The following is a 57,671-nucleotide window of genomic DNA, read 5'->3' on the forward strand; positions in this document are numbered from 1 at the left end:
ATTTTATATGCATTACAGCCTTCAAGGATGCAATGCATTTATAATCGACATTTACATAACATGGCTCTCTTAAAAATGATTGATAACTTACACAATTTTATATATACTCTAATCATCCATAACACATTAACTTACAAGTAGGAAAGGGAGGCACTTATGAAAGTATTATTGTTATTAGCAAAAGGCTTTGAAACCATGGAATTCTCCGCTTTTGTGGACGTATTTGGTTGGGCACGGGAAGATTTCGGCTCAGATGTTACCCTTCATACCTGCGGATTTACAGAGCAGGTTATCAGTACCTTTCACATACCGGTAATAGCAGATACGGTTATTGACGAGGTTAATCCACATGACTATGATGCTCTTGTTATTCCCGGTGGCTTTGAAGAATACGGCTTTTATGAAGAAGCTTATGACGAAAGGTTCCTTGACTTAATCCGCATATTCCATCAGAGTGGTAAACCTGTGGCATCCATATGTGTGGCTGCCCTCTCCCTTGGTAAGAGTGGAATCCTAAAAGGAAAAAGAGCAACCACCTATCATTTAAACGGCGGCAGACGCCAGCAACAACTGGCAGAGTTTGGTGCGGTTGTTGTTAATGAACCTGTTGTGACTGACGGAAATATTATTACTTCTTACTGCCCTCAGACTGGTCCTTATGTTGCCCTAAAGCTTCTCGAGCTAATGACCACCAAAGAACTCTCTGATACGGTAAAAACAGCAATGGGCTTCTAATTGCTATTCCAGGTCATCAAAATCATAAGCAGCCGCTTTCGTATAATTGGTAACCTTGGCTTCAAAGAAATCCGTCTTGGTCTGGTTAAGGCTTGAAAAACCATCAATCCAGGCCATGGGATTCTCTGTGATTTCCGGATACAGCTCCTCTAAGCCGATTGCCTTTAACCTCTGGTTGCCCAGATACTTAATGTATTTTTCTATCAGGGAATTATTTATCCCCAAAATTTCGTTATTGGTAACATATTGTCCCCAGGTTATCTCATGTTCTACACCGGTTCTCATCATTTCCCTGATCTGTTCCTGAATTTCAGGCGTAAATATCTCCGGCTCCTCATTTCGAAGCTCCTTGATAATATTCTGGAATAATACCAGGTGAGTTATTTCATCCCTGTTAATATATTTAAAGATTGTACTGGTCGCTGTCATTTTGCCCTGTCTGGCAAGGGTATAGAAGAAACTGAAACCGGAATAGAAATAGATACCCTCAAGAATATAATTAGCCGTTACCGTACGGATAAAGTTCTCTGTGTTGGGATTCTCATTGAATTCCTGATAGATGTTTGCAATATATCTGTTTCTGGCTAAAAGCTGCTTATCTTCCCTCCATTCATCATAGATCTTATCTCTGGTTACCGGATTGGTAACGGTGTCTAAGATATAGGAATAGCTCTGGGCATGAATTTCTTCCTGAAAGGCCTGTATGTTAAGGAGGGAGGAAATCTCCGGAGCTGTCACATATCTGGAAAGGTTGGGGAGGTTCTCACTCTGGATAGAATCCAGAAAATTCAGGAAGGAGATGATTTTGTCAAATGCATTTCTCTCCCCGTTGGTTAAGAGAGGGAATTGCTTCACATCCTCATTTAAAGATATCTCCTCGGGTATCCAGAAATTATTCAGCATGGTGCGATAAAAAGTCTTAGCCCATGTATACTTTATTCTGTTCCATTCTCTAAGATTTGTTGTATTTCCTTCAATCAGTGTTTCAGTACCTCTTACACCATATTCATTAAAGATTTTTTTCTTATTCATGGTAGTTTCCTTCCTGCATTTTCTTTCCGTTATATACTTGAAAATATTTTAAATACATTGTTTATCTTTTTGTATGAATTTATTTAATTTTTAACTATGCATTATATTTTATTTAACTGGAGCAGCTTGTGCATTCATCCATCTCAAGAGACTGGTTACGAATATAGTATATGGTCTTGACTCCATTCTTCCAGGCTTCTACATAGAGATTTAAGATATCTTTTGCCTTAACCTCCGGTGTGATATACAAATTAAAGGACTGGGACTGGTCAATATGTCTTTGTCTTATTCCGCAGGCTTTGATGCTGTAGAGCTGATCTATGTGATGAGCTTCCTTATAGAACCAGAAATTCTCCTCCGTCAGGTCTGGTGCTGCCTTGGGCGTAAAGCTTCCTTTCTTCTCTTCAATAAAGAACTTGCGGAAGATAGGATCAATACCTGCTGTTGTACCAGCTATATTCGAAGTACTGCCCGTTGGAGCAACGGCTGTCAGATATCCGTTACGAAGTCCATATTTCTTAACCTCTTCCTTTAAAGCAAGCCATCTCTCACTGTTATAACCCCTGCTGTCAAAATATTCACCGGTTTCCCACTGGGAACCGTGAAATGCAGGGTAAGCACCTTTCTCTTTTGCCAGCTCACAGGAAGCCTTAATAGCCTGATAAGCGATTTCTTCGAATAAAAGGTCAGCTTCTGCAAAATGTTCTTCACTTTCCCAATGAATCTTATGATTTACCAGATAATGATGGTAGCCGCTGGTTCCAAGACCGATGGCACGGTACTTGTCACTTGTTATTCTGGCCTCCGAAACCGGAGACTGGTTTAAGGTGATAACATTGTCCAGCATACGAATCTGCAGCGGAATAATATCCTTTAAATCTTCTCTGTCTATACGTCCTAAATTCACGGAATTTAAGTTACAGGTAACCATATCCCCTGCCTTAATCTTAACTGATACCTCCATCTCCCCCTGATTCTCCTGAATCGTTTCCTCGGAAAGCATGGATTCACTCATGTTCTGGGCTATCTCATGGCATAAGTTGGAGGCATATATCATTCCCGCATGTTTGTTGGGATTGGCTCTGTTAACCGTATCTCTGTAGAAAATAAAAGGAGTTCCTGTTTCTACGGCAGATTTCATGACCTTCTTCATGATATCCAGAGTGGATACCGTTGTCCTCTTTAATGCATTGTTCTCTTCGCAGGCAAGGTAACGTCTTGTAAATTCTCCGCCCTCTTCTTCATCATAGCAGTCCTCCAGATAAAAGCCCATTATCTTATGAACTTCATAGGGATCAAATAAAGACCATTCTCCTCTTTCTTCTAACCTCTTCATAAACAGATCCGGAATACTTAAAGCCGGGAATACATCGTGGGCTTTTCTTCTGTCATCACCGTTATTGGTCTTTAGATCCAGAAACTCATACAGATCCTGATGCCAGATATCAAGGGTAACAGAAGCTCCCCCTTTTCTTCTGCCTAATTGATCTACCGCAACTGCGGTGTCGTTATAAAGTCTTATCCAGGGAACCACTCCGCCTGAGGTATTCTTATACCCCCTGATCTCGCTGTTTAGGGCTCTAACCTTACCCATATATATTCCAAGTGCTCCGCCATGCTTGGAAACACTGGCAAACTTTGAATTTACATCATAGATGGACCAGAGGTTATCCCCCACTACAGAAATGAAGCAGCTGCTTAACTGGTGAAAAGGCGTTCCTGCTGCGGCAAGAGTAGGTGTTGCAACGGTCATCTTAAGTTCACTTAAGATATCATAGAATTTTCTTGCATACCTGGCTTTGTCTTTCTTTTCGGGAATAGCCAGATGCATTGCAATTATCATAAAACGCTCCTGGGGAAGTTCGTACACCTCTTTGTCAAAACCCTGTATGAGATATCTGTCAGCCAGAAGTTTCATGCCTTCATAATTAAATAAAAGGTCTCTTTCCGGCTTTATGTAATTACCCAGCTCTATGATTTCTTCTTTGGTATATTCATCGCTAAGATAAGTGCCATAGTAGTTTAAAGCTGTCAGTTTTTCTACCAGCTCATAAAAATCTCCGTAGCCGAAATGCTCATAACCTCTGTTTATGGCAGCTTCTTTATAGAGATCGGACATCAAAAGTCTTGCAGCTGCATACTGCCAGTCTATATTTGTCTTCTTGATTTCATTGCCAAAGGAATCTCTGGTCGTCTGTATGGTCTTTTCAATGGCCGTCTGAATCAGTATCTTTTGTATTTCCTTTGTGCTCATACCGTCTCTGAACTGAATGTTGGAGTCCATCTCCAGCTCAGCCGGGTCACAGCCGGCAAGACCCTGGCAGGCATAAGCCACCATCTTCTTGGTCTTTTCTACATATAACGGCTCCAGATTTCCGTTACGTTTTTTTATCATGATATCCATGGGCACTAACCTCCTAAATATATAAATTTATACAATATATAGTAATAGTAATAATTATCATAACTATATCTATTGTATACTACTTTTTATAATTTGGCTACTGGCATTTTGCCCTATCTGAAATTTTACAATGCAATATAATAATCTAAAATACCAAATGCAAAATCTCTAACCTTTGTAAAAGCATATCCAAGCTTCTCTGCCCGCTCAGTATGGATACTGTAATTTCCGGCACCGTTATAAGGCGCTGCTTCACCTTCCTTTGATAGAAGTGCAGCTTTACCGGTCTTTTCTTCCACATAGGAAATGATCTCTTTTAAGGTAAGCGTTCCCTGGCTGCTGGCATTAAGGATTCCTGTGTATTCCTTCTCACTGAGAAAAGAAAGAAATTTCCCTGCCTCTTTGGAATGTATAAATACCAGCTCTTCCTCCAGGTTATCAATATACATTGGAATTCCCTTCTTCACATGTTCCACATAGAATAAGAGCCTCTCCGTATAATCATCTTTGCCGATTACCAGAGGAAAACGTACCGCTACGGAGGATTGTTTTTTATACTCCTGAAACAACGCTTTCTCTGCCTGCTGTTTGGTAATATTATAAGTGAAATCATCTCTGTTACACCATATGATTTCTCCTTTATAAGGGTCAAACTCCTCTTCTTTGATACCCATATGAAAGCTGTCATAAACAGATATGGTAGACACCAGAATGTAACGGTTGCAGGTGATATTCTCCAAAGCATTTTTTACATCATTGGAGCTATAAGCTATGTCATCATATACCATATCGTATTCTTTCCCATAAAAGGTATCCTTCATGGAACTTCTGTCTGTCCTGTCTACTTTCAGCCTATTTACCCTGTCACCGAAGGGATCAGGCATTTTTCCTCTTGTGGCAATGGTAACCTCATGTCCTTTTTCAAGTAAATCCTTCACCAGGTGAATTCCAAAAAACCTGGTTCCGCCTAATACCAATATCTTCATCAGAAACCTCCCTGTATTAATTTTTATTTTCTGTCTCTATTTTAAAGTTCTTCTGAAAACTTGTCCAGCTTATTATTATACGAAGGAATACTATTTGGTTTATATTTACATTTGTTATTAGATTTCCTTTGGTCCTTCTGGCTCTTTGGCTTAATAGAGATATTCATAACTTTCCTGTATTTGTTCAGTCTATAAATCAATTAGCCGGCATGCTGTTTATTTTGATTCGTTATGGCAGGGAACATCCGAATACAGAAACTTACCGCTCTCGGGGGCTACCCATTGAGTTTAAGGATATAATCTTTAAAACATTATGCTATTATCTATATTAATATAGATATAGATAGTTCAGTTAATAAAACTGCCGCAAGCTGGTCTTATAAACCCTCTTGCGGCAGTAATAAATTATTTTATCATTAATTCTTCAAAGTACTTTTCATACAAATGATTTCATAGAAAGTAGCTCCGATTAATTAATCTGTTATTTATTCGATTACTCCACCTTCAACAACAAGGCTGTCAGGATCAGCTGCATCGCCATAAACCGGTGCTAAGGTTTCGTCATAAGCCTTGTGGAAGAAGTTCTCTTTTCCAAGAGTTTTGATTTCTTCATTTAACCAGTTTAAAAGCTCTGTGTTACCCTTTTGCACGGCAGGTGCAATAGTGTCCAGGTTACCAAGAGATTCAATACCTACTGTATATCCTTTATTCTCCAGTGCCCAGGCAAGTACTTCTGTATTATCTGTAGTAAAGGCATCGCCTCTGCCATCTAATAATGCACCATAGGCTTCACTGTACTGATCAAATTTTAATAATTTTACATCAGGATAATTCTCTGTAAAATATGTTTCTGCAGTTGTACCCTTATTAACGATTAAAGTTTTTCCGTTTAACTGCTCAGGGGAAGTAATAAGTGCGCTGTCAGGTGATACTACACCAAGAGCTACTTTCATGTAAGGCAATGCGAAATCTACTTTTTCAGCACGATCAGGTGTAACAGTAAAGTTAGCAAGGATAATATCAACTTTTGCAGTTACCAGATATTCTACACGGCTTGCTGCTTCCACTGATACATATTCAATGTCAACTCCAAGATCCTGCGCAATACGGTTACCGAAGTAAACATCATAACCCTGGTATGCACCGTCAGCATCTACATAACCAAAAGGCTTCTTGTCACTGAATACACCAATTACAACCTTTCCGCTTTCTTTGATTTCTTCAAGGGTTCTTGCTGTTCCAGCTGCAGTTGAATCATTTCCTTCCTTGTCAGATTTACTCTGGCAGCCTGCAAGGGCTGATGTTATTAATGTAAATAGTAATAGTAATGCTGCTAATTTCTTGATATTTTTCATACCAATACCCTCATACCGCGATTACTGCGGTATTGCCACATTTTTAAGCTGAAGTAGTTCGTGGCCCTTTCCTTATTTTTTCTTCAACTGTTCTCCTCTTTTGGAGTGTCTGAATTTTTAGTACAGGATTGACCCATATTTTCTCTGTCAGACCTCCCAGGGTGTAACCCTGTAATCAAACCGAAATTGATTACTTATTTATCTTCAACACCTTTTACAGCGTCAAATTCAAAAACATTCAGGAACTTTCCGGCTCTTTCTGTCTTAGGATTCGTAAAAAACTCTTCCGGACTGCTCTCTTCTACTATCTCGCCTTTATCGAGAAATATGATTCTGTCTGCAATGGCACGGGCAAACTGCATCTCATGGGTTACGATAACCATGGTACTTCCCTCTCTTGCAAGCTCTAACATTACATCCAATACCTCTCTTACCATTTCCGGATCAAGAGCTGCTGTCACTTCATCAAAAAGCATTACCTCAGGGTGCATACAAAGGGCTCTGACTATTGCTACCCGCTGCTTCTGTCCGCCGGACAGCTGTCTTGGGTATGCCTTTCTCTTATCTGAGAGTCCAACCCGTTCCAAGAGCCTGTCAGCTTCTGCCTCGACTTCTTTTTTGTCTCTGTGCTGTGCTTTTACAGGTCCCAGAGCAATATTATCAAGGATATTCATATGAGGAAATAACTCATAACTCTGAAATACCATTCCTACCTTCTGGCGTACCAGATGCATATCCTTTTTTCTGCCGCTGATAACTTCCTTACCCAGTGATATCTCACCAGCCTGAATGTCCTCAAGTCCGTTGATACAACGAAGCAGCGTACTCTTTCCACAGCCGGAGGGTCCAACAATAACTACTACTTCCCCTTTTTTAACGGTAAGGGATATATTCTTTAAGACTTCCAGGCTGTCATAGCTTTTCTTTAAATTTTTTATTGAAAGAATTTCTTCTTTTTGACTCATGCTGACTCCCATCTTTTTACCTTAATTTCTGCGGACATTTGCTATTCTCTCTTCTTCTCTAGACTGTCTTCCATGCCTTCTCAAGTCTTGCTGCCACCAAGGAAACCGGATAACAGATAAGGAAATACATAAAGAAGATTACGCCATATATCCATAACGCTGCTGACGGTACGGATAAGCGTGAAGCTTCAATTATCTGCTGCCCTACCTTTACGATCTCAACTACTCCGATTAATGCTATAAGTGATGTGGTCTTTATCATTCTGGTTGTAAGATTAATGGCCAGGGGTACCAGTCTTCTGATTGTCTGAGGTATTACAATATAACGGTAAATCTGACCTCCTGTAAGGCCCAGCGCCTTGCCGCTCTCATACTGGTGCTTTGGTATAGAGATGAGTGCACCTCTTACCAGGTCCCCCATTTCAGCCGTACCCCACAAGGAAAATACAATTACTGCAGATACTTCACCGGAAAGATTCACTTGAAAAGCTCTGGTAACGCCGAAATAAACCAGGAACAGCAATACCAGCTGGGGCATTATGCGGACAAACTCCAGATATAATCTGGTGATTACTTTTATAACCGGATTCCTGACCGTCATTATCATTCCTAATAAAACACCAAGCACCATGGAGATGATTACTGAGACAAAGGATATTTCTATTGTAATCCATAAACCTTCTAATAACCTGATGAAGTTTCTTCCTTCAAAAAGGACCTTAATTCCCAAATCCTGCATATCTTAATTTCCTTTCTATCAGTGAAAATATAACGGAAATGGGAAGCAATATCCCCAAATATGATAACACCAGCATAAACAGAGCTTCATCCGTATTATAGGACATTCCAATTAATACCTTGGCTGTATACATCAAATCAGCCAGTGCTACTGCACTGAATACTGAGGTTTCTTTTATCAGAAATATTACATTAGCTGCAAAAGCCGGTACAGATACTGAAACCGCCTGGGGTAACAATACATAACCGATTACCTGCCTTTTGGTAAGTCCGAGGCTTAAAGCTGACTCCATCTGAATACCTGGAACTGCCTCAAGACCACTTCGAAAAGCTTCTGCCATATAACTTCCGCCAAGGAAGATTAATCCCGTTATTGCACAGGCTTCAGAGCTTAAAAGAATTCCGATCTTAGGAAGTCCGAAATATAGGAAAAACAACTGAATCAATAGGGGGGTATTTCTGGACAATTCTATGTAAACTCCGGCGATCCTGTTTAAAACCGGTACTTTAAAATACCTTATAAGACTGCAAAGGAAACCTACTGCAACAGCTCCGGCAATACCAACTAATGCGATTCTTACCGTAAGCCCTGCTGCCTCCAGATACAGGGGAGCATATTCCCTCAGTACATCCATGTTCATCGTTTCGACCTCTCTCTTCCCCACCTGTTAATCTGCACCTGCCGGATGCACCAGAATAAAAAGCCTGGCTGGCACAAAAATAAGCAGACGCAATGCATCTGCTTTAAAAGCTTTTGCATCTTTGCAAATAATTCTCTGTTAAATTATATCATATTAATTTAATATGAATTATATGATTTCATAATGGGAATATTTTAATTTATCCCTTTCTATTTGTCAATGGTTTTATCATACATTTTTTATTCTGCAATCATTGTAGAGTATAACCAAAGAAAAGCTTGCTGATGAAATTAATTTCACTTTCATCAGCAAGCTTTTCTTCCTGTTACAATTTTAAAATTATTGTGATTTATCTATTATACCCTGGTAACTGCTGCCTCCTGATTATAGATTTCCTCGAATTCCTTTTTTACCTGCTCTCTTAATACTGCTTTTTTCACCTTTCCGCTGGAGGTGGCTGGCAGTACCGGAATAAACTTTATATATTTTGGCACCTTATACCTGGCCATATTCTGAGCAGCAAAGGCTCTTACTTCCTCAGGCTCCATACTGCTGCCTTCTGCAGTGACGATAAAAGCGCAGATTTCTTCTCCCAGCAGTTTATCCGGAACAGATACCACTGCTGCATCGAATATCTTCGGATAACGCTTTAAGACACTTTCAATCTCAGCCGGAGATATATTCTCACCTCCCCGGATAATAATGTCCTTAATGCGCCCTTCAATGGTTATGTAACCTTCCGTATTCATACTCACAAGATCGCCTGTGTGCAGCCAGCCTTCCTTATCAAGGGTTTTATCGGTTGCTTCCGGGTTATGAAAATAACCATTCATTATATAAACTGATTTCACCAGCAGCTCTCCCTTTTCCCCTGGCAGTACATCTTGACCGGTTGAAATGTCAGCAATTCTAACATTCACACCAGGCAAAGGTTTTCCAATGGTTTGAAGCCTGTTTTCCAAGTCATCCTCTGCCGCCATCTGTGTAATCCCAATGGCCTCCGTCTGTCCATAGAGATTAGCTATGGTATCAATTCCAAGTTCCCCTATAATCTTTTGCATAAGCTCCCTGCTGCAGCAGGCACCTGCAATAAAACCTTTCGAAAGACTGGAAAGATCATATTGGCTTAAGTCATTGTTTAACAGGAATTGGAACATGGAAGGTACTCCGTTGAAAACGGTGCAGCTATGCTCTGAAATTACACTTAGCACCTTTTTGGTTTCAAACCGTTCCAGCATGACAATGGAGGCGCCATAGAAGAAACCTGCAAGTGTACTTAATACAAAGCCTATTACATGAAATAAAGGCAGGCTAAGCAGAATCCTGTCATCCTCATCATATTCCATCCGTTCCCCTGAGACTATGGCATTATTAACAGTTACGAAGTGGTTAAGTACTACTCCCTTGGAATTACCTGTGGTTCCGGAGGTATAAAATATATTCAGCGGATCGTGAGCCTTTACTTTACTCTGCGCCTCCAACAGTAAAATATCCTCTATACCCTTACCAAACTCAATCATTTCAGACAGCAGATATGTCCCTGGCAGCACCGTGTCATCTAATACAACCACTGTCTTAAGACAGGGCAGGTTCTCACTTAACAGCTTACCTGGTAAAGCACTTTTAAGTTCAGGACATATTTCCATTAGGCTGTCTGTAAAGCTTACCTCCTTAAACCCTTTGGTAAGAAAAAAAAGTGAGCTTTCAGATTGCTTAAGTGCAAAAAGAAGCTCTGTTTTCGTACTGGCTGTATTTATGCATACCAAGACAGCCCCTATTTTAGCGGCAGCCAGTTCAAGGAGTACCCATTCCGGAGAATTTAATGAAAGTACCGCCAGGTGATCACCTTTTTTTACCCCCAGTGACAACAGACCTTTTGCATACTGATTGGTAAGGCTTTGTAAATCCGAAAATGTATAAGTTACTTTCCTTGCAGGAAATACCAGCGCTTCTCTTTCATTATACCGAAGGCATTTTTCCTCCATTACTTCCGCTAAAGTCTTTGTAATATACATATTTTCTCCCCTCTGTGTGTTAGCACACATAATTATCAGAATGATGTCCTATGGCAACTCTCCATGCATTTGAATAATTATAATTTACATAACAGACCAATATTTTGAGAACCGCAGCCGATTGTCCAGATAATAATATAATCTCCCCGTTTTACCATACCCCGTTCCAGGGACTCATACAGAGTGATGAATGGACTGCTGGTACCGGTATAACCGTACTCATACCCTATGTAAAGGCTGTTCTCCTCCTTTATGTCCATCAGCTCTCTAATCTTTCTTATATTAATAAGAGCATACTGTGAAAAGCAGAACATGCTGATATCATCTTTTGTCAAACCATTTCTGGTAAGAAGTGTTTGAATGGATTCCGTGGCAGATTCCGGAACATCTTCCGTAGGCGGTGTAAAATCAATGAGCATATCCGCTTTATTTTCCACACGGAATATATTGGAGAAGCCACAGCCAGGAAATAAAGCCACATCTACTCCCTCTGATTTCACAGTACAAACAGAATCAACCAGACCACTGTCCTCCTCTGTCTTTTCCACGATTACCGCGCAGGCTGCATCTCCATAATGTCCATACAGATTCTCTTCTTCTTCATTTATCATCATGTTAATATAATCACACCCAATAAGAAGGGTTCTGTTAACATGGGGTGTCAGTGCCATGTATTTAGCTGCCTGCTCTAAAGCCAGCGCCATCCCACAGCAATTGGAATTCACATCATAACATATACATTCCTTTTTTCCACCGATGGCTGCATGTATCTTTATTGAAGTAGGAGGGGCTGTGTATTCCGGCAGCTGGCTGGACAGAATTATCATATCAATATCAGCCCCTGTCAGGCCTGTCTTATGAAGTAATTCATGAGCTGCTTCCAGTGAAAGGGTTAAGGTGCTTCCGCTCTCATCTTCAAACATATATCTTTTATCTCTTCCAATTACATCCTTTAAGAAATGTTCTACTTCTTTTCCTCTTTTACGAAAATGCTCCAGGTAAACTTCATTTTCAACTACCTTCTTACCATGGCTGACTGCCAGCTCTCTAAGTCTGAATTTAACCATATTAATCCCTTACCTTTCTCACTGTCTGCAAAGTTTGGGCCTCCGGCACAAAGCTGCGTGTGAAATGTCCTATTCAAAACTTCTCCAAAAAAATATAAGTTGAACTAAGTTCCTTCCGGGACTTTCAGTTAGCCCGGAAAAAACTAAAGTTCAACTGCTTTGTAATCTTATATAATTTCAAAGTCCGCAATACCTGCTTCTTTCGCAAGTCTTCTAACCTGCATTGCAAGTATGGCACTGTCTTCCATTCGAAGAGTAACCTTTTTAAAGCCTGTCTGCTTATAAAGGACAAAGAAGCCCTTTAATTTCTCTTGTTTATCCGGTGTAATAACACCCATGTTTCTGGCATCCAGCTCCAGATTCACCTGAGCAGGATTTATTTTGCTTACTGCCTGCTGGTACGCAGCACCAAAAGATGCAATATCTTCATCTCCAAATTTACCATCCAGCACGATCTTTAAGGTATTTCCTGATACTGTAACACTAAATTTCTCCATACAATTTCTCCTTTGCAGATTTTCATGAAAAGAAGTCCCATGATGAATATACAAAAAAATCCATAGCAAGGCCATGGATTGTAATCATGGTAACCCGGCTGCCATAACAAAGTCTTAGGCCCGTGGCTTTGCGTCTCCACCTTTCGGAGGATTTGCCTTTTTCATGCTGATTTATCAGAATTTAATGACATAATAGGGTAAATAATTACCATATAACTCCATTATACCCAAATTAATACAAATATCAAGTATTTCCTTTATTTTTCTTTTCTAAAATATTCCTTTATTATTCTTCAGGTATATGCTTGTCCTTTTCTACTTTTCTCCCATTCCATATTGCAGCACCTGTTCTAACATATGCCCTATATTGCCTTCTCCTGCAAATCGGGTCAGGTCAAAGAAATTTTCTGTAACCGCAAGCCATACAAGAGGATTCGCTTCTTCTTTTAACTCCACATCCTGTTTCAGAGTACCTGCATAAACTTCAACATAACAATTCTGATTATAATAATTAAAGTCCATCATATGAGCAAGTTCAATGTCATTACCACCTATACCGGTCTCTTCCAGTAGCTCTCGGTAGGCAGCTTTCATCCCTTCTTCTCCTGTTTCGATCTTGCCGCCAACCAGATTGTATAATCCCTTATAGGGGTCTTTTCTCCTCTTACAAAACAACAGCTGCTTACTGTCTGTACTAAATACCATGATGCAATTATATCCCTGCATTGTAACTCCTTTCATAAATATCTGAATAAAGCCCAGCAAAGAAGCCTGGGAGCTTCTGCAATCAATCGTCATTATTCCAGACAATCTGTTCCTGGAGAATAACTGGACTGCAGAATATTTACACCCTGCAGTCCAGTTCGCTCTATTATTTTATACTGTGCAATACACCCAGTACTGCTGTTTCGATTTCTTTTAATTTACTCTCTGACTTTTCCAGCGTATCTGACTTTGTATAGATATACAGTTTAATCTTAGGTTCTGTGCCGGAGGGCCTTAAAGTATACCAGCAGCCATCCTCAAACTTAAACTGGACTGCATCAGTTTTCTCTGTATCAATGGATGTTTTCTCTCCTGTAAGTACATTGGTTGCTTCTGAAAGTTCATAGTCTGTTACCTGTACCAGTTTGGAGCTTCCGATAGAGCCGGCATTATTCTTACGGTATTCTACCATCATTCTCTTGATTCTTTCCTGTCCTTCTATACCTTCCAGGACAATTGAAATGGTATTTTCACGGTAATAACCATATTCTTCATACAATTCATTTAATACATCGATTAAAGTTTTACCCTGGCGTTTATAATAACCTGCCATTTCTGCAAGGATTAAGGTTGCTGCAACACCGTCTTTGTCTCTTAAGTAGCTGCCGATGTTATAGCCGATACTTTCTTCATATCCAAATACGTAAGTGTATTCCTTCGTAGTATCCCAATCATTTGCCAGCGCGCAGATATTCTTAAAACCGGTAAGTACATTAAACATCTTCACGCCATAGGCTTCTGCTATGGCACTTCCCATTTCTCCGGTTACGATGGATTTAACCATTGTTGCATTGGCAGGAAGTGTTCCTTTCTCTTTCATGGAGGATAAAATATAATTAATGATTAGGACACCTACCTGGTTGCCGTTTAAGGCTTCGATGGCTCCCTTATGAACCACTTCAACTGCAAGTCTGTCACAGTCAGGATCAGTAGCAATTAATACGTCCGCCCCAACAGAAAGAGCCAGTTTCTCGCTTAAGGCAAAGGCTGCATGATCTTCAGGATTGGGATAATCTATGGTCGGGAAGGTACCATCGGGCAGTTCCTGTTCCTTTACTACATGAACATTGGTGTATCCCATTCTGTCAAGGACTGTGCGGACAGGAATGTTGCCGGCTCCGTTTAAAGGTGTATAGACAATACCGATATTCTTATCCACCTCTTCATTTCTTAAGGAGATGGACATGGTTTTCTCATAAAAACTCTCATCCACTTCTTTATTTATAATATTTAACAAGCCTGTTTCAATAGCTTTCTCTTTTGCAGGAAGTTCTGCTTCTTCAAATAAGTCCATCTTACCGATTTCTTCTAAAATCTGATTGGCTATACCGGACTTTATCTGAGAACCCTCTTCCCAATATACTTTATAGCCGTTATATATTTTAGGATTATGGCTGGCTGTAATATTAATACCTGCGGCGCAACCGTAATAACGGACTGCGTAGGATAATTCCGGAGTAGGTCTTAAGGAATCGAACAGGTACACCTTAATTCCCATGCTGTTAAATATCAGGGCACACATCTCAGCAAATTCGGGGGACATTATACGGCAGTCATGTGCAATTGCAACACCCTTTTTTGCAAATTCTTCTCCCTGTTTCTTAATAACTTTACCCAGGGCTTTGGTTGCTCTTCCTACAACGTAGCGGTTCATACGATTGGTACCTGCTCCAAGTATGCCTCTAAGGCCAGCGGTGCCAAAGGATAAATCGCAGTAGAACCGATCCTTGATATCCTCCTCTTTGTCTTTGATACTGTTAAGTTCTTCTTTTAAGTCTGCATCTAAAGCGGATATTCCCAGCCATTTTTCATATTCATTTCTGTAATCTTTCATGGTCTTATAGAACCGGCTTAAGCCAGTTCATTCTCCTTTCTGTATGATATATAAGCTGAACTTTTGAACTATGCCCAGCTTATTTTATTCTTCCAAAAGTTACATGCCTTTCTTTTCTATTTTACTCTATCAAATGTTTTTGGACAATACATTTTCTATCGTTTCAGGAAGTTTTGTATCCGGAGCATTAACAGGAAACCAATATCTGCCGAGATTTCGTATTGTGCGTTTAACCCTTTTATGCACTATTAGATTACCCTTAAATATCCACTAATATTATAAGGTTATTCATAATTACTGATGTAATATTACCTCAATCTTTCTTTTCATTTCCCCCAGTTTATGCTAAAATAAGGCTAATTATATGCTGCAGTTTATTTAATATGAAAATATAGATCTTAGGTGTCTTAGAGATTGAAAACTTTCTTTAACTCTTCCGGGTGATATGTGTTCCAAAGCAACGAAAGGAGTTTTGTTCCATGAGAATTTTATTAATAGAAGACGATGCCGAGCTCTGTAGGGCTATTGAAGTTCATCTGAAAAAAGAATGCTATCAGACGGATATCTGCAATAGCGGCGCTGATGCTATGTATTATATAGAGAAATTTACCCATGATGTTATTGTACTGGACAGAATGCTTCCGGGCAGAGACGGACTGTCACTGCTTAATGATTTGCGAGAACAGGGGATTACTACTCCTGTTATCATGGTTACTGCTATGAATGGTATCAATGACCGGATTGATGGTCTTGACGGAGGTGCTGATGATTATCTGGTGAAGCCTTTTGCCATGAACGAATTGATGGCAAGAATACGTGCTCTCTTAAGACGTCCAAGAAAAATTGAGAATTCCCAGTACCTTACCTGTGGCGATCTAAGTTTAGACGTCTCCACCTATGTAGCTGCAAAGGGTGAGAAGAAGCTTTCTTTATCCAAAAGAGAAGGTGCACTCCTTGAGTTTATGCTTCTTAATAAAGATAATATCCTGACCCGTGAGCAGATTCTTAACCGGGTCTGGGGATTAAATGATTTCGTAGAAGAAGGTAACATAGATAATTACATCTATTTCCTTAGAAGGCGATTAAAAGCACTGGACACCACTGTTTCCATAAAGACCGTCCATGGAATCGGCTACCGATTGGAGTATCAAACCCATGCTTAATTCATTGAAAAAGAAGCTGATATTACTCTATACGGCTTCAACAGGATTTATTCTGACTGCCACACTGCTCTTTGTTATGCTGAATAATAATCAGCAGTTAATAAAGGATAGGTACTTTAATTTTCGAAGCAATTTTTCCACTATATCGAAAAATGTACAGATGGACAGCAGCTTCAGCCACCTATGGCTGTCTCAGCTGGAAGCGAAAAATAATTTCATCATACATATAGAGGATAATGGAATTCCTCTTTTATATAATGGTGCCTTTGCTCCGCTTACTGACCGAAATATCCTCATACAGAAGCTCAAGGAAGCTGCGGGGGAGGATTCGATAGATACCGCTTCAAGACCTGTGTCCTTAAGCGAAGTGGAAAGCAAAACCTATGAAATAAAAGGGAATTTCGGAGAACGTTATCTGGGTGCTGTATTTGTAGTACCAGTTGGAAAAGGGGTTCGAAGCCTGGTTCTGCTCCAGCCGCTGGATATCTCTGTCTTTCTTAATCCAGGGCAGATATTCTTTCTTATCATCACGGATATCCTTGGTATCGGTGCCTTATTTCTCGTAAGTTATTGGATTGTTGGCAAGTCCTTAAAACCCGTGGAAGAGAACAGACGGCAACAGACGGAATTCATAGCTGCTGCCTCTCATGAGCTGAAATCACCACTTGCGGTTATTCGCGCCAGCCTCTCAGCCGCCAGAATCGACGTAGAGAATTCCCCCCACTATCTGGGCAATATAGATAAGGAATGCAGCCGTATGGCAGGTTTGATAGAAGACATGCTGTTACTTGCCGCATCAGATGCCAGACACTGGCAGTTAAAGAGGGAACCTCTGGATATGGATACTCTGTTAATAGAAACCTATGACCTCTTCTACCCTTTTCTAAAAGAAAAATCCATGGAACTGAAGGTGCTGCTGGAAGATGAAATGCTTCCCGGAATCCAAGGTGACAAAGAACGGATAAAGCAGATTCTGGCCGTTCTTATCGATAATGCTGCCGCTTATTCCAGAGCAGGAGACACTGTAATAATCAGAGCCTATACTAAGAAAAAAAGGCTTCTTATAGAAATCGTAGACCATGGCAGCGGCATTCCTGAGGATAAGAAAAAAGAGGTTTTCTTACGTTTCTACCGAGGTGATAGCTCCAGGCAGGATAAAAGCCATTACGGACTGGGACTGAGCATTGCAAAGGAGCTTGCAGAAATGCAGGATGGAACGCTGACCCTTAACGATACCCCTGGAGGCGGTGCTACCTTTCTTCTCTCCCTTCCCTTTTAGTTCCGTGCTTTCCTCCGTATTGTCCTAACAACAAAGCCCTGTAAATCGGTATCACCATTACCGGCTTACAGGGTATTATTTTAACAGTGTATTTATTTTAGCAATGTATTTAATTTAAAGATTATTTAGAGATTTTCCTGCTATCCTGTTTCTGAAACGGATAATATATAAAGTTGAACAAACAAAACACATTTTAAATTTTCAACTTTTATAGAAAGAAAGGTACATGAAAATGAAGAAGAAATTACTCGCTTACCTCCTCCTGCTAGTCCTTGCCGTCTCCTCTCTCTATGGCTGCAGCAGTACAAAACAGGAGGACAAGAAGACAATTAAGAAATCAGCGGATGCAACCACAGAAGAAGAAAAGGGCAGATATATTGAAACCCCAATTGCTTTACCTGAAATGCCTTCCTCCGAAACCCCTATGATGGTAGTTCGAAACAAAGAGAAGCAGTTTGAAACTTATTCCTATGATGACGAGAAGTCAAGCTACAAGCGCTACATATTAAAAGCTGATCAGACCTGGGAGACCGGGGAAGCCGCTTGGTTAAACAATAAGGATTTAACAGGTTATACTCTAAGTACATTATGTATCGGTGAGGATGGGAATCTATATGCTGCCTTAACCAATTATAACAACGCATCTTCTATCTGTAAGCTTTACAAATCCAATGACAACGGTTTAACCTCTGCGGAAATTCCATTGACCTACCTGACAGAACCGGCATACACAGGTGAAGAACAAACCTTTTATCCCTACATACAGAAAATGCAGGTGCTAAAAGACGGTACCCTTGTGCTCTCTGATATGTGGAAATCCAATACCCTTTTACTATATTCTCAGGAGGGTAAAGCCCTTGGAACTGTTCCTATAGACAGCCAGAAAAGCTTTATCGCCTCTGATAATACCATAATAGCAGCAAGTGATAACAGTTCTCAGATTATTTTTTATGACATCTTAACAGGTAAAACAACGAAAACCCTTGATTATACTTTTCAGCTCAATGGTATCGCTTATTCTCTGAATAGTGACGGAACCCTTATAACAGGCGATTCTGAAGGAATTCACCGGATGCTTTCAGAGGGCACCCTTTGGGAAGTTCCTGTTGACGGCTCCATAACTTCCATGAGCATGCCTTCTCGTTATATCGAAGGAATCTATACAGGAGAGATGGAACCGGAAGATTACTACTGTCTGTTCTCTGAGAGCGAAAAGGGCTTAAGCCTTATTCATTATGTCTTTGACAAAGAAGCTTCTGCTGTTCCCCAGAATCAGATTACCCTCTACTCCCTGAGAGAAAATGCAACTATCCGACAGGCTATCGCACTTTTTCAGCAGAAGAATTCTGATAGCAGAATTAATTATGTAGTTGCTATGGGAAATGAAGGCGGAAATTTATCTGATTATATACGTGCGCTTAACACAGAATTATTAGCCGGTAACGGTGCAGATATTATTCTGCTGGACGGCTTGCCTGCACAGTCCTACATCGATAAGGGCGTACTGGCAGATATTTCGGATGTCCTGAAACCCTTGGCAGAGGATGGGAGTATTCTTCCAAACATTGCAGAAAGCTATGCAATGGATGGGGCCATCTACCAGATGCCTATTCGTATCGCTATTCCCTTGATAGTAGGTACACCCGAAGTATTAAGTTCCGTTTCCAGCCTAAGTACATTGATCGATACTGCTGAGAGCTCCGGCAAATCTTTCATGGATTCCTATATTCCTGAGAAGCTGGTTAATGACTTTCTGGCTCTTTATGAAGAAGATTTCTTTAAAGACAACAAACTTTCTGAGGATGACTTCAAGGAATTCCTCGAAAACTTAAAAAGACTTACAGACAACATCGGAATAATTTCCAAAGATGAATATGATCAAACTGTTGCCCCGGAGTCTTACCTCTTCCGGAATTCCATGGGCTATCTTCCTTTAAAAACCGGTAAAACACTTGCTGTCTACGCTCAGATCAGTGCTGTATCTGACTCCATGATGCCCTTTGCTTTGGCGAAAGAAACGAGCCATCCCTATAGCTCCTTAAACAACACTTTCCTGCCAAGCGGAATTATAGGTCTTAACAAAGCCAGTAAAAATTCAGAGACTGCAAAAGCCTTCCTGGAATTTTTGTTTACAGAAGAGGTACAGTCAGCAAACCTCTATGACGGCTTTCCTGTTAACAGCACCTCCTTAAAGAAATGGACCGATGAGGTTAATGATGATATCATGGTTGGCTATAGTGATCAGGAAGGAAATGATTTCACTGCTGTCTGGCCGGATAAAAAAGATCGTGATAACCTCTATCAAATAGCAATGCAGGTTAACAAACCAATCAATATGAACCAGCAGTTAAATGATATCCTGAAAGAACAGATTCTTTCCTTCTTAAAGGGTGATATTGGATTAGCGGAAGCCGTTAACGCAGTGAAATCAAAAGTAAATACCTACTTATCCGAATAATATGAGAAGGAATAAACATATAACTCCCTGGCTGTTCCTCTTACCCAGCTTAACCGGTATAACAGTCTTTGTACTGCTTCCTTTCTTAGATGTTGTAAGACGTTCCTTTTACGACGCTATGAACAATAACTTTGTGGGACTGTCCAATTATAGGACGGTCCTTACCAATGGTGCTTTCAGACAGGCAATCTCTAATACCGCAAGATTTATCCTGGTATGTCTGCCGCTGCTGTTATTCATTTCCCTGGTATTAGCCTTACTGATACACAGCAGGAAGAAATACAGGGATTTTTATAAGACGTCCTTATTAATTCCTATGGCAATTCCTACTGCCTCAATGGTAATTCTATGGAAATTGATCTTTCACGAAAACGGGCTTATGAATGGAATAATTCTGCAGCTGGGCGGTGACAAAACAGATTTTATGAACACTGATATGGCCTTTACTATATTGGTGTTCAGCTACCTCTGGAAGAATGCAGGGTATGATATGATACTCTGGCTTACAGGTCTAAACGGTATTGATACATCCCTTTATGAAGCAGCAGGTGCAGATGGTGCAGGAGCTTTCCAGCGCTTTCGCTATATTACCCTTCCCCTCCTGTCTCCTGCACTTTTCATGATCGGTATCCTGTCCTTTGTCAATTCCTTTAAGGTCTTCCGGGAAGCTTATTTGATCTCAGGCAATTATCCTCAGGAGAGTATTTATATGCTGCAGCATATCTTTAACAACTGGTTTGCTGCCCTCGACATTCAGAAGATGTGTGCTGCCGCCGTTCTCAGTATTTTCTTGTTTATGGCAATCATACTGTTGATATTAAGATTTGATAAGGAATAGATCAGACCATGAAAACATTAAAAAATTTGCTAATAACTATATTATTGGTCCTTGCTGTCCTGCTCGTCTGGCTGCCACTGTGGATGCTCTTAAGCGGCTCCCTGATGGGAAGGGGAGAATTGTTTCAGAAGATAGGACCAATCCTTGGACAATCAGAAGATATGGCTTCCTGGGGGATTCTTCCCCTCTATCCTACTCTTCAGCCTTTTGCAGAGCTTCTCTTAGATTCCCCGAAGTTCTTTGTTATGTTCTGGAATTCCTGCATTCAGGTCCTGCCGGTACTTGCAGGGCAGCTCATAATTGCTGTACCTGCCGCCTGGGCTTTTGCCAGATATAGCTTCCCCGGTAAAAAACTTTTGTTTACCCTTTATATCCTGTTAATGATACTGCCCTTTCAGGTGACCATGGTATCCAGTTATCTGGTGTTATTCCGGATGAAGCTTACAGATACTCATCTTGCGGTTATTCTTCCGAATATCTTCTCCACCTTTCCGGTCTTTATTATGGTAAAGTTCTTTAAGGAACTGCCGGAGGCGCTTATGGAAGCCGCAAGGCTTGATGGTGCCGGTGAAGGGTATATCTTTACCAGAATCGGTATTCCCCTTGGTGCCTCCGGTATAATCTCAGCCATCGTGCTGGATTTCATCGAATATTGGAATGCCATTGAACAGCCCCTGACCTTTCTCATTCGAAAGAAAAATTTATGGCCTCTGTCCTTATATCTGCCGGATATTACCACAGATAAGGCAGGCCTTGCTTTTGCAGCCTCTTTTATTATGCTGGTACCGGCTCTTTTACTGTTTCTGTATGGACAGAACTATCTGGAACAGGGAATTGCCGCAACAGGACTAAAAGGCTAATTATTTCACACAATCAAGCAAAGGAACGAGAAGTCTTATGGAAAAGAAACTCAAAAAACTGCTTATCGGTTTTTTCATATTTATGCTGATTTTTACTTTCGTCTCAAGAGCGGCTGCCTCTGTAACACTTGCCCAGGTAACCGTGTTCTCTCCTAAGAGGGGCAACCTGAGCTATGAACAGTCCGGTACCGGTACCATTAAAGAAAATGCAGAGAAATACATTAAACTGGAAGCAGGTTATAAAATCTCAAAAATAAATAAAAAGACCGGGGATCGTGTCGAGAAAAAGGAACTCTTATTTACCTATGATACGGGTCAATTAAAAGAACTCTTAAGTGCCAGGGAACTGGAGCTTAAAAAATTAAAACTGCAATATGATAAGAACAGTTTATCCCCTCAAAATACAGACAGCAGCCTTGACTTAGAAGCTGCCCTGCTGCAAGAAGAAAATGCTCAGTCGGATCTGGCTGATGCAATAGCAGAGCTTGATACTATCAAAGAGTCCGTAAACGAAAAAAAGACAAAGGAATATGAAGAGTCAGTCGCTGCCTTAAAAGAACTGGAAACCGGAAAAGCCGATGCACTGCGTCCTTTAAATCGTGACATTACCGATACCGAGAGCAGTCTGACACAGGCAAAAGAGCCGCTTCTTAAATTAGAGGATATTATAACAGTATACTCCAATGCCGTTAAGAGCAAAAAAGAAGGAGCAGCAGAATCAGCCTATACGGCAGTCTTTGAATTTTATTATGACAATAAATACAAGGAACATAAGCAGCAGATAGAAACTGCCACAAAGAACCTGAACCGGCTAAAAGAAGATCTGGCCAGTACTACCCGTAAATGGGATGCCACCATTGATTATCAGGATCAGTATTCTGCTGAGGACAGTGTCCGTAAGGCATACCAGCAGCAGATTTCTGCAAGAAACAGTGAGGTTACCGCCTGTAATCGTGCCATTGAAGATGCGCAGGAAACTCTTGATAAACTGCAGGCTGAAGACAGCAAGCTCGATACTGCCCTGTTAACCTACAAGGATGATCTTGAGAATGGCTATCTTAACCGCCAAAAGGATTCCTATCAATCCCTTTACCGGCTTCTGTATGATCATCTGGCTATAAAAGAAACTGATATCCGCCTGGCAAAAGAAAAAGCAGACAGAGCGCAGGAAGATGCGAAAGCTGCAGAAAAAGAATGGGACGAAAAGATAAGGAAAGCCCGTATACAAGCAGAAACTCTGGAAAGCGATATACAGGCAATCAAGAAAGGCAGCTATGATTACAGCAAAGATATAAAAGATGCCAGAAAAGCAGAAGAAACCGCCAGAAGAACACTTGAAACTGCAAAGCTTCAGAGAGAGAAGCTTGAAGCAGAGCTAACGGTAAAACAAAGTAACGAAGAAACCAGTAAACTTACCATAAGCTTAGATCAATCCATGCTTCAGCTGGATATCAATTCAAAAGAAGAAGAAATTGCAAAGCTTAATAAAGTAATTGCACAAAAAGGCAGGGTATATTCTCCTGTTCAAGGTATCATCGGCAATTCCGGGCTGGATTATGGTATTACCTTAACTGGCAGTGAGAAGCTGGTTATCCTTACCGGTGGCTTTGAGCTGGTCATGAAAGGGAATAAGGATAATCTGAAGTATTTTTCTGAAGGCGATGAAATCGAAATCAAAAGTTATGACACCAACACTCCCTTTACCTCTTCCATAGAGACATTAGGGCTGCCTGACGAAGAAGGCCTGGTTACCTTTACTGCACTTCTTCCTGATGGAAATTATAAAGAAGGCGGAAGCCTGACTTACCGTCTTAAGAAAGCCTCCCAGGAATATCCCAACTGTGTTCCCCTCCAGGCTATCAGACAGGATGCCGGCAGCCGTACTTATGTACTTATGGTCAAGGAAAAGGCTACTGTTCTTGGAACAGAGCAGACTGCCTTCCGTATGGATGTAACTGTTGAAGAAAAAGACCGGAACACTGCTGCAATCAGCGGTTCTTTTACCTCCGAGGATATTATAATTACCGGCAGCAGCAAAGATATTTCAGAAGGGGACCGGGTGATGGCAAATGAAACGGAATAGACTGCTGATGTTTTTCTTAATAACAGGCCTTCTGCTTCTCTGGTTTATGAGCCGGTGTATTATGGATACTTCCTATTATAGAGACTTCTTTTCCAGTGTCAGTATCAGGGATCACAAAACCGGAATAAGTAAAACTTCTCTAATTGAAGCGATGGAAAAGGAATCCGACCCAAACTTTTACAGTGATACCCTTCTCTCCCTGACAGCCTGGAAAACAGAAGAAGGGGCAGAACTTATTAATCCTTATCTTGGCCGCAAGGCTAAAGTTCTGGCAGTAACTCTTTGGGGCAATATGAGGGATACCATACCCATGTCGCTGCTGTCGGGTAATTATGTCTATCAGGAGGATACTTACGGCTGTGTTCTGGATTCGGAGACTGCCTATGAATTATTTGGTACTATAACTGCCGTTAACAATGAGCTGTTATATAAAAACAACACCTATATTGTCAGAGGTATTGTAAAAAGTTCTGTTCCTGTGTTTCTGGTGCAGAGCTCCAAAAGAGCCGAAACCTTTTCTAATCTTGAGCTGAAAATAACTGAAAAAGGCAAAGGAAAAGAAGAAATGTACGCTTCTGCCTTTCTTGCAGGCAGCAGCCTGACGGATGATTATTCGTTGATTGATGGGTACTTTTACGGCCATCTTCTGTATTCTTCCTTTCTGCTGCCCTTGTGGCTGACACTTATTTGCCTTCTGATTTTTATGTTGCATCACTGTATTATTTACGGAAAAAAATCAAAAAAACAACTACTTGCCTATCTCGGTCTAACCTTTATAACCCTGTCTCTGCTACTCTTTTTCTATTACAAAACTGGTAATCCTCTTATCTTTGCCAGAAAATTCGTTCCCACCAGATGGTCTGATTTCTCTTATCTGGCAAAGGTCACGGATACCTTAAAAGAACAGCTCCAACAGCTGCAGTATCTGCCTCCTAATCCCAGAGAGCTGCTGCTGCTTAAGTCTCTGCTTACACTAAAGTATCGTTTCGCTCTGTTATTTCTTCTATATTTTCAGCTGTTTCTAACAGGGTATATATATCGAAAACAGCGACACTGTATCAGTTGAATTTCACTTTTACCTCTACCGGATATAAACCTTTGTTACTATGGCTTTATATCCGGCAGAGGTAAAATACATTAATTTTATAAGCAGGTATTTTTCTATGAACTCCTACAGTACCTTTTCATATAACTTATACCAGGGCAGTCCGTATTCGGCATAGCCTAAATCTACGGTTCCCACATACTCATAACCACACCGTTCATACAAACGGATTGCCGGATAATTCTTCTCGTATACATCCAGCCGGATTGCCTTCATTCCCTGTTTCCTGGCATGCTGTTCTGCAAAATTCATTAACGAATATCCGATTCCTCTCCTGACAAAATCCGGATGGACCGTCAGGGTATGGATGACAATAATCTTGTCATAAGAATACTCTGTATTCCAGGTAACAGAGGTATAGGCTTCCTCCGGTTTATGGCTTAATATGACACTGCCTGCAATCCTTCCGTCACATCTTATCACATAGAGGTAGCCTTCCTCCACTCCTTCAACAGCATTTTCCCTTACGGGATATACTCCCTTCTTAAAACCGGGATAATTTATACCAGCCTCCAGGGCATCATTCATTTCGTTGTAAAGCCTCTCTATTTCATCGATGTCAGATAACTTTCCTGCTTCAATTATAAATTCCATATCCACTCTGCCCTTTTTTAATTTATGTCTACCTCTTACTGCAAGAGGTACTGCCTAAATAAGAAGTTGAAATTCCTTTATTTCACACCAGCAACATGCACACCTTAAGTGCTCCAATCAATCTTGGACATTGCTTTCTAATTTCCACACAGTTCTCATTGAAGATGCCCACTGCTATAAATCAGAGTGTGAATTACGCTTTTTAGTAATTTACATTAGCTCTAATTGCATGCCGTATCTGCCTGCAGAAGTGGCACTGCCATAAAACAGGGTGTAAATTACGCTTTTAGTAATACATACTAGCTCCCGTTGCATACCGTATCTGCCTGCAGAAGTGGCACTGCCATAAATCAGGTGTGAATTGCACCATTAGTAATTCATACTAGCTTCTATACAATACATAATCCTGTATTTCTTTTTTAAAACCATACTTCTTAAAAATCTCCGCCATATCCTCCGGATATTCCTTCACAATAAGACGGTTTATCTGCGGAAACAGCCTTTTCTTATGAAAATCTCTGGTAAAGACCTCTAATAGACTATCCGCACCTTCCTTATCAAATATCCGTAGAATCTTTCCCTGACGCTCCATTACTGCAACAGTCACACCGCCTCTTAAAGCAATTATTGTACCCGGAACATTCATAAAACTTCTGCCCTCCCTGTGGGCAAGACATTTTCCCCAAGGCTGGCAGGGATCTATAGCCGGAAGCCAAATAAGCTGCTCCTTTGGATTTTCCAGAGCATACATCACCCTTGCAAAGTCCTTCTCTCTGATAAACTGAACCCCTGACATACCTTCTATAAAATATCCCCGCCGTACCTGTCCGGTATATTCCCAGATTCTTAAGACCTCCAGTGCTTCCCCCCAGGTCATTCCCTGAACCGTTTCTCTGCAAAGTATAATCTTCCCCTCAAAGAGACGGTTAAGCTGCTCTTCTTTGCTCAGCCTTTTTAAAGGCCTGGTTAATTCCCATCTGCCGGTAGTCATAGCTTTTGCATGGATTCCAACTCTTTGCCTGGGAGAAGCTTTTTGAAGCTTGTCCCGGTTAAGCCACCACCTTACCGGCATAAAGCTATCAGTACAAACAAGGCCTTTTCCCGCTAAGTTAAGCAGATAGTCAAAGGGAGAATCTCCGCCTAATAGATCCCGGAACCTTTGCATAAAGCTGGCTCCTCTCTTAAGCAGTGCATCATAAAGGAGGCTTTCCTTCTTAGACAAATCAGAAACCTGTTCTGCCATATCCGCTTCCCAGTCAACCTCCTCATAGGAGTGAAAATATAAACCCTCCTTTTCCTCCAGACAATAGAAGTAGTTTCCCTGTCCCAGTACCTTATCAAGAAGCTCCTCTCTGTACTCGCTAATCCTTCCCGGTAGCAATACACTCTCCCATAGAGCCGGTGCATAAGACTGATCCTTTAACTGTTCTATTGCTTTTAAGGTCTGTTCTTCTTTTGTCCCCGGCTGTATTATCCGCTCTGCCAATAGGGCTGCATACCGTTCTGCTTTCTGGGTCCTGATCTGTGCTCTTTTATTCTTAATGGTTTCTCTTCTGGCTCTGTCATAAAGCTTGGCATGATAATACAAACCCTCTCTGTTAACTGCTTCCTCCCTTTCACACAACGCCGTCAGTATTTCCTCTCCCTCCAAGGGGGAGAGAAAATATCTTTCTGCTACCTCTTCACTTGAGTGAGCACCACGGTAACGGAGAAGCCTCCTCACGATAGGAAGCAGTTTCTCCATAACCTTGTGCTCTAAAGCCTGTTCATAGTCCCCTGCCTGTTCCGCGGCAATCCATAAACCAGGCTCAATATATAGCACCTGACCGCTTTCCGAAAGCTTTAACAGCCATTCAATGGGAACCTCAAGTTCACCGGCTATCAGATCTCCTTCTATCATTAGCAATGAATGGAGCTGTTTCTCATCCTCCGGTAATTTTTCCCTGACTGAAATCATATCCAGATCTTCCTTTGCAGGCTCTATCATCTGAGCTTGTTTCAGCGCATCTTCTGCAGCAGCATAGATACCCTTTGTAGTGGGGGAATAATCATACATCATGGCTGCCTCTGTCTGCTGTCTAAAGGGAAGTGACATGGGGGAAGGCAGTTCCATATGAAGTTCTATGACCTTGATCTGTCCTGAACGCATACCTTCAAGAAGAAACTGAGTGCCTTCCAGATCCCAGTAATCCTCCAGGCATTCCCTTTTCGTCTCTCTGATTAGAGGGTGATCCATTCGTGTTACCAGACTATTGAGCATATCGGCACTTCTCATCCGCTGCACCCATAAAGGAGTACGTCCGCTCTTCTTAACTCCCATCATCATGGCTCTGGCTGAATTGTATCGAAAGTTCATATTAAAGAGGGGTGTTGCCAGCAGTATTGCTTCCAGCACCTCTTTTGCCGTCTCAATGTTGATATTCTGGAGAATGCCCTCCGGCAGTTCCTCCTCACCGTAGGGAAACAGAATAAAGCCGTCATCATCATCGCAATAGCTTACCGTCATACCCGTAATTCTTGCTGCCGTTTCCTGGGCTAGAATAGCTAAAGGCCCATTGACTTTACGTCCAAAGACAGAATGTACGGTAATCTGGCTGCCGCCGTTTATGTCCTTAAAATGTTCTACAATAATAGTATTATCGTCCGGAAGTGTACCGGTAGCATCAATCTGGCGTTTTAAGAATTCCTCCGCTCCTTTGGCTGCCGGTTCATTAAGACCAAGACTTAAGAGTTTCTCCAGTAACTTTCCTTCTTCGTAACTCTCCATAAGTTGCCTTAATATCTTTCCGAAGGCAAGGCCTGTCCTTATACCCCTGCCTTTAATTTCTCCCTTCCAGAAGGGAAGTCTTCCACCTGGGGCATTTACCTGGGTTACTACCACTGTATCCTTTTGAATACCGGTGATCTGCCAGGTAAAGGTGCCAAGAAGGAACCTGTCCCCTACGCGTGATTCAAAAATAAATTCTTCATCCAGTTCACCAAGTTTGACTCCGCTTTCCGACTTAACAGTATATAAGCCTTTATCCGGGATGGTTCCTCCGGCAGATATGGCAAGCATTCTGCTATAGGCATCTCCTTCCACCCTTTCATGGATTCGGTCATACAGGATTCTTGGCCTGACAGGCAGGTCTCTTTCGTGTTCATAGTCTCCTGCCAGCATGGCGAGAACTGCTTGCACCTCTTCTTTACCCACTTCCCTAAACGGATAGGCCCTTTTCGTGATTTCAAGTACTTCCTCGACAGTATAGCCTTCTCCCGAAGCCATGGAAACCAGATGCTGTGCCAGCACATCCAGGCAAAGTCTTGGAGGTTTGGCGTATTCCACCATTCCATGCCGTGCCACCTCGGCAGTAAGTCCGCAATATACTCCTTCGGCAGAAGCTCTTGGAAAGATATGCATTACACTTACCCGCCCGGGATTATGTCCTGCTCTTCCAAGCCTTTGAAGCGTTCCGGAGATGGAACTGGGACAACCTATCTGAAAGACTTCATCTATTTCACCTACATCGATTCCAAGTTCCATGGAGGAGGTAGCGCAAAGAAGCCGTAAAGAGCCCTCTCTTAAGGACTGCTCTACCGTAAGTCGCTGTTCCTTTGACAGACTGCCATGATGGGTTCTTGCAAAGCCATCACCGCCCAGCTGATTGATATAATAGGCCAATTTCTCTGCATACCGCCTGCCTTCTACAAAGGCAATAACACTTTTGGTACCTCTGCAATAATCAAATATGGTTAAGGCTATTTCCTCCCAGATAGGGTCCTTGGAGCTTTTCTTTCCGTAGGGTAATGGACTTGTTACTACTATTTCAACCTTTTTCTCCATTTTGGGGGCTATAATGGTAACCGCATCAGGAGAGAGATACTCTGCTGCCAGTTTAAGAGGTTCTATGGTAGCAGACAGTCCGATACGCTGCAGCGGTGCTGTACATAACTTGTCAAGCCTTGCAAGGGACAGCATAAGATGTGCTCCTCTTTTCGAATCAATCATAGCATGGAGTTCATCAATTATAATTGCTTTGGCTGTCTTTAGGATATTTTGACCGGATTTGCTGGTAAGCAGCAGATAAAGTGACTCCGGGGTAGTAATAAGAATATGGGGCGGTGTCTTAATCATAGACTTTCGCTCACCGGTAGTAGTATCACCGGTCCGAATGGCTACATTAATGTCAAAAGGGACACTTTCTCCGTATCCTGACTTTCTCTCCACCTCAGAGATACCATTTAAGGGTTTTCTTAAGTTTTCTCTGATATCTCCCGCCAGGGACTTAAGAGGAGAAATATAGATAACATAAAGCTCCTGCTTTAAGGTACCCTCTCTTGCTTTTTGCTTTAACCGGTCGATAAATACCAGGAAAGCCGACAGGGTCTTACCGGTACCGGTAGGTGCTGATACCAGTGTATTCTCACCTGCCGCAATAGCAGGCCAGGCTCCCTCCTGTACCTTAGTGGGAACACCTATTTTCTGTGTGAACCATTCTTCCGTTATAGGGTGAAAGACAGATAATGCTTCCTTTGACATTACTCTGTACCTCCTTATAATTTAATCTGCCTGAATCGAATCTTGCGTTTATGTGAGTTAGCCGATATGTGCCAGGCTGCCTCAAAAGATGTTATGCCGTGCCGGTCATTTCACTTTGTGGAATATAATAAGGATATTGTTACTACGCTCCAATATTGAAATGCCGAGTGTCCCAAGTGGTGTTCAACAGGGCAAAGGCTATTACTAATTATTGCTATTATAACAAATCTAAATCACAGAAGATACTGATTTAGCACCTGGTTTCAATTTTATAGGGCATGCTTTATAATTCTCCATTAAAATTCATATAATTTATATTCAAATATCCAGACAGACTACAAAAAATGGTTGATTATGCGATTTAATATGATAAAATTAAATCAATTAGAGAAAATTGGCTGACAAAAACCAATTGTAATTATATAATACTAAATAGTACTAAATTACCATGACCCTCAAATCAATTGCCATGAGCAAGCAAAGGAAGTACATATGAAAACACAAAAGACGAGTATTACAAAGAAATTAATTCTAGGTGTATCTCTTACCCTTATAGCCTCTCTGTTAATTATCTCCCTCATCGATTATGCTATAGCAAGCTATGAAATCAATCGTTCGAATCATATTCTGCTAAAGAATGCAATCGAAACCTCCCTGTATGAGATAAAGAAAGATTACAGCTATGCCACCAGTGAAGATGCCTGGATGACCGAAGAAGCTGCAAAAAAAGCAGCACTGCAGACCATCAACGAATTTATGACAGGTGTTTCTGAAACAGCTGCCTCTGATACCGATGGAACCTCAAGCGCTACAGTAGACACAGAATCTCTGGAACCGGTATTAAGCCTTGGTAAGAACGGTTATTTCTTTATCACCGATACCAAAGGGGATATCGTATTTCATCCTTTTCTGAAAGATAATCTATATAACCTGAAATCCCAGGACGGACGTCTGATTATACAAGAGCTTATAACCCTTGCCAGGAATGGCGGCGGTGAGCTGAAATACTCTCTTGACAGTGAGAACAGTACGGTATCAGAGAGCAGAACCGTTTACACCAAATATTTCCCCCAGTGGGACTGGGTCGTTACGGCTGTAATTTATGATTCGGATCTGCTTCGAGGACCGGACAGAATATTTCAGAGCAATCTGGCTGCTTTAGCTGTAATTCTTATTGTCTCCATATCTATTATTGTATTAATCGCAAGAAGAATTACCGCTCCCATCAAATCCATAGCAAACTCCCTGCATCTGGTGTCTGAGGGTGACCTTACAGTAAGCAAGATTTATGTAAAATCCAATGATGAAACCAAGCTTCTGGGAGACAGTGTAAATCTGCTTATTGATAAATTCCACGGAATAGCAACCTCCCTGAACCAGTCCAGCAACAGCTTAAGCAGCTTTTCCTCTGAACTGAAAGCTTCCTATGATGCAGCAACAGAGGCAAGCTCCGCAATAGCAGCATCCATTGTACAGATTGCTTCCTCCAGCGATGAACAGGTAAAAGACATCTATGAAGGTGTAACGGAAATGAATGTGCTGGGAGAACACATCAAGGAAACTGCAAATGAAAGCAAAACTGCCAGAAACAGCGCCGAGAAAACTCTTGCCTTAAAGGAATCGGGTATTGCCTCTGTCGGAGCCCTAAAGGAAATTAGCCTTGAAAATCAACAGACTTCTCTGCAATTAGAAGCTGCTATCGCTGCCATGAACAAGCAGGCCCAGGATATAGGAACCATTGTTACAGTAATCGCTCAGATAGCAGGCCAGACAAATCTGCTGGCTTTGAATGCAAGCATAGAAGCTGCAAGGGTAGGGGAAGAAGGGAAAGGTTTTGCCGTTGTAGCCAGTGAAATAAGAAAGCTGGCCAATGAAACTGCCTTAGCTGTAGAAAATATCAGTAAAATGGTTACTGAGGTACAGGAGCAGTCAGCGAACGCAGAAAGCTTTGTTAAAATAAGCGCTGTAAGCGCAGCTAGGATAAGTGATAACGTTGATCAGACTGAAACCGCCTTCTACAGTATCGCTGAAGAACTTAAAAATCTGGTATGCGATATCAACAGCATAGCTGAATACAATAGTGCAATTGATCAGAAAAAGGATACCCTGTCCCTACTCCTGCATGAGCTTTCAAAACAGACAGAAGAGGTTTCCAGTTCTATTGAAGAAATTACTTCTTCCTCCGAACAGCACAATTTTGTAATGAAAAATATTGCTGACAGTGTTACCCTGCTTCATGATATGACAGAGAATTTAAATAGCATGATTGGTGTTTTTAAAGTAAATTAGTTATATTTATTTAAAACAAAGCATCATACCGTCAGTTTTATATATGAATATTGGCTGGGTATTATGCTTTGTTTTATTTCTTTACAACATCTGCTGCTTCTTCACTGCTTTTTCACTGCTTCTCCTGTGCAAACACCTGCTACTAATATACCATAGCCTGGAACCAGCTGCTTCCCCTTCACAATTGACACTATTATGAAAAAGATGTATCATTCCCATAGAAACTTTCTCCATAACAAACAACCATAATGGTGTTGTTATACAATGAAATGGTCTGAGATCTTTACTCAGCACAGCTTCTATTAAAGATAATGCTCTTTATACTTTACTGTTACTATACTGGATGTAGGAAAGGAACAAAAGATGAATGAATTTTTGAAAATAGTTACCGAACGCAGATCTGCCAATAAATTTATAAAGGGTGAAAAAATACCAAGACAGGATTTTGAAGCAATCTTTGAAAATCTTTCTCAGGCACCCTCCTGCTTTAACCTGCAGCATGCTCATTATTACATAGGCGAAAGTGACTGGGCAATTGAAGAGTTGTTTCAGGCAGCTTACAGGCAATACAAGGTTTCAACCGCTTCTGCTGTTATCATAGTGACCGGTGACCTGGATGCTTATAAAAAAGCAGTGGAGATTTATGAAAGCTCCAGACTGCTTAACATCATCGACCAGGAAGAGTATGACAGCATGCTCGCTTCTATTTACTCCCTGTATGAGAACGGCGGTGAACCCTTTCAGAGAGATGAAGCAATTCGCAATGCCTCCCTATCCGCCATGCTGTTCATGCTGTTGGCAAAAGATCTTAACTGGGATACCTGCCCTATGATTTACTTTGATCAGGATAAGGTTAAAGAAATATTTAATATACCCGAGAATGAAATTCCTGTACTTATGATTACTATGGGTAAAATGGATAAATCCAGTTTCCGTGTCAGAGGATATCGTAAACCCGCCAGTGAGTATGTTGAGTATAAATAATAAACCCAGGGGCAGCTGTTTCAGTGCTGCTACATAATAAAAGCTCTGGTGATTTTCCGGCTATGATACTATAATCATAATCCTGAAAATTCCGGAGCTTTTTAGCTTTTAAAATTCACTTTTTACGGAAACCAACTCTTACCAATCAACTTAATTCTCTTCGCCTTTATAAATATATCTGTCCTTGTCTTACCCTTTAATAGAGCCAACATACACTCCCTTTACAAAATACCTCTGCAAAAAGGGATAGATTACAAGTATAGGCGCAGTTGCAACCACAATAACACAATACTTTACCAATTCCCGGTAAGCAGTAGCTCCCTGTACACTGTTAATAGAAATTCCGCCTGCACTGCCTACGGTTGCCGTAGTAGAGTCATTGGTCACCAGTATTTCCTTTAAGAGCAGCTGTAAAGGAAAGAGTCCTCTGTCTTTTAGTAAGACCATGGCATTAAACCAGGAATTCCAGTTACCCACCAGATAATAAAGCAGGATTACTGCAAGCACTGGTTTTGATAAGGGCAGGATAACCCTCATAAGAATCTTAGCCTGAGAGGCTCCGTCTACTACCGCCGCTTCCTCTAATTCCATGGGAACTGCCTGGAAACCGGTACGAAGAATTATCATATTCCAGGTATTTAAGGCAGTGGGAACCAACATTGCCAGAATATTATTATATAATCCTACCTGTTTCATAAGAAGAAACCAGGGAATCAGTCCTCCTCCGAAAAACATGGTGATTGTGATGATTATCATAACCGGTGTCTTCCACAACAGTTCTTTTCTGGATAGACTATAAGCACCCATTATAGTTATGGCCATGTTAATTGCAGTTCCAAGTATTACATAAATTCCTGTATTTTTGAAGCCAGTAAAAATACTGTTATCCTTAAATACCAGCTTATATCCGTTAAGGGTAAAGCCAAGGGGCTTTAGCAATAGTCCTCTGTGCAGCATCAGCTCATTGGGATTGCTGACAGAAGCAAAGACTATATGCAAAATCGGATACAGACATACTAAGGTAAATATGGTCAGTAATCCATAGTTAAAAAGATTAAAGGTAACATTGCTCCATTTCCATCTGCCGATTGTGCGTTTTTCTCTATATCCTGAATCTGTATCCTTCATATTCCCTCACATTCCGCCGCTTTCAGCAGCATAATATCTCATGAAAGAAGCCGTCTTTTGGGGCTTTTCTATCCCCTTACCATATACTGACTTCCGAATATTTTTTTGCTATCTTATTGGTACACCATAGGAGTAGGAAGTTGATGACAGAACTAATAAGCCCAACTGCTGTGGCAAAACTGTAGCTGGCTTCCTGCAAACCTCTTCTGTACACATAAGATGCAATAACATCCGCCGTATCATAAGTCAGTGAGTTATACAGCAAGATTATCTTTTCATGGCTGGAGCCCATTAACCCTCCGACTGCAAAGATAAAGAGTATGATAATGGTAGGCCGTATCTGGGGAAGTGTAATATGCCACATCTTTCTCAGCCTTCCGGCTCCGTCTATATCTGCGGCTTCATATAAACCAGGATCTATAGAGCTCATGGCAGACAGATAGATAATACTGTCCCAACCCATGTTCTGCCAGATTCCGGAGAAGGTATAGATAGGTCTGAACATCTTCGAGTATCCAAGGAGCGAAGAATGCTCCGTACCTGTGAGGAAATTTACCAGCTGGGTTAAAATTCCGCCTGACTGGGTAAATATATGAATCATACCTGCAATAACCACCAGTGAAATAAAATGCGGCATATAGGTTATTGTCTGTACTGTTTTCTTAAAAAATTTTCCACGTATTTCATTTAATAACAAAGCCAGTAATATCGGGAAGGTAAAACCCAATGCTAATCCCCAGATATTAAGCATAAGCGTATTCTTTACTGTACGCAGGAAATAAGGTCCGGTAAAGAATTCTTCAAAATATTTCAGTCCTACCCACTTACTGGCGTCAAACCCCAGAAGGGGTTTATAATTCTTAAATGCTATGCTGATGCCCCACATAGGTCCATAGCAAAAGATTATGTACCAGGCCAAAACAGGTATAATAAGCAGATAAGCAAAGTAATTCTTTCTAAAATCCTTGCGAATCCTCTCTATGGTCAAACTGTTTCTCCTCGTTGTATTTCCCTTTCTTTCCTTTTTACCCATAAAAGGTTCCCCCTGCTTTCACCTGAATTCAGTTACAACAGTTTCCGGTGCTGCAGATACTTCTCCATACCTGCAGTCACCGCAACTGATAAAGGCAGTCAATCAAAATTTAATCCGAATTGCAACACAGGTCTATTTCTAAATCTATCTATGAAATGTATATATAAGAAATATCCCTTCTGTAACGAAAGCTAAGTTTAACAGACTCTCTGCCATTTTCTTTAAACTGGTGTAATATTACCTTGCGTTATAACGGTCCAGAGCTGTCTGCCATAACTGAACAAATTCATCCAGGCCCTGTGCTTTTGCTTTCTTTAAGAATTCATCATAAGCACTTACAGGAAGCTGACCCATAACAATTTTAGCAAAGTATTCATTTCTTAAGGTTGAAAGGACAGTTCCAAGTTCACCTTCTCTGGCGCTTTCATCTGAAGTAAAGCTTACAGGAGGCATGGTTACAGAATCATCCGTATTGCTGGTCCAGTATTCGCGGATCGTACCGGAATAACTGCCTTTTGCGGTAATCAGCGGATTAGAATTATGCTCATCCCGGATATTGGCAAAGGAATGTACACGGTATTTCCAGATTAAATTGGATAAAGGCTGTCCGTCAGGATCATTATACATAAATCCGTCTTCCGGGAAATAAGGCATCCCTTTCTCATCCACTAAATGAACGTCACCGTAGGAGCCATAATTATAAACCTCCCACCCCTTCTTGGTAAAGGCAAAATCAAGGAAAGCTGCTGCTGCCTCGATATTATCGCACTGGGTGGTAATTGCTGCAGTGGTACCCGTAGATTTAAAATTCTTATAGGTCTGCTGAGGTTTGTCTCCTTTATTTAATACCGGATTTAAAGCTCCAACGAAATCTATATTATTATCCTGTTTCCAGTAACCCCACATGGTATCAGGAGAATCCATCATAGCTGCACAATCGGATGAAGCCGCTTCTGCCATTCTTTGATTAAAGTCAGCGGTAGCCCAGTCTTTGTTAAAGAGGCCTTCGGAGTTCCACTGCTGCATGGTAGTAAGATAATCTTTGGCTCCTTCTGCTGCGGGTCCCCAGGCGGCTTTGCCGTCTTTATCTATATACATCCAGTCCCATACGCCATAAGCACCGTTTAAGATACCTGTAAAGATCTGTCCGTAGGTGGAACCGTAATTTAATGGTTCCTTATAACCTGCTGCTTTGCAGGCTAAGAGAAAGTCATGCCACTCCTCAATGGATTCAGGAACTGCCATGCCGGTCTTATCCAGTGCTTCCTGTTTAATCAGCATACCAAACCAGCACCATTCATTATAAGGAGCAAGACCGTATATTGCACCAAGTGTACCGTCATCCAGAACAGAGGTTACACGTCTGTCTTCATCAGAATTTCTCCAGGTGTTGTAATTGGGCATATTCTTTTCCACTACATCATTTAAAGGCAGATAGGCACCGTCAGCAACACCTGCTGCAATACCTCCTGTATATCTGCCGGCATCTATGATAATATCAGGCAACTCACCGGAGGCTATCATCAGATTGAAATTAGTGGTCTCTTCTCCCAAAGGAGGTACGATAAAATTCACTTTAATTCCGGTTAGCTTCTCTACCTGGTCAAATACCATCTGATTGTTTAAATCATCGCTTACGGAGGCGAGAATGGAATTGGAAGGCATCCAGATATCAAGAGTTGTATCCTTCACAGGATAGGCAGAGTAATCATTTGGTATCTTTGTATCAAAAACATCTCCCAGATAACTGTCTTCCAGGGTATCATTAACCATGGTCTTCTCTTCATCGGTAGGAGCTGTATTGCCTGCTATGTTTGCTGCCAGAGAATTGACCTCAGCAGCTTTTGTAGGCTCTGCTGTAGTACTTTCGGTTTCTTTACTGGCATCAGTGTTAGTATTAACTGTATTGTTCTTACCCCCGCATCCTGATAGTACTGTAAAAATTAAAGCAACTACTAAAAGGCAGCTTAATAGTTTCTTATGCCTAACCGTCATAATATAATTACCTCCTCAAATTGAATTAAATATTAAAATTCTTCTTCAGGCTCAGGTTCCTCCTCACTGCAGTCCATCTGCACACTCATAACTATGCCCTGAGCAAAATCCCCAAATTTTTCTCCGAACAGATTCATTCCTCCAAGATTTTTGGCATCGGGTTTCACACCGATTTTAAAGCTTATGTAATAACCGTCGCAGATTCCAAGAGTATCGATATTATCATCGGATGTTTTGACAAGGTCCTCAAAGCAGCCCTGTCCATTGACGGTAACATTCTTAAGAACTCCGTACTGGGTCATGGTATCACTCCACCAATCAGGATTTAAATGTCCTCTTCTGCCTCCAAAATCTCCTTTGGAATTAATTGTTGCTATCTCCCGCTCATTAACCCAAACTGTAATATCAGAAGGCCAGTCATTCTGGAATCCCGGCGCCTCCGAGCAGACTTCAAAAGAAAAGGACAACTCCTTTACTTTATCCTTCTTTAACATATAATTCGGGAAGCGGTACTCTAAGAAACCGTTCATAAACCAAATAAGCTGTGCTTCCTGCCTGTTCTCGGCATAAAAACCGTAAGGTGAGTCTTCCACTCCCAGATAGGAACGTTCACTGATAATACCGCAGTTTTCGTTCACCTGACAGTTATAGTAATTTCCGATACCCATAGGGAAGTGATATATCTTTGTATTGTCTCGATTCATCTTGTGGCGGAAAGCATTAAAATAGATATCTTCAAATGCAATTCCGCATACCTTCTGCGCCCCTCTTACTCCCGGTTGTTCCGTTGCTGTTATCATACCTGCTTCCTCCAGCACCTTAACATGCAAGGCCGCAGATGATAAGGGTATCTGGAAGGTATTCGCTATCTCACTGATATTAACAGACTTATCAATTAAGAGCCTTAAGATATCCAGTCTTATATCAGACGACAATGCCTTTCCCACCTGTACGATTTTTTCTTTGTTATCAAAGTCAAGTGCAATCCTTTTCTTCTTGATCTTCAAATTAACTCCTCCTTTCTTGATTATTACATTATTCATGTAATTTAACGTCTCTCATGAGTTAAATATAACAGGTAATTTCTTCCTAGTCAATATGTAATCCTACATTTTTTATGTTGTATTTATGTTATTTATTTTTTCTCTAAATCACATTAAAATAGGTTTGATTTTAGATATTTTTATACAATAACAGCATTTTGCACAATCAAGTGCTTAATAATTTAGATAATATTTGTATAGTAATAATATTGTTTTTATTGTAGGTTTATATATGACAAGTTCCACAGTGAATGCAGTAATTAATTTTACTACAATTTTTATGTTGTAATTTACGTCTTTCTCATGAGATAATCCTACAATACTGTTGGAGCTTGTCGAAAAGCAGTCAGAGGAGGAATTATCCCAATATGAAGAGAGCCAGCCGAAAACTCTATTGTTTTTTGGCACTTGGAATCATAAGCATTTTACTTGGAGGATGTAATCCTATGGAAACTTATACTACAATTAATCTGTTAGAAACCGACAATACTTTGTTCTTTCAGAATGACCTTGGCATCACCCAGATTGGAGATCCCTTTATCCTAAAGACTTCAGATAATTCATATTATTTATATTGCACATCTGCACCTAACGGTTTTTATTGCTGGAAGTCAAAGGACCTGGTTAACTGGTCTGGCAAGAAAATGTGCTTTATAAAAGAGTCTGATTCCTGGTGCGCAGATAGCTTTTGGGCTCCGGAAGTGGTAGAATATAACAATCAGTATTACATGTACTACACTGCCAGAAATACGGAAGGCAGCCTTCGCATTGGTCTCTCGATTTCAGACAAACCGGAGGGACCTTTTAAGGATGTACATAACAAACCTCTCTTTAACTTTGGCTATGCAGCAATTGACGCCAATGTATTAATTGATAAGGATGGCTCCAAATACCTTTACTTCTCAAGGGACTGTTCCGAAAACGAGACCGGAGGTATCAGAAAAAGTGAAATCTATGGTGTGTCACTTAGCGATGATATGCTGTCCATTGAGGGTGAACCTGTATTACTAATTACTCCCGAACAGAAATGGGAGAAGGTCTCTGTTAATTTCTTATGGAATGAAGGCCCTGAAATCCTGCTTCAGGATGGAATTTATTACCTTACCTATTCCGCCAATTACTTCGCAGATCAATCCTATTCTGTTGGTTATGCTACCAGTTCTTCACCCTTAGGTCCTTATAAAAAAGCTGAGAACAACCCCATACTTACCTCAGGGTTATCTAAGACCATCTCCGGTCCCGGACACCACAGCTTTACCAGATCACCGGATGATACAGAACTCTGGATGGCATATCACTCCCATACGAATCCTGCCAAAGGAGGCGGCAACCGTAAACTGAACATTGATAAAGTTCTCTTTACAGAAGACGGAACTCTCTTTGTAAACGGGCCAACAATCTGTACCCTTCCCATCCCTTCCGATGGCTCTTATACCAATGTAGCAAAGATTGCACAGATTGATTCTGAGGCTGCCAATGCCTCGTTGTTAACAGACGGTATCATCACCGTGAACAGGAAGGATTCTGAATATGATACTGACCTTCCCGTTGCGCAGGAAAAAACAGAGCTTACGCTTACATTCAAGAAGCCTGTAGATATTTCTGATATACTTATATTCCGTGGAGCAAATGACAGCAGGGATTTTAAAACCGTTGCGGCAGTCTTTGATGATGAATTTAAAACAGAGGAATATACAATGCCCGAAGATAGGGACCAGCGTGCTGCAAGTCTGCATTTTGTAACCAGAACAGTTAGCAGCGTTACGCTGCTGCTGACACCAAGAGATAATAACACAGAAATTTCTTTATCAGAAATAATGCTTATAAGCAGAGAAAAATAAAAACATACTAATTCATAAAATTCTGACAACCAGAACTACTATCTAGGAGGTTTTTAATTTATGTTACGTACCGAATATCCACGTCCTCAATTCGTCCGCAAGGAATGGCAATGCCTGAACGGGAGCTGGGATTTTGACTTTGATGACCAGAACGAAGCAGAAGCTTTGCATTGGGAAAATAACTCACATCCTCTATCCAAAAAAATTCAGGTACCTTTCTGTTTCGAAAGCGAACTCAGCGGGATTAAGGACACTTCCATCCACAACAGATGCTTTTACAGACGAACTTTTACCATACCGGCGGAATGGAAGGATAAGAATATCCTTCTGCATTTCGGTGCAGTGGACTACCGCTGTAAGGTATATATCGACGAAGCCTTATGCGGAGAGCATGAAGGTGGAAGTGCAGCCTTCACTTTCAATATCACCCATCAGCTGGACAAAAGCCTGGTCGAACACAGTATTGCAGTACTTGCAGAAGACCCTGCTACCGATGAAACCATCCCCAGAGGAAAACAGTTCTGGGAACCCCAAAGTGCAGGCATCTGGTATACAAGAACCTCAGGCATCTGGCAATCCGTATGGCTTGAGCCGGTGAATTCCACCTTCATAACAAGAGTGAAAATGACACCTGATTTTGACCATGATATACTGGATCTGGAATGCACCTTCAGTGAGCTTCTCCCAGGTATGGAACTGGGCGTAGACATAAACTTCGGTGAAGATAAAATCTGCAAAGACACTTATACCGTTACAAGCAATACGGTATTTAAGCGGAGTATCCACTTATCCGGCGATAAGATCTTTCATACCAATAACCACAGCGCAAGCCGCTCCTGGTCTCCGGAGAATCCTGCCCTTTACGATATAACCTTTACGCTAAAATCCGACAAGGGTATTCTGGATTATGCAGAAAGTTATTTCGGTATGCGCAAAATCCATGCAGAAAACAGCATGGTTTATTTAAACAATCGTCCTTACTATTTAAAACTCATTCTTGACCAGGGCTACTGGCCGGACGGAATTCTGACAGCTCCCAATGATGAAGCCTTTCAATATGATATAACGATCATGAAGGAAATGGGCTTTAACGGCTGCAGAAAGCACCAGAAAACTGAGGATCCCAGATTCCTGTACTGGGCTGACAAAATAGGTTATCTGGTATGGGAGGAAATAGCTGCTGCCTGCCTTTTTACAGACGCTTCCGTTACCCGCTATATCAAGGAATGGCTTACTGTAATAGAGAGGGACTATAACCATCCCTCCGTTGTTGCCTGGGTTCCCTTTAACGAAAGCTGGGCAGTCCCGGATATCGGCCGTAATTCTTTACAACAGAATTATACCGTTTCTTTGTATCACATGATAAAAGCTTTAGATCCTACCAGACTTGTTGTAAATAATGATGGCTGGGAGCAGACCAAAACCGATATCTGTGCTATCCATAACTATTCTCACGGTACAAGCAAAGAACCCGATAAACAGGAATTCTTTAAGCGTTTCACCACAGACAGCGAAGTACTTCTCTCTCCTTCCTCTTCCGGAAGAAATATCTTCGCACCTCCCTATCAGTACGAGGGTCAGCCCATATTGATTACAGAATGCGGCGGTATCAACTTTAACAGCAGTGAAAAGGGCAGTTGGGGATATACCAGTGCTGACAGCGAAGAAGAATATCTGAATCAGTATCGATTCGTAATAGATAACCTTATGCAGTCCGATTATATCTACGGCTTCTGTTATACTCAGCTTTCTGACGTAGAACAGGAAACCAACGGGTTGTTAACCTATAAACGGATACCTAAATGTGCACCGGAAAAAATCCGCGAAATCAATAACCAATACCGCCACAATATCGTTATTAAGCAGATATAAGTAAATAGGAGGATATTCTATGAGCTGGCAGTTTTTAAGTGACAGTTTAACTACAACTGACACCTTTATCCTTGAAGTTGACTTAAAAATCACTTTCAAAACGGACTGTATTGGGATCCTTTTTCTTACTGATTCCACTTCAGCTCCTTCTGAAGGCTTTATATTCACCCTTTCAGTCAATGGATTTACAGAACTTTCTTCCTTTACGAAGGAAGGAAGAAAGTCCCTTGCTAAAAGAAAATCCGGTATCTTTAGGCCAAACACCTGGAACCGGATCAAAATCATTCTGATGAATGGTATATGTACGATCTTTATAGAAGAAATTCAATCCTCCGAGGCGAAAGCAACTGCCTCCATTTATGAACCTTGGCCTATCTTAGAACTGCCTCTTATTACTCCCTCAAAAGGTATCGCAAGGATAGCAGCCGAATCAGACATGGAGCTTATGAATTCTGAAATGAATGGTAATTCTAATACCCTATTTCAGAATTTTCATATTTCCGCTCCAGACTCCTGTTCTTCCTGCAACGCTGAGGCGCATTTGCCTTCTTCCTTTGACAGCATGGAGAATACCTCTTCTCCCAGCAGCAGTGAAGCATATTTGTCTTCTTCCCTTGACAGCACGAAGAATACCTCTTCTCCCAGCAGCAGTAAGGAACATATTCCTTCATTATATTATCAAAATCCTGTACTTAAGGGTTATGCTGATCCGGATGTGCTGTATTACAAAGGAACCTATTACTTGTATGCAACCTCTTCTACCCTCCCCGTTGGTTATGAGGTATATGTCTCTAAAGATTTGGTAAACTGGGAATATGGTGGAATTGTTATGGGTGAGATCTGGGGTATGAAGAGATGGTACTGGGCACCGGATATTATGGAACGAAACGGTAAGTTCTATATGCTGGTATCCGTTAATGAACATTTAGGCATAGCAACAGCAAATTCCCCTTTAGGTCCTTTTATACCGGAACCTCACTATCTCTTTGAAAAGAGTATTGATGGTCATTATTTTATTGATGAAGATGGATCGGTGTACATATTTTATGTGTCCTGGCGACCTGGGAAATCCTATGCCCTTTACGGATTACGCATGGAGACCGACTGCATTACTCCCATCCCTTCTACAGAAACACTTGTAATATCAGCTGCCGAAGAATGGGAAACCCAGAAAGCACCTGTTGCTGAAGCCCCTTATGTATTAAAACACAAGGGAAAATATTATCTCACCTATTCGGGAAGCCATTTTGAAAGCAACTCCTACGCAGTAGGTTATGCCACGGCAGACAGCCCCCTTGGTCCCTATAAGAAATTTGAGGGGAATCCTATTCTTTCCCAACACTATAAAGCCCACGGTCCCGGGCATCATTGTATTGTAAAGTCCCCAGATGGGCAGGAAATGTTTATCCTCTACCACATACATCATGATACTGATACCATAAGTCCCAGAAATATCTGCGTGGACAGAATACGTTTTATAGCGCAAAAGGATACAGCGGATCGCTTGGAGGTCTATGGACCCTCCGTCATACCCAAACCATATCCTTTAGAAGATAAATGAAATTCTCAGTTGTTTTCAGACAGGTCTTCCTCATAATAGGCGAAGACCTGTTCTATGTGTTTGAAATATAAGTGACCATCCTCCCATGGATCAAAATGAAGGTCCATTCTGGAGTCATTCCAGTTTTCAGGAGTTCCCTTTGTCATTAATTTTCCGGCAGTTACCGGTTCTTCTACAACTGCCGGAAACTCCTGATAGCCAAAGAGAAGGTTCTCATGCATGGCAATAATTTCATACTTCGGTCCGTGAAAAGCTCTCTCCTCCTGCAACTGGTAGTGATAATAGATATAACTGCTCATCATTTCAGGCTTTAGATGTGCCACTCTTCCCTTTCTGCTTTCTACCGGAACCTTCCTCCGCCAGTGTTCTTCACTTTCCGGTTCATTGAAATGAAATACATCTATCATGGGAATCCATTTTCTCATCTTATTTTCTCCCGGCCAGTCAATAAGGTATTCCTCAACTGTCTGCAAAAATATGTCCGGGCTAATAACTTCATTCTTACACTCATAATAAAGAAACAGTTGCTGTTCCCAGCAGAAGGCACCTATGGTCATAAGTACACCTTCCTTTATAAGTCTCTTTGAATTAACATCTGCCTTTAATACTTCCTTGGCCTTATCAAGACACCCTTCTTTGATCTGTGCCCTGTAAATCAATCTTTCCATAACTCTCCTTTCGTGAATATCAAATCCTTGATAGATATTTCTGAATCCGTAGTTAAAAAACTGTCTTATGTCTATTAACCTTGATCCCACTAAATATCGCATCTGCTTGCAGATGTGGTGCTGCCTCCGCCACAAATCAAGGAGTGAATTATACTTTTTAATAATTTGCACTAACACTAACACCCATGCAGATCACCAGCCTAGCTGTGGCACTGTCCAAATAAAAGTGTGAAATGTTATGTCTACTAAGTCTATTGTACCGGAACACCCTAACAGAATCTATGCAATTCCTTTCATAAACCGAGCAGAACCTGTCCAATACAAAACTCCACCACCGAAGCATCAGATAGATTAATTCCACCTATGGTTTGACTTCATCTGTAGAAAGTATTACTATATTAAAGTAATACTATATTATTGAATCAATCTATATAAGTTCCAGTATATATAGATGCAAGAAGGAGAAATTAATCAATATGGATACTTTACTGATTAAAGGCGGTCTCATTCATGATGCCGTAAACGAAACGCCCTACATAGCAGACATATTAGCAGTAGACGGTAAGATTACAAAGATACAGCCGGATATCAGTCCGGAAGAAGGAACCAAAGTTGTAGATGCAAAAGGTCTGTACATATATCCCGGTCTTGTTGATGCCCATTCCCATATCGGACTTGACGGATACGGCATTGGCTTTGAAGGCAGCGATTTTAACGAAATGAATGATATTCTGACACCTCATCTGCGTGCCATTGATGCAATTAATCCTATGGATGTCACTCTGAATCAGGCAGCTTTAGGCGGTGTAACCAGTGTAGCAACCGGCCCCGGAAGCTCTAATGTTCTGGGCGGCACCTTCACAGCAATTAAATTAAACGGATTACGTATCGATAATATGATAATCAAAGATAAGGTTGCCATGAAATGTGCTTTTGGGGAGAATCCTAAACGTTGTTATAAAGATAAGAACAACTTTTCCCGTATGTCAACTGCTGCGAAACTACGTGAGATGTTATTCCAGGCAATGGAATACCGCGACAAGCTTACAAGTGCCGGCGACGACCTTTCTAAAAAACCAGCTTTTAACATGAAATTAGAAGCTCTTCTGCCGGTCTTAAATCGTGAAATTCCCTTAAAGGCTCACGCGCACAGAGCCGATGATATCTTTACTGCAATCCGTATTGCAAAGGAATTCAAAGTAAAACTCACAATTGAACATTGTACAGAAGGTCATCTTATAGTAGAAGAATTAGCAAAAGAAAATATACCCGTTGCAGTTGGTCCATCCCTGGGTCATGCAACAAAATATGAACTTAGAAATAAATCCTTTACAACCCCTGGTATTTTAGCGAAAGCAGGTCTCTCCGTATCCATTATCACCGACAGTCCAGTAATTCCCCAGCAGTATCTGGCTATGTGCGCAGGTCTTGCTATAAAATCCGGAATGGAACCCTTTGAAGCCTTAAAAGCAATTACCATAAATCCAGCAAGACATATTGGCATTGAAGAAAGAGTCGGTACTCTGGAAATTGGTAAAGATGCAGATATCGTATTGGCCGATGGTGAAATTTTCGAATCACTTACCAATGTAGTGAAGACTTTTATAGACGGAAATCTTGTAGAAGCCAGCCTGAATACTCATTAATATATTATAAATTGGCTCTATAATAATTTTGAGGTTTGCGGTTTGTAACGCTTTCCTGCTTTATTATAGAGCCTGAATACAGCAATAGTCTCCCACTAATTGGAACAACCAGGCACAGACACTTTTCAGAGATATAAAGGCTTATCCACACTTCTTTTACTATTTCATGATTGTATCAACAATTTATCCTTCACTATAATTATATACGTGTATTTAAATACGCATCTCTCTCATTTCGGAGCATTCCATAGATTTTTAGTTCCTCCAATATTTCTTTTTCTGTAGGATAGCCCTCTGGCGCTTTGTGTCTGCTGTCTGGTTTATAACACTTAATATATGTACTAAGACAACTTACCTCTGAGAAACCAAGCTGCTCATAAAGGTATTTTGCGGAGTTTCCAATGAGAACATCTATAAGTAGTTTTTCCGGAGGGTTTACTTTTATGATTTTGTTAATCATGAAAGATACCATAAGCCTCCCATATCCCTGTCGCTGTAAATCAGGACGTACTCCAAGCAGGTGAATCTTATTAGCGTAGATAACTCCGATAGCAACAATTTCCCCCTTAACCTCCATTACATATCGGTTGGGAGAATCATCTGCCAGCCTTTCTCTCTCCGATTTTGAGAGTTGATTGTAATAGGAAGGTTTCATCCCTAAACTCTCTCTTAACAGATAAAATGCAATATCGCTTACTGTATGCCAGCCTAAGTAATCAGAATCTCTGTAATTCCTTATATCAATATTTGCATCCTTCAGCAATTCCTCACTTCGTTCATCTAAGGTAACCAAAGTATTATTTCTTTCCATCTTAATCATATGGCAATAGGTATAGTAGCCATTTTTCTCAAAGAAACGTGCCACTCCTGTATACAGAGAAAACTCACAGGTCACATTTTCATATGAGCTTTTAGAAATTAACTCATCAGAGAAACGAAGCAGTTCTGTTCCGATTCCTTTATACCTGTGTTTTTCATTGACATACACATATATTTTTGCCTGTAATTCAGTAGATCTTTTTAACATAAGAAACCCAGTAATTTCATTTGCCTCACAGCTTATATAGATTCCTTCGCTGCCGGACTCAATTGCTTTTTCAAAGGCCTTTCCTAAATCTGCATCTGCAGCAAGCATATTCTTAATCTCATCATTATCATAAAAAGTATCCAGTTTTCTAATATTCATATTATCCTCCCATGCATACCGCAAGCTTGCTTGCGATACTGCCCAAATAAAAATGTGAAATACCCTCGATTTCACACTAGCCGCCATTCGCGACTTAGCGCGCTCCAATCTAAAGCAAAATTTGCTTTCTAATTTTCACACCAGCTCCCATTACAGCGTATTTACTAATCCTTATACCTGCCACGATTACATATATTTCCTTTACCGATTTAACTGCCGGTACTTTTATAATGCCTTACTCCAAACCTCCATACCAAGGAAGCCATCAAAAAGAAAGCAATTCCCGCAGGCAGCGCCAGGAAACCTTTATAATAGCTGTCTGTCCAACCGCAGATGGAAGCTGCCGGGTAGTAGCTTATTACCAGCATTGGCATAAAGAAGGTAAACAGGTATTTTAAGGCTGCAGGCATATAATCCATCGGACATCGGGTAACCTGATAGCTTACATTGGTAAAGATATATATCCAATCAAGTCCTTTAATGGAGAAGAAAGCTATCCCGGAGGTGATTACAAACACCCCTGTATAGGTAAAGAATCCTCCCAGAAAAGCCATGACGAGCATGCAGATATCCAGCCAACTTAAGCTTACCTTTAACTCACGAAGACAATAAATAGTAGTAACCAGCCCGCTGACAACCCTGGCAAAACGGTGTATATGAAAGTAGCTTCCTGCCACCTGAGCCATTAAGGATCTGGGTCTTAGCAGCAACCGGTCAAAATCACCGCTTCTTATCATCTTCCAGGGAAAATAATCAAAACCCCGGCAAAAACTCTCGGCAAGACCAAAACTTGTAACAGCAATAGCATAGATAAGCATAATTCTGTATACCGACCATTCACCGATACTGCCAAACCTGGCGAACATAAATATAAGTCCAATAGGATCTGTTATAACCACCAGCAAGGTCTGCAGAATCATAAGAGGCCACCCCTTATACTGCAGCCCCGTCAAAAAATTCATTTGTATTAAATGATAATACAAAACCAAATCTTTCTTAATATTACTTACAATACTAATCAAATTCAAATTATCTTTATCAACTTTATAAGAAATACAATTACGCTGTACATTCTCCACTAGAGTTATGCTCCTTCCTCTCATTCACTTTAGCTCTGGCCATAATACTTTTTCATAAACAGTCCGTCTGTCAGCCATGTTGCAGCACTGCTTCTGCTTACTTTTAAACATCTTTTCCTAATAAGATTTTATAAGTTTTCCAGTTTATCCACCCTGTACAATCACATTCTTTAGTCGTCTGTTCATTAAGCTCCTTCCAGCCGCAATAAATACCAATATCCAGAATAGCTGAACACCTATAGCCCATAATCCATTTTCAGCCGTCAGTATTCCCAAGTAAAAGCGTACAGGAATATCAAGATAACCGGCAAAGGGCTGCAGAACCAGAAATTTCTGCATCATATCCGGCCATAAAACAAGTGGCAGATAGGAGCCGGATAACACTCCTCCTATAAGCAAAATCATATATACCGGTCCTTCTCCCCAATTAATATTAAGCCTAATGGCGCAGGCTAACATTCCGTAAGAAGTACATAAAAGGAAGGCACTGAATAGAGAAACTAGCATAAGTAGAAAACCTGATGGAGAGACCGGAAGTGCCAGCCGATAAGAAGGAGGCATTAAAATACCAGCCAGCAGTACTGCCGAGCCTCTCCATATTAAAGGAGACAGCCGCCCGGCTGCTATTTTAGCAAACCAGTGAAAATACAAATCCAAAGGACGGCATAATTCAATTCCCACATCACCATTTGTAATTTTACCCAAGATCTCACCATCCACACTCATTGGCTGCATGAGAAACAGAAACTGAGCCAGCCATATATATGTTACAACCTGTCTTAAGCCCATAGCAGTTAAAAGCCCTGCTGAGTTTTCTGCGTATTTATAGAATATTCCATACACCAATATTTCTATAACAGCATAGATGATACTGGTAATAGCTCCTGCGATTCCTGCTAACCGGTATTGAAAACTTTCTGCTGTCTTAATACGAAAAAGAGAAAAACATGCTCTTAACATAAATACCCGATCAATAATTTTCTCCGTCATAAACACATCTCCTCATACATTTGGGCTATAACTTCGTCTATATCCCTTTCTGCAGTGCTGATATCCTTTAAAGGAAGCTGCTTTGACAGTCTTTCAATAATGACATGTGCAGCTACTTTTTCGCCGTCATAGAACACTGTCCATACAGGGCCATTTACAGTTATCTGCTCCGTACCTTCAATGGGGATTACCTCTCTTTCCTCCCATAAAGTGGCCTGCAGCCTGCGAAGAGGCGCATATTTGCTCTTCAGCGCTTCCAAATTCCCATTATACAAAAGCTCTCCGTGGCCGATAACCATAACTTTATTACAAAGTGTCTCTATATCATCCATATCATGTGTGGTAAGTATCATGGTAACTCCGTGGTCTTTATTTTCTTTCCTTAAGAAGTCCCGCAGAGACAGCTTGGATACTGCATCCAATCCTATGGTTGGTTCATCCAGAAAAAGTATGTCCGGTCTGTGCAGCAGGGAAGCTGCAATCTCACAACGCATCCTCTGTCCCAAAGAAAGTTGTCTTACAGGTGTGTTCATAAAATCCTGTATTTTTAAAGTCTCCACCAGTTCCGTCATACGTTCTATGTAATCCCCATTGCCAATTCGATATATATTTTTTAAAAGTCTAAAGGTATCCGTTACAGGCAGATCCCACCAAAGCTGACTTCTCTGTCCGAACACCACCCCAATCCTGGATACATGAGCCTGACGGTTCTTCCAGGGAATTCGTCCCAGAATAGTACATTCGCCTTCGTCAGGTGTCAGAATTCCCCCCATTATTTTGACAGTTGTGGATTTTCCCGCTCCATTTGGACCGATATAACCTACCAGTTCCCCCTCCTCAATGGAAAAGCTGATATCCTTAAGGGCTGTAATGGTTTTCGTTTCCCTGACAAAGGCCCCTTTTAACACTCCCATTCTTCCCTCCGGCCGTTTTGATATGCGGAACGTCTTACCTATACCCTGAAGCTCAATCTGTGACATGAATACGCCTCCTTCTCTTTTTAGTGTGTTTGCTCCATAAGCTTACTAATTTTATATTAGGAGGAAGTAACTGTCAAAAAGTGAAAAACGTCTCCCATGCTACCTCTAATGGCTTAGAATCCCTAACTGCCTTTATCTCTTTTTTCCTAATTTTTTCTTGACAACTTGCCATTTGCATGCTATGCTATTAATACAATTTGCATGAGAAATAGATGACTTGTGTTAAGTTGTATCAAAAATAGGTAATTTGAGAGCAATGAGTATACATTGCTTATTTTTTTGTCAAAAAAACACTTTGGTTATAATACTCTGACTACTTCCACAAAAAAGCATGGTGTTCTAATTTACACCATGCTTTTTAAATAAGGATTCAAGTGTCAGAAGTTTGAAAAACTTACGTTTGTTCTTTCTCATTAAAAGTTCTACATATCAGTATTTTTAACTTCACCCAGGAAATTCAGAATCCGTTCATTCACTTCTTTTACATTCTCCGTCGGCATATGAGGTCTGTGGCCGCACCCCGGAACAATCCAGATTTTAATCTGAGGACATTTCTTCTGCATTTCCCTTAGTCGATCGGCACTGGCATAACTGTCCTCTTCTCCTGCAATACAAAACATTGGCATGTCCAGTTTATTCCAGTCATCTTCCGTTAAAGCCGGATACATGCGCCAGTCTCTTATACTTTGGTACATATGTTGCTTCCAGTCTCCCCCAGAGGCTTCTCCATGGAGGGCTTTGATTTTTTCAATAAATCCCGTCTCCTTTCTCTGAAGTAATGCTTCCGGTTCATAATCTTGAGAACCTGTTGGATCAGCTGTTCCGCCGCAGCCGATTGTAACGATGCTGCTCACCATCTCCGGGTATTTGGCAGCCAGGTGAAGCGCTACACCGCCTCCAAGACTATATCCGATCAAATGAACTTTCTGTAAACCCATTGTCTTTAGAAACCCAGCCATGTCTTCGGCTATAACAGCGGTATCCCAGTTACAATTTTCACTGACAGTACGCCCATGACCTCGAAAATCCGGCAGCAAAAGACGATAATGCTGGAAAAAAGGCTGAATCTGGCCGGAGAAAGCTATTATTCCTCTGCTGTAACCGCTATGAAGAAATAATATAGGTTCTCCAATACCGATATCTTCATAAAAAATCCTGCAATCCTCTACCTGACAATATGGCATTCTTCTTACTCCTTTCCTTCTTCTATTGAGAAAAGATGCCTCTTCAAGCCGTGATAGTAATTCCCTTTTGCAGCTGTAAACTTAAGAATGCTGTAGTCAGGATCTGTCGGTCCCTTGGGATAATACATTTCATCACCTGGTTTCCAGAATGCAAGCTTTGTCTCAGCATCCGAACATACTTCCATTTCCCCCGTTAACATCAAACCATGAAAGCCCTCGGCATCCAGAAAATAAATGGAGGCTTTCGGGTTTGCCGACCAATGTGAAACACGAATGGAGGAGGTATTCGTTGAAAACCAAAAGGTCTCTAATCCTTCATTCTTTATACGAAACATTGCTTTGGCATTGGGATAACCAGCCTCGTCAATGGATGAAACTATTGCATCTCGGCTGTTTTCAATTAACCTGATTATACTCTCTCTTACTTCTTTCTCCATAATGTCCTCCCTCTAATACTCTGATTTGTTATTGCCATAACGAATACTCAAATCTCAAATCCTCAATACTTAATTCATAATTCTCAATTCTCAATTCCTCAATTCCTCAATTCTCAATTCTCAATTCTCAATTCTCAATTCTCAATTCTCAATTCTCAATTCTCAATTCTCAATTCTCAATTCCTCAAATCTTCAAATCTTCAAATCCTCAAATCCTCAAATCCTCAAATCCTCAAATCCTCAAATCCTCAAATCCTCAAATTCTCAAATTCTCAAATTCTCAAATTCTGATGAATTCACTGCCTCTCTTTTCTTCCCCCGCTCTTTCGATTAAATACTTTCGATCTACACACTATATAGTATAGTACCATATAGTACTATTGTCAACCATATTATTACATAAAAAAAGGGAGAACTTAAAGTCCTCACCTTCTTTGTCTGTATTTGTTGGAGCATTTTTCACTCTATTTACTTCATTACTTCAGTTATTTATCCTTAAGTATTTTAAAAGTTATTTATCCTTTATGTATTTCATAAGTTATTTATCCTTAACTGCTGCTTTCCATAAGTATACAGAATAGCCTGCTAGAACAACCACCTGAACAATAAGAATAATCAGCCCTTTGGTATCCAGAGCATCTCCGGTAGAATATGCAATAAAATCATGAGTTGTGTGCCATGCTATTACACCAATCAAACTTCCAGTGATGCAGACGATTTCCGCCAGAACAAGGCCAACCAGAAAAGCAAATGCAACTTGCAGTATAATATATAAAATATTCTTGCCATTCAGCAGGTTAACAGCATGAAATACGCCAAAGATTACAGATGCACCGATTACTGCTTTCTTATTGCCTTTAATCTTTAGAACCTTTAATGCTATTCCTCTGAAATAAATCTCTTCATTTATACCAACTGCCAATGTATATAACAAAAGGATAGCTGTTGTTGCAACGGAGTCAAGTTCCTGAAAACCATAAACAGCAACGGGTAAAAGCTCAATTAAAAATATAGGAAGATACCAAACTACCTTTTTGCTGGTACCGGCTTTGCCTCTGCTAATACCGTATTCAACAAGCCCGCTGTCTGATTTTTTCATAATGAGAAGTCCAATTATTACGGAAGCTGCCAGAAATCCGGTAACTACAAGGTATGTATCTAAGGTATCCAGTTCTCTTATCTGGGAGAAAGCCATTCCCAGGGCTGTCATAAAGGTACAAAGTAAACCTGCCAATACTGCTGTAAAATATGGGTGTTTCTGTGAGAATTTCTGCTTCATTTTAATGTCTCCTTATTTCTCTTCTGATTTTAGTTTCATTATTAATCCCATAAATGAATTTCCCAATAACCGCTTGATTTCGTCATTGTTAAAGCGGCAATTATTGGTTGCAAACATAGCTGCTATACCGTGGGTTGTAAGCCATACCCCTGCAAACAGCTCTCTGGCCAAAGGAATACTCAGTCCCGTTCGCTCACTTAACATGGCTATAATCTCATCATCGCCTTGTGAGGTATCGACGATTTCCATAACGCTCACCTCGGAAAATGCCTCTGACATAAACAACAGCTTGAACAGATTCTTTTCCTGTCTGGCAAAATCGATATAAGCCAATCCAATGGCCAGAAATCCATTCTCTTCATCTGCCTGCGCTTTTAACATCTGCTCATTGTAAAGTGCTTCTGCCTGCTTACATACTGCTTCTTTTAATCCTTCCATTGATCCGAAGGTACGAAATATAGGATGGACGGAGCATCCTAACTTGCCCGCCAGTTCTCTGGCATTGAGGTAAGCAGCACCCTTTTCACGGATTATATCTATCGCAGTACTGATAATGTCTTCTTCTGTTATCTTAACTTTTGGGGGCATTTATTCACCTCTTTTCTAATACATCTTACGCAGATACAAGTTGTTGATTATTTTTTAATATTAAATAATCAAATTACTTAAAATTCTATTACTCATATATCATGTATCATTTGTTACCTAACATCTGTTACCTATTATATGTTAGGTAACACAATCTGTCAATCTATTTTTGTAATTTTTTTATTTTTACATAAAGAATGTTAATAGAAAGCATTTGTGCAATGGAATCTCAGAAAATAAAGCTCATACCATTGGGATAATTACACCTTTAGTATGAGCTGTTATTTTGTTGCTATATTAATATAATAGTTCTTTATTTATGATTCATCCATACAAGCATTTCACCAGCTTTTCTGTTACCCCACAAAAAGTAAGGTATTGCTTTGATTTCAACTTCCTCTTCCCGTTTCCTGTATGGTTGATATAGGATATTCTCCCATTGGTCATCAAGAATGCGTACTCCCTTGCCGGTAACAGACAGAGCCTCCTTCATTAAATCAGGTTCCTTATTTATAACAAATTCAGACTCTGTATCAATCGTGAGGGCAGATAGATTCTCTCCATTGTCTGCTTCCTCCAGGCAGTAAACCAAAGGTCCTCTCTGAAGGGCAACCTTACCAGCATTGGCACGCACCTCAGGGTGGGACTGGATTAGTTCAACAGGCATATCAAAGCTGATACGAATTTCCTCCTGAGCTTTCCACAGTCTTGTTACAGAAACATATCCTCCTGAAACATTTCCTTCCAAGGGATAATATTCACCGTTTACTGTAATCCCAACCTTTCTGCACCAGCCAGGGATTCGAAAGGCAAGTGTATAGTTTCTAGCTTTCTTAAATTCTGTTGTAATACATATATCACCGTTCCAGGGATACTCGGTGCTTTGCTCAAGGGTAATCACATCTTCTCCTGTAAGAATCTCTGTTTTGCTGGGAATATAAAGATGTGTGTATAGGGCTTCTTCATTATAGGTATAGATATATTGTTTCAAAGAAACAATCAGTCTGGCAAGATTCGGAGGGCAGCAGGCACAACCATACCACTTCTGTCTCACAGGCATTACATGCTTTCTTTCAGGATTTTTAGCGCTTGCTTCCGGCCACACTTCCATGGGATTTACGTAGAAAAAGCTTTTTCCGTCAAAACCCATACCGCTGATTATAGAATTATAGAGAGCCTTCTCCATTACGTCTGCAAAACTGCTGTCCTTTTCCATTAAAAGCATTCTGTGAGCGAAGAAAAACAATCCTATTGAGGCACAGGTTTCCTGGTATACTGTGTCATTGGGCAGATCGTAATTAAAGGTAAAGGCTTCTCCGCTGTGAGTGGAACCAATTCCCCCGGTAATGTACATCTGCCTGGTAACAATATTATCCCATAACCTTCTGCAGCTCTGTTTTAACTCCTTGTCTTTGGTTAGTGCTGCAATATCAGCCATACCGGCATATAAATATACAGCTCTAACCGCATGCCCTACGGCTTCTGTCTGTTCCCTTACAGGGATATGAGCCTGGTTATAGGAAAGCTCCGGTTTATGATCTTCATATACGTTCCAAAAAGGCACACGGCCTCTCTTTTCCCATTCTTCGATAAAGAAGCTCGGCTCCTGCCCTCTCTCATCAATGAAGTATTTGGACAAGTTCAAATATTTCTCATTTCCGGTAGCTTTATAAAGCTTAACCAGGGCAAGTTCCACTTCCTCATGACCATCATAACCTCGAAGTTTGCCCTCCTCTGTTCCAAAGACTGAATCAATATGGTCTGCAAACCGGCACATTACGTCTAAGAGCTTACGTTTTCCCGTAGCCTCATAATAGGCAACAGCAGCCTCCATCATATGCCCTGCACAGTAGAGTTCATGGCACTCTAACAGATTGGTCCATCTCTCCCCGGGTCTTTTCAGCGTAAAAAAAGTATTTAAATATCCGTCCTTTTGCTGAGCTTTCTCAATAAGCTCGATTACTTCATCCGCCCAGGCTTCCAGCTGGCTGTCAGGTTTGCTGGCAAGACTGTAGCCTACTGCCTCCAGCCATTTGGCAAGATCACTGTCCTGAAATACCAATCCGCCAAATTCTCCTTCTGCTTCACCGGCTGCAATCCTAAAATTATTGATAGCATGACTTTTCTCTGCGTCCGGTATTCTGTCATTCAGTGCTTCCCACTGATAAGGAATTACCACTTCCTGAACAAGTTTTGTATATTCCTTGAAAAAGCCCTCCTTCAAGGTTACAGCCTTTAACTCTGCGGGGCTTACATAATAGTGATTATCCATTTATTGACCTCCTGAAACAATTATTATACATGGGGTAATATTGTTGCATACCAGTTTAACTTAAGCTATAATAAGAGTATGACACATTTCGTTTTCTTTGTCGGTAGTTAAGCCAAACAAAAGGTGGTAAATATTGACCTATGTATTATCTAAAAGCAGACATAACAACACCGGTTAATTTTATTTCAGCAGGACACTTTACTGCAGATACCCGTTGGATACATTCCCAGCGGATAATCTCAGACTATGAAATCATTATTAACCTGAAAAGCCCTATTTATATCCAACAGGAAGAAACAAAATATACTTTAAATTCTGGAGATTCTCTGCTCCTGCTACCAGGGCTTACCCATAAAGGCTTCCGCTATTCTGAGAAGGGCACCTCTTTCTATTGGTTCCATTTCTCCTTTAACAATAAGGCTGAACTACTGGATTCTTCCGAAGCAGAGGCAATGATTTCAATGATTAACAACAACAGCTTCTTTGAAGGATTGGGTAATATCTGCCTGCTTCCTGCAATATTCAGAGCAGATAACCCGGACAGGTTAACGATACTCTTTCATCAGCTGCTGCATTTATCAGCCTCTGCCTATTACTCCAGACTGGCCATCCATTACCAGCTGACCTCCCTGTTAATTGAGCTTACACAGGAAAATATCACACAGTTAAAGCCTCAGCAGACTGCTTCGCTTCCTGCGGATAAACTTCCAAAAATCCTGGAATGGATTCGCGTTCATATCCTGCAGGACATATCCCTTCAGGATGTCTCCCATGAATTCAATTATTCCAGAGAATACCTTGCCAGGTATTTTAAGAAACACATGGGCATGAGCATGCAGCAGTATATCTATAACCTAAAGCTTGCAAAAGCAAAAGAACTCCTGTGTGAATCCGATAAAAATATCAGAGAAATCGCAGAAGTTCTGGGCTTTAAAGATGAGAAATACTTTATGAAACTGTTTAAAAGAATGGAAGGTACTACCCCAAAGCAATACCGCAATGCCTACAATAGGACACACATGAATAACAACTGATTACGTTCAATAACTTCCCTTATGATTGTTTTCGGCTCCTATCTGCGTGCTTTAGTTCGCGTGTTACTTACAAGAATTCAACGATGTCTTCTATCACTTTAACCATTTCTTCAAGTTCCATAGAAGGTATTTCCCCTTTACCTTCGGTCTGCTCTTTCATATAAGGAACATGTATAAAACCAGCCTTCATCCCCCTATATTCCTGTTCTGCCAGCCTGAGAGCAGTGTACATTACATGATTACATACATAAGTACCGGCAGTATTCGATATGCGGGTTACTGTTCTTTTATCCTCTAAATGCTTCATCAGTTCTCTGATGGGAAGGGTAGAAAAATAAGCCGCCGGGCCATCTTCGCAGATACTGGCATCCACCGGCTGGTAACCGCTGTTGTCCGGAATCCTTGCGTCATTTACATTAATTGCTACTCTTTCAAAGGTTATGCACTCTCTGCCTCCAGCTTCTCCCAAGGAGATCACTGCCTCCGGCTTAAGCAGGTGGATGGCTTCCTCCAGTCTTTCTTTAGCACCTTTGAATTCAACTGGCAGCTTTACTGTATCTACCGTATTTCCTGCGTAAGATTTCTTAAGTCTCTTTATTATCTCTTCTGATGGATTTATGGTTTCCCCGTTAAAAGCTTCAAAACCGGT

The 57,671-nt window shown here is 40.9% G+C and carries 44 protein-coding genes and 1 riboswitch (1 of these 45 cut by a window edge); of the genes, 15 read left to right on the forward strand and 29 right to left on the reverse strand.

What is annotated here, in order from left to right; all coding sequences use genetic code 11:
• Window positions 1-156: 156 nt before the first annotated feature.
• Window positions 157-735: a DJ-1/PfpI family protein gene (locus BR73_RS0124575; RefSeq protein WP_033168422.1), complete on the forward strand. Its 579-nt coding sequence runs from the start codon at window positions 157-159 to the stop codon at window positions 733-735.
• Between the two features lie 3 nt (window positions 736-738).
• Here BR73_RS0124575 and BR73_RS0124580 read toward each other — a convergent pair whose 3' ends face one another.
• From BR73_RS0124580 to BR73_RS0124635, 12 genes are all read right to left on the reverse strand, one after another.
• The gene (locus BR73_RS0124580) at window positions 739-1,767 is read right to left on the reverse strand and encodes a ribonucleotide-diphosphate reductase subunit beta (RefSeq protein ID WP_033168423.1); all 1,029 of its coding nucleotides are present in this window, start codon (window positions 1,765-1,767) and stop codon (window positions 739-741) included.
• Window positions 1,768-1,879: 112 nt separating this feature from the next.
• The gene (locus BR73_RS0124585) at window positions 1,880-4,171 is read right to left on the reverse strand and encodes a ribonucleoside-diphosphate reductase subunit alpha (RefSeq protein ID WP_033168424.1); all 2,292 of its coding nucleotides are present in this window, start codon (window positions 4,169-4,171) and stop codon (window positions 1,880-1,882) included.
• A gap of 125 nt (window positions 4,172-4,296) precedes the next feature.
• Window positions 4,297-5,157, reverse strand: a complete 861-nt coding sequence (locus BR73_RS0124590) for an NAD-dependent epimerase/dehydratase family protein (RefSeq protein WP_033168425.1) — start codon at window positions 5,155-5,157, stop codon at window positions 4,297-4,299.
• Window positions 5,158-5,642: 485 nt separating this feature from the next.
• Window positions 5,643-6,512: a cysteine ABC transporter substrate-binding protein gene (locus BR73_RS0124595; protein ID WP_033168426.1), complete on the reverse strand. Its 870-nt coding sequence runs from the start codon at window positions 6,510-6,512 to the stop codon at window positions 5,643-5,645.
• A 194-nt stretch (window positions 6,513-6,706) separates the two neighbouring features.
• Entirely contained in the window at window positions 6,707-7,477 is a 771-nt protein-coding gene (locus tag BR73_RS0124600; protein WP_033168427.1) for an amino acid ABC transporter ATP-binding protein, read from the reverse strand.
• 58 nt (window positions 7,478-7,535) lie between these two features.
• Window positions 7,536-8,216, reverse strand: coding sequence for an amino acid ABC transporter permease (locus BR73_RS0124605; RefSeq protein ID WP_033168428.1), 681 nt, complete (start codon window positions 8,214-8,216; stop codon window positions 7,536-7,538).
• On the reverse strand, window positions 8,197-8,856 hold the full coding sequence (locus tag BR73_RS0124610; protein ID WP_033168429.1) for an amino acid ABC transporter permease: 660 nt from the start codon (window positions 8,854-8,856) through the stop codon (window positions 8,197-8,199). Before BR73_RS0124610 ends, BR73_RS0124605 begins: the two co-directional genes overlap by 20 nt.
• A 356-nt stretch (window positions 8,857-9,212) precedes the next feature.
• Window positions 9,213-10,871 (reverse strand): AMP-binding protein, encoded by a 1,659-nt coding sequence (locus BR73_RS0124615; RefSeq protein WP_033168430.1) that lies wholly within the window; start codon window positions 10,869-10,871, stop codon window positions 9,213-9,215.
• Window positions 10,872-10,948: 77 nt separating this feature from the next.
• Complete coding sequence (locus BR73_RS0124620) at window positions 10,949-11,938, reverse strand: 3-oxoacyl-[acyl-carrier-protein] synthase III C-terminal domain-containing protein (protein WP_033168431.1); 990 nt, start codon at window positions 11,936-11,938, stop codon at window positions 10,949-10,951.
• A 167-nt stretch (window positions 11,939-12,105) separates the two neighbouring features.
• The gene (locus tag BR73_RS27945) at window positions 12,106-12,435 is read right to left on the reverse strand and encodes a hypothetical protein (RefSeq protein ID WP_051685555.1); all 330 of its coding nucleotides are present in this window, start codon (window positions 12,433-12,435) and stop codon (window positions 12,106-12,108) included.
• Window positions 12,436-12,520: 85 nt separating this feature from the next.
• Window positions 12,521-12,602, reverse strand: a riboswitch (cyclic di-GMP riboswitch).
• Between the two features lie 148 nt (window positions 12,603-12,750).
• Complete coding sequence (locus tag BR73_RS0124630; RefSeq protein WP_033168943.1) at window positions 12,751-13,161, reverse strand: NUDIX domain-containing protein; 411 nt, start codon at window positions 13,159-13,161, stop codon at window positions 12,751-12,753.
• A gap of 145 nt (window positions 13,162-13,306) precedes the next feature.
• The gene (locus BR73_RS0124635; RefSeq protein ID WP_033168432.1) at window positions 13,307-15,034 is read right to left on the reverse strand and encodes a phospho-sugar mutase; all 1,728 of its coding nucleotides are present in this window, start codon (window positions 15,032-15,034) and stop codon (window positions 13,307-13,309) included.
• Window positions 15,035-15,513: 479 nt separating this feature from the next.
• On the opposite strand from BR73_RS0124635, the gene BR73_RS0124640 reads away from it, so the two are divergent.
• From BR73_RS0124640 to BR73_RS0124670, 7 genes are all read left to right on the forward strand, one after another.
• A complete protein-coding gene (locus BR73_RS0124640; protein WP_033168433.1) occupies window positions 15,514-16,197 on the forward strand; it encodes a response regulator transcription factor in 684 nt (227 codons plus the stop codon).
• Entirely contained in the window at window positions 16,190-17,476 is a 1,287-nt protein-coding gene (locus tag BR73_RS0124645) for a HAMP domain-containing sensor histidine kinase (protein ID WP_033168434.1), read from the forward strand. The genes BR73_RS0124640 and BR73_RS0124645 overlap by 8 nt, the downstream gene beginning before the upstream one ends.
• A 232-nt stretch (window positions 17,477-17,708) precedes the next feature.
• Entirely contained in the window at window positions 17,709-19,934 is a 2,226-nt protein-coding gene (locus BR73_RS0124650; RefSeq protein ID WP_033168435.1) for an ABC transporter substrate-binding protein, read from the forward strand.
• Between the two features lies 1 nt (window position 19,935).
• Complete coding sequence (locus BR73_RS0124655) at window positions 19,936-20,772, forward strand: sugar ABC transporter permease (protein WP_033168436.1); 837 nt, start codon at window positions 19,936-19,938, stop codon at window positions 20,770-20,772.
• Window positions 20,773-20,780: 8 nt separating this feature from the next.
• On the forward strand, window positions 20,781-21,632 hold the full coding sequence (locus BR73_RS0124660) for a carbohydrate ABC transporter permease (RefSeq protein ID WP_033168437.1): 852 nt from the start codon (window positions 20,781-20,783) through the stop codon (window positions 21,630-21,632).
• Window positions 21,633-21,669: 37 nt separating this feature from the next.
• The gene (locus BR73_RS0124665) at window positions 21,670-23,715 is read left to right on the forward strand and encodes a hypothetical protein (protein ID WP_033168438.1); all 2,046 of its coding nucleotides are present in this window, start codon (window positions 21,670-21,672) and stop codon (window positions 23,713-23,715) included.
• The gene (locus BR73_RS0124670; protein ID WP_033168439.1) at window positions 23,702-24,781 is read left to right on the forward strand and encodes an ABC transporter permease; all 1,080 of its coding nucleotides are present in this window, start codon (window positions 23,702-23,704) and stop codon (window positions 24,779-24,781) included. The genes BR73_RS0124665 and BR73_RS0124670 overlap by 14 nt, the downstream gene beginning before the upstream one ends.
• Window positions 24,782-24,886: 105 nt before the next feature.
• Here BR73_RS0124670 and BR73_RS0124675 read toward each other — a convergent pair whose 3' ends face one another.
• The gene (locus BR73_RS0124675) at window positions 24,887-25,414 is read right to left on the reverse strand and encodes a GNAT family N-acetyltransferase (protein WP_033168944.1); all 528 of its coding nucleotides are present in this window, start codon (window positions 25,412-25,414) and stop codon (window positions 24,887-24,889) included.
• A 382-nt stretch (window positions 25,415-25,796) separates the two neighbouring features.
• Window positions 25,797-29,933 carry a DEAD/DEAH box helicase gene (locus BR73_RS0124680; protein ID WP_033168440.1) on the reverse strand — a complete coding sequence of 1,379 codons (4,137 nt, stop codon included), beginning with the start codon at window positions 29,931-29,933 and terminating at the stop codon, window positions 25,797-25,799.
• 492 nt (window positions 29,934-30,425) lie between these two features.
• Here BR73_RS0124680 and BR73_RS0124685 point away from each other — a divergent pair, with 492 nt between their 5' ends.
• A complete protein-coding gene (locus tag BR73_RS0124685) occupies window positions 30,426-32,222 on the forward strand; it encodes a methyl-accepting chemotaxis protein (RefSeq protein ID WP_033168441.1) in 1,797 nt (598 codons plus the stop codon).
• Between the two features lie 363 nt (window positions 32,223-32,585).
• Window positions 32,586-33,206 carry a nitroreductase family protein gene (locus BR73_RS0124690; RefSeq protein ID WP_033168442.1) on the forward strand — a complete coding sequence of 207 codons (621 nt, stop codon included), beginning with the start codon at window positions 32,586-32,588 and terminating at the stop codon, window positions 33,204-33,206.
• 189 nt (window positions 33,207-33,395) lie between these two features.
• Here the strand turns inward: BR73_RS0124690 and BR73_RS0124695 are convergent, their stop codons facing one another.
• From BR73_RS0124695 to BR73_RS0124710, 4 genes are all read right to left on the reverse strand, one after another.
• On the reverse strand, window positions 33,396-34,334 hold the full coding sequence (locus BR73_RS0124695; RefSeq protein ID WP_081848871.1) for a carbohydrate ABC transporter permease: 939 nt from the start codon (window positions 34,332-34,334) through the stop codon (window positions 33,396-33,398).
• 76 nt (window positions 34,335-34,410) lie between these two features.
• The gene (locus BR73_RS0124700; protein ID WP_051685556.1) at window positions 34,411-35,367 is read right to left on the reverse strand and encodes an ABC transporter permease subunit; all 957 of its coding nucleotides are present in this window, start codon (window positions 35,365-35,367) and stop codon (window positions 34,411-34,413) included.
• Between the two features lie 237 nt (window positions 35,368-35,604).
• Window positions 35,605-37,362, reverse strand: coding sequence for an extracellular solute-binding protein (locus BR73_RS0124705; RefSeq protein WP_033168443.1), 1,758 nt, complete (start codon window positions 37,360-37,362; stop codon window positions 35,605-35,607).
• Between the two features lie 32 nt (window positions 37,363-37,394).
• Window positions 37,395-38,369, reverse strand: a complete 975-nt coding sequence (locus tag BR73_RS0124710) for a helix-turn-helix domain-containing protein (RefSeq protein ID WP_051685622.1) — start codon at window positions 38,367-38,369, stop codon at window positions 37,395-37,397.
• 404 nt (window positions 38,370-38,773) lie between these two features.
• Between BR73_RS0124710 and BR73_RS0124715 the strand changes: the two genes are divergently transcribed.
• The 3 genes from BR73_RS0124715 to BR73_RS27950 are packed head-to-tail and all read left to right on the forward strand — an operon-like array spanning window position 38,774 to window position 43,679.
• Window positions 38,774-40,246 carry a glycoside hydrolase family 43 protein gene (locus BR73_RS0124715; protein WP_242860755.1) on the forward strand — a complete coding sequence of 491 codons (1,473 nt, stop codon included), beginning with the start codon at window positions 38,774-38,776 and terminating at the stop codon, window positions 40,244-40,246.
• A 60-nt stretch (window positions 40,247-40,306) separates the two neighbouring features.
• The gene (locus BR73_RS0124720; RefSeq protein ID WP_033168444.1) at window positions 40,307-42,118 is read left to right on the forward strand and encodes a glycoside hydrolase family 2; all 1,812 of its coding nucleotides are present in this window, start codon (window positions 40,307-40,309) and stop codon (window positions 42,116-42,118) included.
• A 19-nt stretch (window positions 42,119-42,137) separates the two neighbouring features.
• Complete coding sequence (locus tag BR73_RS27950; RefSeq protein ID WP_051685557.1) at window positions 42,138-43,679, forward strand: glycoside hydrolase family 43 protein; 1,542 nt, start codon at window positions 42,138-42,140, stop codon at window positions 43,677-43,679.
• A 5-nt stretch (window positions 43,680-43,684) separates the two neighbouring features.
• Here the strand turns inward: BR73_RS27950 and BR73_RS0124730 are convergent, their stop codons facing one another.
• Window positions 43,685-44,347, reverse strand: coding sequence for a hypothetical protein (locus BR73_RS0124730; RefSeq protein WP_033168445.1), 663 nt, complete (start codon window positions 44,345-44,347; stop codon window positions 43,685-43,687).
• A gap of 476 nt (window positions 44,348-44,823) precedes the next feature.
• On the opposite strand from BR73_RS0124730, the gene BR73_RS0124735 reads away from it, so the two are divergent.
• On the forward strand, window positions 44,824-45,993 hold the full coding sequence (locus BR73_RS0124735; protein ID WP_033168446.1) for an amidohydrolase: 1,170 nt from the start codon (window positions 44,824-44,826) through the stop codon (window positions 45,991-45,993).
• A gap of 199 nt (window positions 45,994-46,192) precedes the next feature.
• On the opposite strand, the gene BR73_RS0124740 is transcribed toward BR73_RS0124735, so the two are convergent.
• The 9 genes from BR73_RS0124740 to BR73_RS0124780 form a co-directional block, all read right to left on the reverse strand.
• A complete protein-coding gene (locus tag BR73_RS0124740) occupies window positions 46,193-47,179 on the reverse strand; it encodes a GNAT family N-acetyltransferase (RefSeq protein ID WP_033168447.1) in 987 nt (328 codons plus the stop codon).
• 209 nt (window positions 47,180-47,388) lie between these two features.
• Window positions 47,389-48,099, reverse strand: a complete 711-nt coding sequence (locus tag BR73_RS0124745; protein ID WP_197032720.1) for an ABC-2 family transporter protein — start codon at window positions 48,097-48,099, stop codon at window positions 47,389-47,391.
• Window positions 48,100-48,402: 303 nt separating this feature from the next.
• Window positions 48,403-49,248, reverse strand: coding sequence for a hypothetical protein (locus BR73_RS0124750; RefSeq protein WP_033168449.1), 846 nt, complete (start codon window positions 49,246-49,248; stop codon window positions 48,403-48,405).
• Entirely contained in the window at window positions 49,245-50,228 is a 984-nt protein-coding gene (locus tag BR73_RS0124755) for an ATP-binding cassette domain-containing protein (protein ID WP_033168450.1), read from the reverse strand. The genes BR73_RS0124750 and BR73_RS0124755 overlap by 4 nt, the downstream gene beginning before the upstream one ends.
• 422 nt (window positions 50,229-50,650) lie before the next feature.
• A complete protein-coding gene (locus BR73_RS0124760; protein WP_051685558.1) occupies window positions 50,651-51,412 on the reverse strand; it encodes an alpha/beta hydrolase in 762 nt (253 codons plus the stop codon).
• A 5-nt stretch (window positions 51,413-51,417) separates the two neighbouring features.
• Window positions 51,418-51,849, reverse strand: a complete 432-nt coding sequence (locus tag BR73_RS0124765) for a pyridoxamine 5'-phosphate oxidase family protein (RefSeq protein ID WP_033168451.1) — start codon at window positions 51,847-51,849, stop codon at window positions 51,418-51,420.
• A 538-nt stretch (window positions 51,850-52,387) separates the two neighbouring features.
• Window positions 52,388-53,128 carry a CPBP family intramembrane glutamic endopeptidase gene (locus BR73_RS0124770; RefSeq protein ID WP_033168452.1) on the reverse strand — a complete coding sequence of 247 codons (741 nt, stop codon included), beginning with the start codon at window positions 53,126-53,128 and terminating at the stop codon, window positions 52,388-52,390.
• Window positions 53,129-53,140: 12 nt separating this feature from the next.
• The gene (locus tag BR73_RS0124775; RefSeq protein WP_051685559.1) at window positions 53,141-53,716 is read right to left on the reverse strand and encodes a TetR/AcrR family transcriptional regulator; all 576 of its coding nucleotides are present in this window, start codon (window positions 53,714-53,716) and stop codon (window positions 53,141-53,143) included.
• A 313-nt stretch (window positions 53,717-54,029) separates the two neighbouring features.
• Window positions 54,030-55,988: a beta-L-arabinofuranosidase domain-containing protein gene (locus tag BR73_RS0124780; protein WP_033168453.1), complete on the reverse strand. Its 1,959-nt coding sequence runs from the start codon at window positions 55,986-55,988 to the stop codon at window positions 54,030-54,032.
• A gap of 140 nt (window positions 55,989-56,128) precedes the next feature.
• On the opposite strand from BR73_RS0124780, the gene BR73_RS0124785 reads away from it, so the two are divergent.
• Window positions 56,129-57,022, forward strand: a complete 894-nt coding sequence (locus BR73_RS0124785; RefSeq protein WP_033168454.1) for an AraC family transcriptional regulator — start codon at window positions 56,129-56,131, stop codon at window positions 57,020-57,022.
• 67 nt (window positions 57,023-57,089) lie between these two features.
• On the opposite strand, the gene pcp is transcribed toward BR73_RS0124785, so the two are convergent.
• Window positions 57,090-57,671, reverse strand: partial view of a pyroglutamyl-peptidase I gene (gene pcp, locus BR73_RS0124790; RefSeq protein ID WP_033168455.1) — the 3' portion only. The gene runs 15 nt beyond the window's last position; only the last 582 of its 597 coding nucleotides appear in the window; the start codon falls outside the window, past its right edge; the stop codon is at window positions 57,090-57,092.

Source organism: Clostridium sp. KNHs205 (assembly GCF_000702945.1).
Taxonomy (GTDB): domain Bacteria; phylum Bacillota; class Clostridia; order Lachnospirales; family Lachnospiraceae; genus Anaerocolumna.

What these genes read in the sequence shown, in the direction of transcription:
- BR73_RS0124575 (WP_033168422.1), top strand. Translation starts at nt 157, where the DNA reads ATGAAAGTATTATTGTTATTAGCAAAAGGCTTTGAAACCATGGAATTC.
- BR73_RS0124580 (WP_033168423.1), bottom strand. Translation starts at nt 1,767, where the DNA reads ATGAATAAGAAAAAAATCTTTAATGAATATGGTGTAAGAGGTACTGAA.
- BR73_RS0124585 (WP_033168424.1), bottom strand. Translation starts at nt 4,171, where the DNA reads ATGGATATCATGATAAAAAAACGTAACGGAAATCTGGAGCCGTTATAT.
- BR73_RS0124590 (WP_033168425.1), bottom strand. Translation starts at nt 5,157, where the DNA reads ATGAAGATATTGGTATTAGGCGGAACCAGGTTTTTTGGAATTCACCTG.
- BR73_RS0124595 (WP_033168426.1), bottom strand. Translation starts at nt 6,512, where the DNA reads ATGAAAAATATCAAGAAATTAGCAGCATTACTATTACTATTTACATTA.
- BR73_RS0124600 (WP_033168427.1), bottom strand. Translation starts at nt 7,477, where the DNA reads ATGAGTCAAAAAGAAGAAATTCTTTCAATAAAAAATTTAAAGAAAAGC.
- BR73_RS0124605 (WP_033168428.1), bottom strand. Translation starts at nt 8,216, where the DNA reads ATGCAGGATTTGGGAATTAAGGTCCTTTTTGAAGGAAGAAACTTCATC.
- BR73_RS0124610 (WP_033168429.1), bottom strand. Translation starts at nt 8,856, where the DNA reads ATGAACATGGATGTACTGAGGGAATATGCTCCCCTGTATCTGGAGGCA.
- BR73_RS0124615 (WP_033168430.1), bottom strand. Translation starts at nt 10,871, where the DNA reads ATGTATATTACAAAGACTTTAGCGGAAGTAATGGAGGAAAAATGCCTT.
- BR73_RS0124620 (WP_033168431.1), bottom strand. Translation starts at nt 11,938, where the DNA reads ATGGTTAAATTCAGACTTAGAGAGCTGGCAGTCAGCCATGGTAAGAAG.
- BR73_RS27945 (WP_051685555.1), bottom strand. Translation starts at nt 12,435, where the DNA reads ATGGAGAAATTTAGTGTTACAGTATCAGGAAATACCTTAAAGATCGTG.
- BR73_RS0124630 (WP_033168943.1), bottom strand. Translation starts at nt 13,161, where the DNA reads ATGCAGGGATATAATTGCATCATGGTATTTAGTACAGACAGTAAGCAG.
- BR73_RS0124635 (WP_033168432.1), bottom strand. Translation starts at nt 15,034, where the DNA reads ATGAAAGATTACAGAAATGAATATGAAAAATGGCTGGGAATATCCGCT.
- BR73_RS0124640 (WP_033168433.1), top strand. Translation starts at nt 15,514, where the DNA reads ATGAGAATTTTATTAATAGAAGACGATGCCGAGCTCTGTAGGGCTATT.
- BR73_RS0124645 (WP_033168434.1), top strand. Translation starts at nt 16,190, where the DNA reads ATGCTTAATTCATTGAAAAAGAAGCTGATATTACTCTATACGGCTTCA.
- BR73_RS0124650 (WP_033168435.1), top strand. Translation starts at nt 17,709, where the DNA reads ATGAAGAAGAAATTACTCGCTTACCTCCTCCTGCTAGTCCTTGCCGTC.
- BR73_RS0124655 (WP_033168436.1), top strand. Translation starts at nt 19,936, where the DNA reads ATGAGAAGGAATAAACATATAACTCCCTGGCTGTTCCTCTTACCCAGC.
- BR73_RS0124660 (WP_033168437.1), top strand. Translation starts at nt 20,781, where the DNA reads ATGAAAACATTAAAAAATTTGCTAATAACTATATTATTGGTCCTTGCT.
- BR73_RS0124665 (WP_033168438.1), top strand. Translation starts at nt 21,670, where the DNA reads ATGGAAAAGAAACTCAAAAAACTGCTTATCGGTTTTTTCATATTTATG.
- BR73_RS0124670 (WP_033168439.1), top strand. Translation starts at nt 23,702, where the DNA reads ATGAAACGGAATAGACTGCTGATGTTTTTCTTAATAACAGGCCTTCTG.
- BR73_RS0124675 (WP_033168944.1), bottom strand. Translation starts at nt 25,414, where the DNA reads ATGGAATTTATAATTGAAGCAGGAAAGTTATCTGACATCGATGAAATA.
- BR73_RS0124680 (WP_033168440.1), bottom strand. Translation starts at nt 29,933, where the DNA reads ATGTCAAAGGAAGCATTATCTGTCTTTCACCCTATAACGGAAGAATGG.
- BR73_RS0124685 (WP_033168441.1), top strand. Translation starts at nt 30,426, where the DNA reads ATGAAAACACAAAAGACGAGTATTACAAAGAAATTAATTCTAGGTGTA.
- BR73_RS0124690 (WP_033168442.1), top strand. Translation starts at nt 32,586, where the DNA reads ATGAATGAATTTTTGAAAATAGTTACCGAACGCAGATCTGCCAATAAA.
- BR73_RS0124695 (WP_081848871.1), bottom strand. Translation starts at nt 34,334, where the DNA reads ATGAAGGATACAGATTCAGGATATAGAGAAAAACGCACAATCGGCAGA.
- BR73_RS0124700 (WP_051685556.1), bottom strand. Translation starts at nt 35,367, where the DNA reads ATGGGTAAAAAGGAAAGAAAGGGAAATACAACGAGGAGAAACAGTTTG.
- BR73_RS0124705 (WP_033168443.1), bottom strand. Translation starts at nt 37,362, where the DNA reads ATGACGGTTAGGCATAAGAAACTATTAAGCTGCCTTTTAGTAGTTGCT.
- BR73_RS0124715 (WP_242860755.1), top strand. Translation starts at nt 38,774, where the DNA reads ATGAAGAGAGCCAGCCGAAAACTCTATTGTTTTTTGGCACTTGGAATC.
- BR73_RS0124720 (WP_033168444.1), top strand. Translation starts at nt 40,307, where the DNA reads ATGTTACGTACCGAATATCCACGTCCTCAATTCGTCCGCAAGGAATGG.
- BR73_RS27950 (WP_051685557.1), top strand. Translation starts at nt 42,138, where the DNA reads ATGAGCTGGCAGTTTTTAAGTGACAGTTTAACTACAACTGACACCTTT.
- BR73_RS0124730 (WP_033168445.1), bottom strand. Translation starts at nt 44,347, where the DNA reads ATGGAAAGATTGATTTACAGGGCACAGATCAAAGAAGGGTGTCTTGAT.
- BR73_RS0124735 (WP_033168446.1), top strand. Translation starts at nt 44,824, where the DNA reads ATGGATACTTTACTGATTAAAGGCGGTCTCATTCATGATGCCGTAAAC.
- BR73_RS0124740 (WP_033168447.1), bottom strand. Translation starts at nt 47,179, where the DNA reads ATGAATATTAGAAAACTGGATACTTTTTATGATAATGATGAGATTAAG.
- BR73_RS0124745 (WP_197032720.1), bottom strand. Translation starts at nt 48,099, where the DNA reads ATGATTCTGCAGACCTTGCTGGTGGTTATAACAGATCCTATTGGACTT.
- BR73_RS0124750 (WP_033168449.1), bottom strand. Translation starts at nt 49,248, where the DNA reads ATGACGGAGAAAATTATTGATCGGGTATTTATGTTAAGAGCATGTTTT.
- BR73_RS0124755 (WP_033168450.1), bottom strand. Translation starts at nt 50,228, where the DNA reads ATGTCACAGATTGAGCTTCAGGGTATAGGTAAGACGTTCCGCATATCA.
- BR73_RS0124760 (WP_051685558.1), bottom strand. Translation starts at nt 51,412, where the DNA reads ATGCCATATTGTCAGGTAGAGGATTGCAGGATTTTTTATGAAGATATC.
- BR73_RS0124765 (WP_033168451.1), bottom strand. Translation starts at nt 51,849, where the DNA reads ATGGAGAAAGAAGTAAGAGAGAGTATAATCAGGTTAATTGAAAACAGC.
- BR73_RS0124770 (WP_033168452.1), bottom strand. Translation starts at nt 53,128, where the DNA reads ATGAAGCAGAAATTCTCACAGAAACACCCATATTTTACAGCAGTATTG.
- BR73_RS0124775 (WP_051685559.1), bottom strand. Translation starts at nt 53,716, where the DNA reads ATGCCCCCAAAAGTTAAGATAACAGAAGAAGACATTATCAGTACTGCG.
- BR73_RS0124780 (WP_033168453.1), bottom strand. Translation starts at nt 55,988, where the DNA reads ATGGATAATCACTATTATGTAAGCCCCGCAGAGTTAAAGGCTGTAACC.
- BR73_RS0124785 (WP_033168454.1), top strand. Translation starts at nt 56,129, where the DNA reads ATGTATTATCTAAAAGCAGACATAACAACACCGGTTAATTTTATTTCA.